Genomic DNA, 57,671 nt, shown 5'->3' on the forward strand with positions numbered 1-57,671 from the left:
CCGATCCGCCCCCCCTCTGACGACCAAAGCACACTGTGTTTTGCAGAGGAATCCTTGGGGGAGGGTCGAAATTTGGGTCGCGCCAGCGAGACAAATTTCGGGGCGGGGTCGCCGTCGATGCCCAGCCCCCGCCCCGAAAAATTCTTCGCTCGCGCTCGAATTTTTCGACCCGCCCCCCAGGGGCGGGTGGCTTTTTTTGTATAAGGTGTTGGACAACAACGTTCCATTCCAGAAAGCGACGGGCGCTCCAATGCTCTCTCCGCAGAAAATCGACGAACTGGCGCATTTCGCCCTCGAACTGGGCGCGGCGGCCGCCGCCGTGACGCTGCCGCATTTCCGCTCGGGCCTCGGCGTCGACAACAAGCGCGGGCACTACGCCTTCGATCCGGTCACGGCGGCCGACCGTGACGCCGAAACCGCGATCCGGAAGCTGATCGGCGAACGCTATCCCGATCACGGCGTGCTGGGCGAGGAACATGGCAATCATGACGGCGCCAGCGACCTGACCTGGGTGATCGATCCGATCGACGGCACGCGCAGCTTCATCACCGGCGTGCCCTTGTGGGGCACGCTGATCGCGCTCAATGACGGCGCGCGGCCGGTGATCGGGCTGATGGCGCAGCCCTATATCGGCGAGACGTTTCTGGGCCGCCCGGGCGGCAGCGAGCTGATCGGCCCGCATGGCACAAGGGCCCTGAAGACCAGCGCCTGCACGAGGCTCGAAGACGCGCTGCTGGGCAACACCGATCCCGGCATGTTCCGCCGCGACGCGGAGAAGGCGGCCTTCCGCGAACTGACCTCGAAAGTGAAGCTCAGGCGCTTCGGCGGCGACTGCTATTTCTACTGCCTGCTGGCGGCCGGCACGCTCGACCTGGTGGTCGAGAGCTCGCTTCAGCCCTATGACATCCAGGCCCTGATCCCGATCATCGAGAATGCCGGCGGCGTCGTCACAAGCTGGTCGGGCGGCGATGCGCAGCAGGGCGGGCAGGTGGTGGCGGCGGCCAATGCCGAACTGCATGCGGCGGCGCTCGAGATCCTCGCCCCGGCGGCCGACGCCTAGGTCGCTTCCAGCCGCCCGGTGAAACGGTCGAAGGCGGCCCAGAAGGCGGCGCGGCAGGGGTCGGTCTCGATCAGGATCTCGTGCCGCGCGCCGTCGATCTCGACCAGTTCGCCGGCCGGCAGATGTGCCGCCGCATGACGCAGCGCCGCGCCGTCGATCAGCCCGTCCTGCGCGGCCAGACAGATCAGCACCGGGGTTTCGATTTCGGCAAGCCAGCCGGGCGCCGAGACCTTGTCGACGGAACGGAAGGCCGCATGCAGCCAGCCGATGGTGGCCGAGCCGAGACCCAGCGCCGGTTCGGCGCGGGTCAGCGCCTGCAGCAGCGCATAGCGCCCTTCGTCATGGGTCAGGATGTTCTCGGCAAAGGGCGTCTCGTCATTGGCCCTGGGCGTGCCGCCGGGCACATAGCGCGCGCCGAGCCCGAGCCGGTCGAGGCCGACGGCAAGCCCCCGCACCGCCAGCGCCATCGCCCGGCCCGGAAATTTCAGCCCCAGCATCGGCGCCGACAGCACGACGCCGGAAAACCAGTCCGGATGGTCATGCGCGCCGCGCAGCAGGATGTTGCCACCCATCGAATGGGCGAGCGCATACCACGGCTTCGGGAAGCCGGACGCGACTTCCGCCATGACATGCGCGAGATCGCGGTCGAAGGTCGCGAAATCGTCGATATGGCCCTTGCGCGGATCGTCGAGCATGCGCGTCGACAGCCCCTGCCCGCGCCAGTCGATCGAGACGACCGAAAAGCCGCGCGCCCGCAGCTCGCCGATCACCTCGAAATATTTCTCGACGAATTCGGTGCGGCCGTTGAAGAGAAACACCGTGCCGCGCGTGCCGCCGCCCCAGGTGAAGAGCCGCAGCCGCGCCCCGTCGGGCAGGGCGAGCCAGCGCGCCTGCCCCTCTTCGGGCATCGGATTGTCCGGGATCAGAACGACCGGCGCGCTCACTCCTTCACCGCGCCAGCCTGCCTTGCCACAATCGGCCGCAACCGGGTCACCGCCGAAAGATCGCCGACGATCCGGATCCGGCCCTGGCGGAAGGCGACATTCTGGTCGACATGGCCCTGCAGGATGTCGAGATTGAGCAGGGGATCGATATGCACCGTGCAATCGGCCGGGATATCGCGGCGGTGCACCTCGTTGGGCGTCTTCCTGCCGTCGATCACCAGCACATCGGCGCCGGGATGCACGAATTTCAGCGTCGCGCCGAGCGACACGTCGCCAGCAAGCGCCGCCCTGAGCAGTGCCTCGATCCCGTCGACCGCGCTTGCGGCCATCTCCGCCGACCGTCCGGCAGGGGCTTTTCTCGTCTCGACCATCGCGATTCCATCCGGTTTGCCGACGCCATCCTAGCACCAGCCATGCCCGGCTGCCCAATCGCGGCTTGCCGTTTTGGCGGTGCCGCCGAATTCCTCTAGGGTTTGCGGGCTGCGCGAAAAGGGGAGGACAGCCGGACCGATGAGCTGGGAAAAGGAAACCGACGAGATCAGGCGCCGCCGGGCGCTGGCCAGACGTCAGGGCGGCGAAGAGGCGGTGGCGCGCCAGCATGCGAAGGGCCGCCTGACGCTGCGCGAGCGGATCGCCGGTCTTGCCGATGCCGCCAGCTTTCGCGAACTCGGCGAAGGCGCCGGCGTGCCGCATTTCGATGCGGACGGCAATCTGGTCGATTTCGAACCGGCCAATTATGTGCTGGGCTTTGCCACCATCGGCGGCCGCCGCGTCGCGATCGGCGGCGAGGATTTCACGCTTAAAGGCGGTTCGCCCAATCCGGCCGGGCTCCGCAAGAGCGTCTATGCCGAGGAACTGGCACTCACTTACAAGGTGCCGCTGATCCGCCTGCATGAGGGCGGCGGCGGCAGCGTGGCCGGCGCAGGCGCCAAGGGCAACACGCGGCCGCTGGGCGAGCCGGTCTTTGCCGATCCGCGCTTCCGCTCGATCGCACAGGTGCTGGGCGAGGTGCCGGTGGCCGCCGCCGCGCTGGGCCCCGTGGCCGGCATGCCGGCCGCCCGCCTCGTCGCCTCGCATTTTTCGGTGATGGTCGAGAATGCGCAGGTGCTGATCGCCGGGCCCAAGGTGGTCGCCCGCGCGCTGAATGAAGACCTGACCAAGGAAGAGCTGGGCGGTCCGGATGTGCATGCCCGTTCGGGCGTGATCGACAATGTGGCAAAGACGGAAGAAGAGGCACTGGCCGAGATCGCCCGCTTCCTCTCCTACCTGCCCGATAATGTCTGGCAATTGCCGCCGCGCGCCGAATGCACCGACCCGCGCGACAGGGCCGAGGAAAACCTGCTCTCGATCGTGCCGAAGGACCGCCGCAAGCCCTTCAACATGCGCAGGATCGTCAAGGCGGTGATGGACGATGGCAGCTTCTTCGAAATGACCAAACGCTTCGGCCCGTCGCTGATCACGGGGCTCGCGCGGCTGAACGGAACCAGCGTCGGCGTCATCGCCAATGACTGCAACTTCTATGCCGGCGCGATGACGGCGGCGGCGGCACAGAAACTTCGCCGCTTCGCCGACATGTGCAACACCTTTCACCTGCCGATCGTTTCCTTTGTCGACGAACCGGGCTTCATGATTGGGTCTGCGTCGGAAAAGGCGGCCACCATCCGCCACGGCACGGCGGCGATCGCCGCCGTGATGCAGAGCCGCGTGCCCTGGGCGAGCGTGATCGTGCACAAGGTCTTCGGCGTGGCCGGCGCCGCGCATTTCGGGCCCGACGGCTTCGTGCTTTCATGGCCGAGCGCGGCAACCGGCGCATTGCCGGTCGAAGGCGGCGTGGCCGTTGCCTTTGCCCGCCAGATTGCCGAAGCGGAAGACCCGGAAGCCTTGCGCGCCGAACTGGAAGCGAAACTCGCCGCCGGGCAATCGCCCTTCCCGCGCGCCGAGGGCTTCTCGGTGCATGAACTGATCGACCCGCGCGAAACAAGGGGCAGGCTTTGCGACTGGCTCGACTGGGTGGAACCGCGCCGCGCGCTGACGCTCGGCCCCTATCTGACGACGATGCGTCCCTGAAGGCCAAACGAGAAAAAGGCCCCGTCACCGGGGCCTTTTCATTGTCGTTGCGCCGCCATCAATAGGACGAGAACAGGATCGCCCCGGTGATGGCGCTGATGCCGAGCCAGAGCGCCACATTGTTCCGGTCGCGGGCCTGGACATGGTAGTAGTCGCCGTAGCGCGGATGGGCGTGGTAGTAAACCGGCGCGCCGAACGAATGGTAGTGATACTGGTGCACGATCTTCGGCCGCCAGTGAGACCACGGCCGGTAGTTGCGGTGATAGACGACCTTGGGCGGCCGGTGGTGATATGCCTGACCGTGACCACGATGATGACCGCCGTGGTAGCTGTGGTGATGTTTCTTGCCGTGAATGAGATGCAGCGTCGCATCGCCCTGAATGCCGGCCGAGACCGGCAGGACCACGGCCGCCTGCGCCACGGCCGGCGCGCCGAAACCAAGGGCGACGGCCAGACCGGCAAGAGCGAGAATCCTCTTCATCGCACTGTCCTTCCATATTCCGCACATACCCCGTATGCGCACAAGGATGGACGCGCCTGGCTGAACCGCAGATGAACGGCCGCACCCCAGGATTTCTGCAGAAAACCTTGCGGTGTGCGTGAGCTCAACCGCCGAGAAACAGGCGGCCGACATCCGGATTGTCGAGAAGCTGGCGGCCTGCGCCGGCCAGCGCGACGCGGCCGGCGACCAGCACATAACCGGTATCGGCGAAATCGAGCCCGCGCCGGGCATTCTGCTCGACCATGATGATGGTCTTGCCCTGCCCGCGCTGCAGCTCGCCGAGAATCTCGAACACCATGTCGATCATGCGCGGTTCGAGACCGATCGACGGCTCATCGACCAGCAGTACCTGCGGGTCCATGATCAGCGCCCGGCTGATTTCGAGCAGGCGGCGCTCGCCGCCCGACAGCACGCCGGCCCTCTCGTTGCGCCTTTTCGCAAGACGATCGTAATGCGCAAGGACGCGCTCGGCCGCAGCCAGCGCCTTCGCGCGGTCGGCCAGCAGATAGCCGCCCATCAGCAGGTTTTCCTCGACCGTCATGTCGGGAAAGACCGAATTGTCCTGCAGGATATAGGCGATGCCGGCATCCTTCAGCTTCTCGCTGGGCGACAGCCGCGTGACGTCGCGCGCATCCGCGACGACACGGCCGGCGGTGATCCTGGTGAAGCCGAAGATCGAATGCAGCACGGTCGACTTGCCGGCGCCATTGGGCCCGACAAGACAAAGGCTCTGCCCCTTGCCGACCGCGAGGTCGATGCCATGCAGGATCTCCATCGCGCCGTAGCCGGCGTGAAGACCCTCGAGCGTCAGCAGTGGCTCGCCCGCGACCAGCGACAGGATCTCCGCGCGCGGCACCGCGCGTGCCATCGCTTCGGCCTCGCGCGCGACATCGCCGACGGACAGCACCGTATCGACGCCGCCCTGCCCGTAGCCGCCCGCGAGGTTGTCGCCGTTCTCCGACATCACGCGACCCCGAGATAGGCATCGAGCACGCGGGCATCGTCGCGGATGTCGGCCGGCGCGCCTTCCGCCAGCACCTGGCCATGCGCCAGACAGGTGATGCGATGCGCGAGGTTCATGATCACGCGCATATTGTGTTCGATGACGAGCAGCGTGACGCCAAGCTCGGCATTGGCGCGGCGCAAGCGGTCGATCAGCCCGTTGATCAAGGTCGGATTGATGCCGGCGGTCGGTTCGTCGAGGAGCAGCAGCCTCGGCTCGTTCATCAGGGCCATCGCGAATTCAAGCAGTTTCTGCTGCCCGAAGCTCAGACGGCCGCCCTTCTCGTCGCGCTTTTCATGCAGGCCGACAAAGGCGAGGAGATCGTTTGCGCGCACGCGCGTCGCCGCCGGCACGGGCTTCAGCAGCGACACAAGCCCACCATGCGCCTCGCGGGCGCTGATCGCCATGTTCTCGGCACAACTCATCTCGCCATAGATGCGCGTCTGCTGCCAGGTACGCAGCAGCCCGAGCCGCGCGATGGGCGCCGCGCGGAGCTGCGAAATCGGCCGGCCCTCGAAATAGACCTCGCCGCCATCGACCGGCAGCGTGCCGGTGATGCAGCCGAACAGCGTCGTCTTGCCGGAACCGTTGGGACCGATCAGCCCCGCAATCTCGCCTTGCTGCACCGTGAGCGAAATGCGGTCGTTGGCGACGACGCCGCCAAAGCGTTTCGTGACCTCGCGCACTTCGAGCATGACGCTCATGGCCGCGCTCCTTCGCGCGCTGCGCGGCGCTCGGCGATCCAGCCCATGATCCCTTGCGGGAAGAAGACGACGATGACGACGATCAGCAATCCGAGCGCGACGCGCTGCCATCCCAGCAGATAGGTCCAGAAGAGCTCCTGCGTGATGTGAAAGACGACCGCGCCGAGGACCGGCCCCCAGAGCGTGCCCTTGCCGCCGAGAATCGCCATCAACACCATCCAGACGCCGAAGGTGGCGCCGGCAAAGGCGACGTCGCGCGGATCGATGAAGCCGATCATGTTGGCCGCAAGCCCGCCCGATATCGCCAGAAAGAAGGCAGCAACGCACCAGGCGAAGACCTTGATCTGCGTCGTGCGCAGGCCCATCGCATCGGCCTTGTCCTGATCGTCGCGAATGGCATTGAGCGCCAGGCCGAAACGCGTGCCGTAGAGCCAGCGCAAGCTCAGAAAGCAGACAATGGCGACGGCAAACAGCGCATAGCAGAAGAACAGTTCGCGTGCCCCCAGTGCACCGGGATAAAGCGGCAGCGCCATGCCGGAGCCGGCACCGACATAATCCCAGCCGGCGGCGATCTCGGCCGCCGTAATGCCGAGGCCGAGCGTGCCGATGGCGAAGTAGTGGCCGCGGATACCCAGCAGCGCCGCGCCGAAGAGCAGCGCCGCCGCAACCGCGATCACCGCGCCCAGCACAAGCCCCAGCGCCAGCGCCTCGAAATAGGGCAGCCCCGCATCGCGCTGCACAACGGCCGCCGCATAGCAGCCGATGCCGAAGAAAACGATATTGCCGAAGGAGTTGTAGCCCATACGGCCGCCCAGCATGTCCCATGTCAGGGCGAAGACGACCATCAGCCAGAGAAAGGAAAGCTGCGTGATGAGGCTGGGCGCAAGAAACGGCAGGCCGAGGCCAAGCACGGCAAGCACGCCCATGATGTGCCAGTCGGAAAGCCGGTTCATTTGAGGTGCTCCCGGCGGCGCGCGGCGCGTCCGTGCCGCCAGACGAGAATCGCGACCATCAGCGCAAAGACAAAGGCGATCTGGAACTCGGTGCCGAGCACGAAGCCGGCGACGTTCTCAAGCGCGCCGAGCCCGAGCCCGGCGGCAACCACCGCGCCGACATTGCCGACACCGGCGACGACGACGACCATGAACGAACGGACCGTATAAGGCAGGCCCATGTACGGATGGATGGTCCAGGCCATGACGGCGAGACTGCCCGCTGCGCCGCACAGCGCCGCATTGAGCGCATAGGTCGCCGCATAGACGCGGCCCGTATCGATGCCGAGAATGCGCGCCGCGCGCGCGTTCTGCGCCGTGGCGCGAATCGCCTGACCGAGCCGCGCATGCCGCAGAAACAGCCACAGCGCGGCGCCGGCGACAAGCGCCAGCACGAAGGCGATCAGCTTGACCCAGGCGACCGTCACCATGCCGTCGAGGAAATAGGCCGAGCCGAGACCGGCATCGACCGAACGCACATCGGCGCCGAAGGAGAGATTGGCAAGCTGCTGGATCAGGATGGCAAGGCCGAAGGTCGCAAGGATCGAAATGAAGACATCCTTGTCGACCACGCGGAAAACGATGGCGCGGTAGATGACCCAGCCCACGCCGAACATGACGACCGCCGAAACCGGCAGGCCAAGGAGCGGTGGCATGCCCGCCTGCACCAGCAGGAAGGTCACGTAGCCGCCGAGCACGACAAGCTCGCCCTGCACGACATTGACGATGTTGAGCACGCCCCAGACCAGCGCCATGCCATAGGCGGCGAGTGCGAAAATCGCGCCGATCAGCAGCCCGTTGACGACGACATCGACGGTGACGGCAGGGAATTGAACGAGCAGCGCAAGATTGTCAAGCACGAGACCTCTTCCGTTCTCAGCGTTCGGACCAGGGCGGCGTCGGCCAGCGGATCTTCGCCTCGGCGAATTCCTCCGGATAGACGACGACATATTGTCCGTCCTGCACCTGGAACAGCACGGTCGGCTTGGCAATGTTCTTGCCGGTCTCGTCGAATTCGATCCGGCCGTAGAAGGTCATCATCTGCGTTTCGGCCAGCGCGTTGCGCACATCTTCGGGGTCGAGCGATTTCGCCCGTTCGAAGGCATCGGCATAGACCTGGACGGCAGCACTCGACTCGGCCGCCTGATAGGGCGCCACCTCGCCATAGGTCTCCTCATAGAGCCGCGCATAGTCCGAGGCGCTGCCGAAGAGGTCGTCGGCATAAGTCAGGGTCGAGGCCCATTGGGCGGCGCAGAGCGCATATTCGGCCGCCGGTCCGAAATTCTCGGCGATGCGCGCCGAGTCGCAATGCGTCAGCGCCAGCATCGGCACATTGACGCGCTGGTCAGCGAACTGCCGGATGGCCAGCGATGCACCCTTGTCGTGACCGGAAATCAGCATCAGGTCGGGCCGGAGCGCCTTGACCTTCGACAAGGTCGCCGACATGTCGTTGAGTTCGGGCGGCAGCTTGTCGTCGACGACAACCTTCATGCCGTGACGCTTCATGTCTGCCAGAACGCCATCGCGCACATCCTGCGAAAAGGGGTCGTTCTCGAACGCCATCGCGACACGGAGCTTCGCGGGGTCGTCGGAGAGCCGCGCCGCGATGTCGACGGCGCCGCGCAGATATTCGTCGGTGGTCGACAGAACGGCGAAGAGATAGCGGTAGCCCTTGCGGAAGAGCGAGATGGCCGCGCCATTGGCCTCGACCATCGGCACGCCGTATTTCTCGGTCACCGGCGCGATGGCTTCGGTCAGCCCCGAAGAATAGGGCCCGAGCAGATATTGCACCTTGTCCTGCTGGATCAGCCGCTCGACCAGTTGCGCGCCGCGCGCCGGCGTCGATTCGTCGTCGTAATAGATGACTTCCAGCCGATAGGGCTTGCCGGCCACGGTAACGCCGCCGGCCTCGTTGATCTTCGTGACAGCAAGATCGTAACCCTTGCGCGTGAAGGCGCCATTCGAGGAATATTTACCCGTAAGCGAAACGGCGGCACCGAGCCGTATCACGCCCGGTTCCTCGGCCGCGGCCGGTGCGACAAGCAGCGCCAGTCCCAGAAAAACCCCGGCAAAGAGCCCTTTTTTCATTGCCGTCTCCCCCTCGGAACCGCTTTTGAAACTGGACCCTTATACCCGTCTTGACGGCCGTATGTGAAATTCCCAAATAAAATTTGCCGGGCGCTGTCGATTGCGGGCCCGGAGGGGAGGACGGCCGCCGGCCGTGATGGCGGCGGCGAAGCGTCCTCCACAGTCGATCACATCGCTTGAATGAGGATGTAACCATGCGCAGCTATGATTTTTCTCCGCTTTACCGCTCGACCGTGGGCTTCGACCAGCTCCAGTCGCTCCTCGACTCGGTGACCCGCGACGCCGGTCAGCCGAGCTACCCCCCTTACAACATCGAACGCACCGGCGAGCATGACTACCGCATCACCATGGCCGTGGCCGGCTTTGCCGAGAGCGATCTCGCGATCGAGGTCAAGCAGAACGTGCTGACCATTGCCGGCAAGCGCGCCGAGCCGGAAGAGGCGAACTATCTCTATCAGGGCATCGCCGGCCGCAGCTTCGAACGGCGTTTCCAGCTCGCCGACCATGTGGAAGTCAACGGTGCCCGTCTTGAGAACGGGTTGCTGCATGTCGATCTCGTGCGCCGCGTGCCCGAGGAACTGAAGCCCCGACGGATCGAGATTTCGGCGGCACCCGCCGGCGGGAAGACGATCGAGGGCAACCTGGCGACGGCCGCCGACTGACGGCTATGCCATCCATGAAAGACGGGGGCGCTCCGGCCGGAGCGCCCCTTCTTGTATTCAGTCCTTCAGCGAAAGTCGCGTCTCGACCAGACTGAGATCGCCATCCATGCGATGGCGCGTGAACCCGAGATCGTCGCACATGTCGAGCATGCCGCGATTCTCCCGCAGCACATGCCCGAAAATCTCCCCGATGCCCCGCATGCGGGCATAGGCAACAAGCTGCTGCATCAGCGCATAGCCGACACCATGCCCCTGCATGTCGCTGCGCACGAGAACGGCATATTCGGCTCGCTCCCGGTCGGGGTCTTCGGAAAGCCGCCCGACGGCTGCGAGATTCGCACATGTCTCGTCGGCAAAGACGACAAAGGCCATTTCGCGATCATAGTCGATCTGCGTCAGCCGCGCCGCCAGTTGGCGGGGCAGCCTTTTCAGCGGTGACAGAAAACGCAGGCGCAGATCTTCGGCATCCGTATGTGCAAGAAGGTCGTCGATCAGCGACGCATCTTCCGGACGCACCGGGCGCAATGGAAAGGAACGTCCGTCGCGCCCGGCAAGCGCACCTTCGAGCGCCGACGGATAGGGGCGGATCGCGAAACGTGACGCGCCATGGCCTTTTGCCGGCTGAATGCGCACCCGCGCATCGAGCGCAACGACACCCTCATGGTCGGCCCAGAGCGGATTGATGTCGAGCTCGGTCACTTCAGGATTGTCGGCGGCGAGATCGCCAAGCGCCATCAGAACACCTGCAATGGCCGCGCGATCGGCCGGCGGACGCCCGCGATAGCCGTCGAGCAGCCGTGAGATGCGGGTGCGCGAAATAAGATCTTCGGCCAGCACCGGGTTGAGCGGCGGCAGCGCCATCGCCTTGTCCCGCACCACCTCGACCGCCGTGCCGCCCTGCCCGAACAGGATGACCGGACCGAAGGTCGCGTCGTCGACGAGCCCCAGAATGAGTTCATAGGCATCCGGTTTCGACGCCATGCGCTGCACGGTGAAGCCGTCGATCTCGGCGCCCGGACGAAGATGTGCCACGCGCGCCAGCATACGCGAAGCGGCTTCCTCGACCGCCGCCGCATTTTCGAGCGCCAGCGCGACGCCGCCGACATCCGATTTGTGGGTGATGTCGGGCGACAGGATTTTCAGGGCCGCCGGGTAGCCGAGTTCGTCTGCGATCCGGGCAGCCTCGGAGGCCGATGGCGCGATCCGCGTTTCGACCACCGGTATGCCATAGGCCGCGAGCAGCGCCTTCGCCTCGACCTCACTCAGCCATTCACGACCGGCCGCAAGCGCCGTTTCGACCAGCCGCCGCGCAGCCGCAAGATCACGCCGGGGCATGGCGGGACCGGCCGGCGGAATTTCCATCAACAGGCGCTGATTGCGGTCATGCCTGACATGCAGCATGAAGGCGCGCACGGCGCCTGTCGGCGTGTCATAGGTCGGAATTCGACTGGCCATGAAGGCTTCTCGCGCCGCCTGTGCCCCCTTGTCGCCGAGCCAGTTGGTGAAAACGGGCTTGCTGCTTGCCGCCGCCGCTTCGATAACGGCCTCAGCCGCAGAGAGATTGTTGACGACGGCAGTCGGACAGTTCATCACCAGCAGCGCATCGATACCGGGATCTTCGAGCATCGCTGTCATCGCATGCGTATAGCGCGCGGCGTTGGCATCGCCGATGATGTCGACCGGATTGGCACGACTCCAGGTGCGCGGCAGCACCTTGTCGAGAGCCGCCACCGTTTCCGGCGAGATCTCGGCGAGACGTCCGCCCTGATCGATGACGAAATCGGTGGCAAGCACACCGACACCGCCGCCATTGGTCAGGATGCCGAGGCGGTCGCCGAGAATGGGGCGCCGTTCGGAGCGTGTCGACAGGGTCTCGACCGCTTCGAAAAGATCCTCGATGCCCAGTTCGCGCAACATGCCTGCGCGACGGAAGGCAGCATGATAGACCGCATCGGAACCGGCCAGGGCGCCTGTATGGGAAGCCGCTGCCCGGGCACCGGCTTCATGCCGGCCCGACTTGATGACGATGACCGGCTTCAGGCGCGACGCCTGCCGCCCTGCCGACATGAACTTGCGCGCGTCGGAAATGGATTCGATGTAGAGCAGGATGCTCTTTGTCTGCGGATCGGCCGCCAGAAAATCGAGCATGTCGCCGAAATCGACATCGGCCATGCCGCCCAGAGAGGCGATGGAGGAAAAGCCGATGCCGCGGCTCGTCGCCCAGTCGAGTACGGCGGTCACGACAGCACCCGACTGAGAAACGAAGGCGACATTGCCCTTCAGCGGCTGGACGTGACCGAACGAGGCGTTGAGTCCGTTGCCGGGCGCCATCAGTCCCAGGCAATTCGGCCCGGCGATGCGCAACAGATGCGGTCGCGCCGCATCGAGCATCTGCTTCTGAAGCGCCCGCCCCTCCTTGCCAAGCTCGCCGAAGCCAGCCGTGATGACCACGGCCGCCCGCGTGCCGCGTGCGCCGAGCTCGGCAATCAGTCCGGGCACGGTCTGTGGCGGTGTCGCTATGACGGCCAGATCGGGCGCCTGCGGCAACCCGGCGATGTCGCGATGAAGCTCGACATCGCCGATACGGCCGCCCCGCGGATTGACGGCCCATATCGGTCCCTCAAGGCCCGCACCGGCAAGATTCTGCAGCAGGACATGCCCGACCGAGCCTTCCCGGCCACTGGCGCCGATCAGGGCGACCGAACGGGGCGCGAACATACGGTCGAGATTGCGGATCGACATGAATTCGGCCTTCCTGACGAGAGTGCCGACGTCTGGCAGCACCGCGACGATGCACCTGGACTATGACGCAAATGCGAAGCAGGCACAGGTCCGTTTATCGTCGCACCCATCACACTCCGGGAGAACAGGAATCATGGCTCTGCAGGCGCGTCTATCGACCGCATGCCATGCCTTCTCGTCAGGAATCGATGGATTCATCCGCAGACGGAGAAGAAGGGCTATGCCACGCTCAATCTGCATGGCAGCGGCGAGATCACCGGCGGACACCGTTCGGCGTCCCGCATGTGTCCCGGGCCGTCCCGCAACCTTCCGAAGCGCGTCGTGCAGTATCGGATGTCGACATTTCCCTCAACGCCGGGTGCGGGCGATGCCCGCGAAAAGCCGGCGGGCCGCCAACGCCCAAAGCCTTGAAAATAAAGACTAAAACCGATCATTTTCCAGGCAAATCCAAGTCCGCCCTTAGGGTGGCCTTAACCTACCCTCTGCTATCAATATTTCACCGTATCCGGGGGATGCGGGGAGGGGCCATGCGGCCCGTTGTCGGCAAGGCCGAAACGCCTTCTCGACAGACAGAAATACCGACGGGGACATGGGCGACAGCATCAAACCCGCCATTGGAGCCAGTTCGCTTCGCTCGTTGATCGGGCCGACGGCGCGCGACCTCGCGCTGAAGATGTTCCTGTTGCTGGTGCTGATCAGCGCCGTGCAGTCGATTCTCGACTACCGCCATCTCCGCGGCATGATGTTCGACCATGTGTCGCAGCGCGCATCCTCGGTGAGCGATCACCTCGCAATGCGTTCGGTCCTGGATCACGATTTCGGCATCGCCGAAGCAAGTCAGGCCGTCACGCGAGAAGTGCGCTGGCATTCCGATCTGCTGGCAGTCTATCTGGTCGATGCGGCCGCGCTCCCGCTGGCAGGCAAGGGCGCCGCGCGCATCGAAGATACCGCTGCCTTCCTTGCCGATCCGGATATTCGCGAGGCCATCCGCCTGAGTTTTGCGGAAGGCCGCGCCTCCAGCTTCGAGGTGAAGACCGGCGGCGTCGACGGCTGGGCGCATGTCGCGGCACTGCCCGAGGAAGGCATCGGTACAGTCACCGTTGTCGACTTGCGGCCGGCCCGGTCCGAGCTTGCCGCTTCGATCACCGGCGCCGTTTTGCGGCGCGGCGTAACCGCCGCCATTATGACCCTTGTGCTGTTCTTCCTTCTGCATCGCGCGGTCATCGGGCCGATTACCAGACTCGCAGATGCAGTCCGCACAAGCCGGACCACCGGCCGTTTCGACACGCCGGTCGACATGCCGAAGAACGAACTCGGCGATCTGGCGGGCCTCTTCGACCGCGTGTTCGGACAGTTGCAGACAAGCTTGCGCGAGAACGAACAGTTGGCGCTGGTCGCCAACGGTACCGATGCCGGCGTTTTGATCGCAGACAAGGACGGCCGCATCGCCTGGGTCAATGCCGGCTATGCCCGCATGACCGGTTTTTCGCAGCGCGACATCGAGAACCGGACACCACGCGAAATTCTGACCGACCATGCCGGCGCCAGCGCCCCGACGATCCTGGCCGCGAGCGTCGCCGATGGCGAGGCGCGCAATGTCGAAACGATCGGCCTGACGCGGGACGGAAAGCAATACTGGGCTGCCATCGAGGCCCGGCCGATCCGCGATGCCGACGGAGCGATCCGGAATTTCATCGTAATCGAAAACGATATCACGGCGACAAAGGACACCGAGATCGCTCTGACGCGCAGCCGGCAGGAACTGCAGGATCGCGTTCTCGACCTTCAGGTCACCTATCGCCAGCTCGAGCAGGAACGCGCCAATCTGGCGCGCTCGACGCAGGAACTCTCCAGCGCCAAGGAAGCCGCCGAAAACGCCAATCGCGCCAAGTCGGCCTTTCTTGCCACGATGAGCCATGAGCTGAGGACCCCGATGAACGGTGTGATCGGCATCGCGGATCTCATGCTCTCCAGCGAAATACCGCCGGCACAGCGCGAGCGCGTCGAAATGATCCGCGAGTCGGGCGAATGCCTGCTCACGATCCTCAACGACATTCTCGACCTGTCGAAGCTCGAGGCAGGCCGAATGGTTCTCGAGAACGAAGTCACCAGGCCGCACGAGATCATCGAGACGGTGGTCGAGGTGATGCGCCCCAATGCCGAGGAGAAGCGCCTGACGCTGAATGTCGAGATCAGCGACAATGTGCCGGACTGCATCATCGGCGACGCCACCCGCCTTCGGCAGATCCTCTTCAACCTGATCGGCAATGCGATCAAGTTCACACCCGAGGGCCGGGTCGACGTGAGCCTCGACGCCAAACCCGACCGCGAAGCCGACGCGATGGAACTGCTTTTCACCGTGCGCGATACCGGCATCGGCATTCCCGACGCGATGCTGCCGCAGCTCTTCACACGCTTTCAGCAGGCCGACTCGTCGATCTCGCGCACCTATGGCGGCACGGGTCTTGGTCTGGCGATCGCACGCGAACTGGCCACGTTGATGAACGGCACGATTTCGGTCGAAAGCCAGGAAGGCAAGGGCAGCACTTTCCGCGTCCGCCTCCCCGTCCAGCTGGTCGAGTCGTCACCCGCGGCCGCGCCGCAGCACCGGGACGAGACGCCCGCGCAAACGGAAAATGAGCAGCGTCCCCTGAGAGTCCTGCTGGCCGAAGATCAGCCGGTCAACCAGAAGCTGATGATGGCCGTGATGGAGCGCCTCGGGCACGACCTGACGATTGCCGAGAACGGCGTCGAAGCCATCCGACGCCTGCGCGAGAACCGCTTCGACCTGATCCTGATGGATATCCAGATGCCTTTGATGGATGGCATCCAGGCGACGAAGGTGATCCGGAGCTTCGACGAACCCTGGCACGATATTCCGATCGTCGCCGTCACCGCACATGCGATGGACGGCCACCGCGAGGCCTATATCGCGGCCGGCATGGACGGCTTCGTCTCGAAGCCCTTCAAGATCGACCTGCTGGTCGCCGAGATCGAACGCACAACGCAGCGCCGCCTGTCGACGCCCCCGACGATCGACGTGGCGCAAACCGCCGCGGAGCCGCAATCGGCGACGGATGCGGCCGATCCTCTGGCAGATATGCTGGATGAACTGGACCGGATGACCGGCTAGATTTCGCCGCGCCCCGTCAATGCACGAAGCTTCTCGGCAATGCGCTGGCCGGTTTCCCCGCCGTCGCCGGCAATGTTGTTGTCGGAAACCGTCTTCAGCATACGGATATGCATGTTGACGATATTGCGCTCTTCGGGTGAGACCCGTGTGCCGCTGCGCAGATAGTCACAGAAAGAGGCGCCGATCACGGTGACAAGGTCATAGCCGAACGACCCGCCCTGCCCCTTGATGTTGTGAGCGATGCTGTGCATTTCGGCGAGCGCTTCGTCGGCCGGCGCACCGCCTTCGACGCGGGCCCAGACTTCCTCGAGCGCCGCGATGTCCTCAGCAAGCTGCACCCGATAGGTATCGCGCAGCGCCTCGACCGCGGCCTCGGCCTGCGCGATCAGCGATCCGTAGTCGCCCGTCGCTTCGTCCTTGGGAATTGCCATTGCTCCACCCACGATTGCCGGACCGCACACGGTCCTGCTGAAAAGCTACCGGGTGAGCATTAAGGAAATCTTGAGGGTGACCGCATCAGCCGCGCGCAAGCGCCAGAAAGGCGTCGATTTCGGATGCCTGAGACTGAAATGAGGTCACGAGCCTGACGGTACGGGCCTGCGCATCGTCCCCCGGCATCGGCCATGGATGAAAGCGCGCACCTCCGCCCTTGAGTCTGGCGATGACTTCCATCTGCAAACGGACGAATATTTCGTTGGCCTGCGGCTGGAGGTGAAGCGCCACCCCGGGCAGAGCCGCAAGCCCCGCCGCGAGCCGTGCCGTCATGGCATTGGCATGGGCAGCCAGCGCGAGCCACAATCCGTCCTCGAGATAGGCCTCGAGCTGGGCCGACAGAAACCGCATCTTCGACAAAAGATGTCCCGCCCGTTTCCGCCGGAAGGCAAGGTCGCGTGCCAGATCCGGATCGAAGACGATGACGGCCTCGGCGGCCAGCGCACCGTTCTTGGTCGCACCGAACGACATGATCTCGATGCCGGCCTTCCATGTGATTTCGGCAGGGGTCAGCCCGAGCGCTGCCACGGCATTGGCAAACCGCGCCCCATCCATATGCACGCGCAAACCCCGTCCCCGCGCGATTTCGGCAAGTGCGCCGATCTCGTCGGGCGTATAGACGGCACCGAGTTCGGTCGATTGCGTGACGGTCAGGGCGGCCGGCTGCACATGATGCACGATGCCGGCCGGGAGTGCCGCCAGCGCGGCCTCCAGCGCCGCCGGATCGATCCGGGCACCCGGCCCCGAAAGCGGCACCAGCTTCGCCCCGCCCGAAAACATCTCGGGCGCGCCGCATTCATCGACATGCACATGGGCCAGCTCATGGCACATAACGGCGCCATGTGGCGGCGTCACGGCCGCCAGCGCCAGGGCGTTGGCGGCCGTCCCGGTGACGACCGGAAAGACCGCAACCTCGCGTTCGAAGATCGCCGCGAACCGGCGGCTCAGGCGCGCGGTCACCCCGTCCGCACCATAGGAAGCGGCCGTCCCGTCATTTTCCCGTGCCAGCGCATCCAGAATCTGGGGAGCGGCGCCCGCCGCATTGTCACTCGTGAAATCCATCTTCCCTTTTCCATCCGGTGCCGGCGCACGGCTGCCGGCAGATGAAAAGCAACCGCCGGAACCACCTCGCAGGGCAATTTCGGCACTAACGCCTTGATTCCACAAGACAAGTTATAGGTCAGTATCCCTGTCTTATTTGCTTGATTCAAGACCCCCGGTCTGGCATGATCGCGCGGCTGGAAAAGTGCGGCTTTCCCGGCCCGGTCGGCTGGCCGAAATTGAGTATGGCACGCCGATCAGTAAGCCCCCGCTCCGGGCAACAGGGAGCACCCAGCAGAAAGCTCCGTCAGCGATGACGGCACTGCAAGGGTACGCGAAGGGAGTGTGTTGGCCTTGAGCCGGACTCCGGCGCGTACCGCTCATCGGACCGCGAAGAGCGATCCGGCAATGATGTGCCTCGTCGGATTCGGCCGGGGCTTTTGCGATAACGCGCGCGATCCGCTAGCGTCCCCCGCCCCGACGAACCGGGGCTCCGGCCTGAAACGGGCGCCGGGGGCAAGGCGATGCGCGGCCGGGGAATTGATGACGATCGAGGCGACCTGCCTTGGCACGGGGAACGCACCCCCGGCGCGGCGGGTCCGGGTGAAGGATGGACGGGTATGACGCAAGAGCGCGAACAGATGGACGGACAGGCCGCGGCAGTTCATGCCGGGCTTCCGGACGCACAAGGCCTCTATGACCCCCGCAACGAACACGATGCCTGCGGCATCGGCTTTGTTGCGAACATCCACAACATCAAATCGCACAAGATGGTCGAGGACGGTCTGCGGATTCTCGAGAACCTCGAGCATCGCGGTGCCGTCGGCGCCGACCCGAAGGCTGGCGACGGCGCCGGCATTCTGATCCAGATTCCCGACACCTTCTTCCGCCGCGAAGCAAAGAAGCTCGGTTTTGAACTGCCGGCCGAGGGCCATTATGGCGTCGGCCACATGTTTCTGCCGAAGGATGATGCCGAGCGCGCAAAGATCTGTGCGTTGACCGAGAAAGTCATTGCCGAAGAGGGGCAGGTCTTCCTCGGCTGGCGCGACGTGCCGGTCGACAATTCCGATCTCGGTTATTCGGTGAAGCCGACCGAGCCCTTCCATCGTCATCTCTTTGTCGGACGCGGCCCGGCATGTGCCGACCAGGATGCTTTCGAACGCAAGCTCTTCGTGATCCGCAAGCGTATCTTCAACACGCTGTTCCACGAAACGGGCGCGATCCCCAGGGGGCTCTACATCGCCTCGCTCTCGTCGCGCACACTTGTCTACAAGGGCATGCTGCTCGCCGCGCAGGTCGGTCAGTACTACAAGGACCTCTCCGACCCCGAAATGGTGACGGCGCTGGCACTGGTGCATCAGCGCTTCTCCACCAACACCTTTCCGACATGGAGCCTCGCCCATCCCTTCCGCATGATCTGCCACAATGGTGAGATCAACACCAAGCGCGGCAACGTCAACTGGATCCAGGCGCGCTACTCGTCGATGCGGTCGGAACTCCTGGGCGACGACCTGAAAAAGCTCTGGCCGATCGCGGTCGAGGGACAGTCGGATACCGCCTGCTTCGACAATGCGCTCGAATTGCTGGTCATGGGCGGCTATTCGCTGTCGCATGCAATGATGATGCTCATCCCGGAAGCCTGGGCGGGGAATCCGCTGATGGATGCCGAACGGCGCGCCTTCTACGAATATCACGCCGCGCTGATGGAACCCTGGGACGGCCCTGCTGCCGTCGCCTTCACGGACGGCCGGCAGATTGGCGCGACGCTCGATCGCAACGGCCTGCGGCCGGCACGTTACTATGTGACCGATGACGGCCTGGTGATGATGGCCTCCGAAATGGGTGTATTGCCCGCGCCGGAAGAAAAGATCATCGAGAAGTGGCGTCTGCAGCCGGGCCGCATGTTGCTGATCGACCTTGAACAGGGCCGCATCATTTCCGACGACGAGATCAAGGCTGAACTCGCCAGACTGCATCCCTATCAGCAGTGGTTGAACGCAACCCAGATTCATCTCGAAGAGATGCCGGCTCCCCTGCACCCGGCGCGGCAGCCGATCTACGCCTCGCTGCTCGATCGCCAGCAGGCCTTTGGCTACACGCAGGAAGACCTGAAGTTCCTGATGGCGCCGATGGCAACAGAGGGACAGGAGGCGGTCGGCTCGATGGGAACCGACACGCCCATTTCGGCCCTCTCCTCGAAGTCGAAGCTGCTCTATACCTATTTCAAGCAGAACTTTGCGCAGGTGACCAACCCGCCGATCGACCCGATCCGCGAGGAACTGGTGATGTCGCTCGTGTCCTTCATCGGACCGCGTCCGAACCTGCTTGACCTCGAAGGCATGTCGCAGGTCAAGCGCCTGGAAGTACGACAGCCGATCCTGACCAACGAGGATCTCGAGAAGATTCGCATGATCGGCGAGGTCGCCGACAACCATTTCCGCACCCAGACGCTCGACATCACCTATGACGTGAAGCGCGGCGCCGGCGAAATGGCCGACATGCTGGAACGGCTCTGCGCACGTGCCGAAGAAGCCGTCACGCAAGGCTACAACATCGTCATCCTGTCGGACCGCCTGGTATCCGCCGATCGCGTTGCCATTCCGGCATTGCTTGCGACCTCGGCCGTGCATCACCACCTGATCCGCCACGGCCTTCGCACCTCGGTCGGGCTGGTGGTCGAGACGGGCGAAGCCCGTGAGGTGCATCACTTCGCCTGTCTCGCTGGTTATGGCGCCGAAGCGATCAATCCCTATCTCGCCTTCGAGACACTGATCGAGATGCTGCCCGATCTCGATGAAGGACTGACGCGTCAGGAAGCCGAAAAGCGCTACATCAAGGCCGTCGACAAGGGCCTGCTGAAGGTCATGTCCAAGATGGGCATCTCGACCTATCAGTCCTATTGCGGTGCGCAGATCTTCGATGCCATCGGCCTGAGATCCGACTTCACGCAGAAGTATTTCACGGGCACGGTTTCGATGATCGAGGGCGTCGGCATCGAAGAGGTTGCCGAGGAAACCCTGCGTCGCCACAAGCTGGCCTTCTCGGATGCACCGGTGCTGCGCAACGCGCTCGATGTCGGCGGCGAGTACGCTTATCGTGTCCGCGGCGAGGATCATGCATGGACGTCGGACAGCGTCCGCGACCTGCAGCATGCGGTGCGCGGCAACAGCCAGGACAAGTACCGGGCTTTCGCACGACAGATCAACGAGCAGAACGAGCGCCTGCTGACGATCCGGGGGCTTTTCGAGATCAGGAAGGCCGAGGATGTGGGCCGCGATCCGGTTTCGCTGGATGAAGTGGAACCCGCCTCCGAGATCGTCAAGCGTTTCGCGACCGGCGCCATGTCGTACGGATCGATCAGCCGAGAGGCGCACACCACGCTCGCGCTCGCGATGAACCGCATCGGCGGCAAGTCGAACACCGGCGAAGGCGGCGAAGAAGTCGATCGCTTCACGCCGCTCGCCAACGGCGACAGCATGCGTTCGGCGATCAAGCAGGTCGCCTCGGGCCGCTTCGGCGTGACCACCGAGTATCTGGTCAATTCCGACATGATCCAGATCAAGATGGCGCAGGGCGCAAAGCCCGGCGAAGGCGGGCAGCTGCCCGGCCACAAGGTCGACGCGGTGATCGCCAAGGTGCGTCATTCGACGCCCGGCGTCGGCCTGATCTCGCCGCCGCCGCATCACGACATCTACTCGATCGAGGATCTGGCGCAGCTGATTTTCGACCTGAAGAACACCAACCCCAAGGCGCAGATTTCCGTCAAGCTGGTCTCGGAAGTCGGCGTCGGAACGGTCGCCGCGGGCGTATCGAAGGCCCGCGCCGATCACGTGACGATCTCGGGCTTCGAGGGCGGCACAGGGGCCTCGCCGCTGACCTCGATCAAGCATGCCGGCTCCCCCTGGGAGATCGGCCTTGCCGAAACGCATCAGACGCTGGTGATGAACCATCTGCGCGGCCGCATCGCGGTGCAGGCCGATGGCGGGCTGCGGACGGGCCGTGACGTCGTCATCGGCGCCCTTCTCGGCGCCGATGAATTCGGCTTTGCGACGGCGCCGCTGATCGCCGCCGGCTGCATCATGATGCGCAAGTGCCATCTCAACACCTGCCCGGTCGGCGTCGCCACGCAGGACCCTGAACTGCGCAAGCGTTTCGTCGGTACGCCCGAACATGTCATCAACTACTTCTTCTTCGTCGCCGAGGAAGTGCGCGAGCTGATGGCCGAGATGGGCTACCGGAAGTTCGATGAAATGATCGGCCAGATGCAGATGCTCGACAAGCGCAAGATCGTCGAGCACTGGAAGGCCAAGGGTCTCGATTTCTCGAGGCTCTTCCACAAGCCCGAAGCACCGGAAGGCGTCGCAATTCATCATTGCGAGACTCAGGACCACAAGGTCGCCGATGTCTTGGATCGCAAGCTGATCGCGGCGGCGAAGGATGCGATCGAAGCCCGCAAGCCGGTGCAGATCGAGATGCCTATCCGCAATACCGACCGCACGACCGGCGCCATGCTTTCCGGCGAGATCGCAAAGCGTCACGGCCATGCCGGCCTGCCCGACGACACCATCCATGTGAAGTTCAAGGGCACGGCCGGTCAGAGCTTCGGCGCCTGGGTTGCAGCCGGCGTGACGCTGGAACTGGAAGGTGAGGCCAACGACTATGTCGGCAAGGGCCTGTCCGGCGGTCGGCTGATCGTCTATCCGCCGGCCAATGCGCGCATCGTGCCGGAAAAGAGCATCATCGTCGGCAACACCGTTCTATACGGCGCCATTGCAGGCGAATGCTATTTCCGCGGTGTCGCCGGTGAACGTTTCGCCGTGCGCAATTCAGGGGCCATCGCCGTCGTCGAAGGGACCGGCGATCACGGCTGCGAATACATGACCGGTGGCATCGTCGTTGTGCTCGGCGAAACCGGACGCAACTTCGCTGCCGGCATGTCGGGTGGCATTGCCTATGTGCTTGACGAGAACGGCATGTTCGAGCGGCGCTGCAATCTCGCCATGGTCGATCTCGAACCGGTGAAGGAAGAACACGACATCATGGAGCGGCGTCGCCACCAGACCGGCGATCTCGAAAGCCATGGCCGTGTCGACGTGATGAGCGACATGACGCGCTTCGACGCCGAACGCCTGCGCCAGTTGGTCGAAAACCATGCGCGCTACACCAACTCGTCGCGCGCGCGCGCAATTCTGGACGATTGGGAGGCCATGCTACCCAGGTTCCGCAAGGTGATGCCGGTGGAATATCGCCGCGCCCTCAGGGAAATGAAGCAGGCGCAGGAAACCGCGCAGGCAATGGCCGCAGCAGGAGAATAAGAGTCGTGGGCAAGATCACCGGTTTCCTGGAAATCGATCGGCAGGACCGCAAGTACCTGCCGGCCGCCGACCGCGTCAGGAATTACAACGAGTTCGTCATCCCGCTTGCCGAGGAAGCCGTGCGCGACCAGGCGGCGCGCTGCATGGATTGCGGTATTCCCTATTGTCACAATGGTTGTCCGGTCAACAATCAGATCCCGGACTGGAACGACCTCGTCTATCATTCCGACTGGGAAGAAGCCTGCCGCAACCTTCATTCGACCAACAACTTTCCGGAATTCACCGGGCGCATCTGCCCGGCGCCCTGCGAAGCAAGCTGCACGCTGAACCTCACCGAAGCGCCCGTGACGATCAAGACGATCGAATGCGCCATTGTCGATCGCGGCTGGAAGGAGGGCTGGATTCAACCGCAACGGCCTTCAGCCAGGACCGGGAAGAAGGTCGCCATTGTCGGCGCGGGTCCGGCCGGACTGGCCGCCGCCCAGCAGCTCGCGCGGCGCGGCCATGAGGTCCATGTGTTCGAGCGTCAGGCCAAGGCCGGTGGCCTGCTGCGTTACGGCATCCCTGACTTCAAGATGGAAAAACACCACATCGATCGCCGCATCGCACAGATGGAAGCGGAAGGGGTGGTTTTCCACTACGGCGCCCATATCGGCGTCAACAAGAGCGCAAAGGAACTCGATCGCGAATTCGACGCCGTGCTGCTGACCGGCGGGGCGGAAAAGCCGCGCGATCTCGAGGTCGAGGGGCGCAACCTCTCCGGCGTTCATTTCGCAATGGAATTCCTGCCGCAGCAGAACCGGCGCGTCTCCGACGAGCCGATCGGACAGGTCGAACCGATCCTGGCCGGCGGCAAGCATGTTGTCGTCATCGGCGGCGGCGACACGGGCTCGGACTGTATCGGCACCTCGTTCCGCCAGGGGGCCGTGTCGGTGACACAGCTGGAAATCATGCCGGCACCGCCGGAAAAGGAAAACAAGCTGCTGACCTGGCCCGACTGGCCGCTGAAGATGCGCACCTCCTCGAGTCAGGCCGAGGGCGCGACCCGCGACTTTGCGGTGATGACGCGGCGCCTTCTCGGCACGGACGGTCATGTCCGCGCCATCGAATGTGTCCGCGTCGACGAGAAGATGCAGGCGATCCCCGGTTCCGAATTCGAAATCAAGGCCGATCTCGTGTTGCTGGCCATGGGCTTCGTGCATCCGGTGCATGAAGGCATGCTGAAGGAGCTCGGCGTCGAGCTCGACAAGCGCGGCAACGTCGCTGCCGATACGGCGACCTACAGATCGTCGCTCGAGAAAATCTTCGCAGCTGGCGACATGCGCCGCGGCCAATCGCTTGTGGTATGGGCGATCCGCGAAGGCCGGCAGGCTGCCCGCGAGGTAGACCTGTTCCTGATGGGGGAAACCGTATTGCCGCGCTGACCGCAGGCGCGGATCGAAACGGAAAGGCCCCTGTGAGAATGCTCGCAGGGGCCTTTTTCATGCAAGGAAAACCGGAAGGGAACCGGGGAAAATGAAATCCGCATATGGCGACTATTTTGATGGCATTCGGGCCATGCTGCCGCTGCTGCCCGGCGCTGTGCCGTTCGGCATGATCGCGGGCGCCGTTGCGGCCGAAGCCGGATTCGGCACGGCTGCAGGAATCGGACAGTCGGTCGTGATCTATGCCGGCGCCGCTCAGCTGGCGGCAACGCAACTGGTCGCGGTGGCGGCACCGGCTCTGATCATTGTCCTGACCGGCCTCGTCGTCAATCTGCGCTTTGCAATGTACAGCGCCTCGCTTGCCTCACATTTCACCGGCCTTTCATTGCGCCACCGCGCGCTTCTGGCCTACCTGATGACCGATCAGTCCTACGCACTGACAGTCGCACGATATGGCGCGGCGGGCAGCGCGGATTCGGCGGCGAAGGCGCGCTTCTATCTGGGCGGCGCCGTCGCGATGTGGATCGTCTGGCTGAGCGCAACCGCGGCCGGATTCCTGCTCGGAAGCCGCGTGCCGCCAAGCTGGTCGCTCGATTTCTTCGTGCCGCTGAGTTTTCTCGCCCTGCTGGTGCCCGGCATCCGCGACCGGGCCACCGCCGCGGCAGCGGCGACAGGTGCAGCCGTCGCGGTCATCGCTGCAGGCCTTGTCTTCAATCTGGGGCTCTTTGTTGCGGCCGCCTGCGGCATTGCAGCCGGCTATCTTGTCGAAACGCGTTACGCCGCCAGGGGAGAACGCAAATGACCATAACGACGCTCTGGCTGGTGATTGCTGCCATTGGCATCGGCACCTTCGTTCTGAGGTTTTCCTTCATCGGCTTGTCGGGCCGCATGGCCCTGCCCGATGCGATGACGCGTGCTCTGCGTTTCGTGCCGGCCGCCGTCCTGAGCGCCATCATTCTGCCGGCGGCCTTGCGCATGCCGGCGGGCGAACTCGATGCTTCCCTCGACAATCCGCGTCTGATTGCCTGCGTCATTGCGGCTCTGATTGCCTGGATGACCCGAAGCGTCCTGGCCACACTGGCCGTCGGCATGGCAACGCTGTGGGCGCTGCAAGCGCTGCTCTAGCCGGTTCCTTCGTCAAGCACCCCACGGAGAAATTTCGCGCCTTCGCGAGCGCGGCGCGCCTCGCTATCGAACCGGATCTCGACATCGCGCCAACGCGTCATGCGCCACTCGTTCATCTTGTCGCGCGCCGCGATCGACATTGCGCCGACACCCGCCTGCTGCATCTGCCCGTTCCAGGCGGTCGACAACGCCACAATCGTATCCTGCACCGGCCCGACGCCGAACCCGTTGGTCCATGTGACGAGCCGCTCGCTGTTGAGCACCAGCAGCAATGCCGCCGTGATCCAGAGCGCCCGCGCAAACCGGGCGACGGCACGCCGCGTATGCTCGGCCATCTGCAACTCGACACGCGAGGCCGCTTCCCAGCCATCCTCGAGGTCAGTTTCGATTTCGCGAATGAGGTCCAGCATGTTTCGGCCTCAGAACTGAAAATAGATGAATGGCGCAACGCCTTCGGGCGCGACGGCCCAGATCACCCAGATGCCGCCGCCGAGGATGAGCCCGAGAACCGGCGACGGCAACCATTGAAGGCCCTGCGCCAGCCAACGCCCAAGATCGCGCGGCGTGAACTGGAAGACCATCGCAAGCGCGATCAGGCCGACCAGGAACGGCGTCGCGTAAAGGCTGGGATCGGACCAGCGCGCAAAGCCCGCAACATAGCTGCCGGCCGTCGAGAAACTGTCGGCGCGAAAGAATATCCAGGCGAAGCAGACCAGATGGAACGTCCAGACGACGCCAACGACATGCTGTGCAGCATGGCCGACGGCGCTAACAAACCCGCCGGGATCGCCGTCGGGTGGCGCAAACGCGTCGAGCTTGCGCCGCGCGTATCTCTCGATGGCCAACATGCCGCCGTGAAAGGCGCCCCAGAAGACAAAGGTCCAGGCTGCACCGTGCCAGATGCCGCCGAGGAACATGGTAAGAAACAGATTGCGATAGGTCTTCGCTTCGCCGTGTCGGTTGCCGCCCAGCGGCTTGTAGAGATAGTCGCGCAGCCAGGTGGACAGCGAAATGTGCCAGCGCCGCCAGAAATCCTGCAGGCTCGAAGCCCGGTAGGGCTGGTTGAAATTCTCGAGGAAGCGATAGCCGAGCAACGCGGCGACGCCGATGGCGATGTCGCTATAGCCCGAGAAGTCGCAATAGATCTGGATCGCGTATCCATAGACACCGATCAGGAGGTCGAGCGCACCGACCGCAGTCGGGTCGAAAAACACCGGATCGACAAGTTCGGTCGCCAGATAGTTGGCGATCAGCATCTTCTTGGCGAGGCCTGACAGGATCAGCACGGTGCCGACACCGACATGGGCGCGGGTCAGCGCGGGTGCCCGATGAAGTTGCGGCAGGAAATCGGCCGCGCGCACGATCGGACCCGCGACGAGCTGCGGGAAGAAGGAGATGTACAGCATCAGATTGGCGAGCGAGCGCTCCGGCCGCACATGACCGCGATAGACGTCGACGACATAGGAGATGCCCTGAAAGGTAAAGAAGGAAATGCCGACCGGCAGGATCACCTGCATGAAAGGCAGATCGCGTTCGAGCCCGGCCATTTCGAGCAGCGTCGACAGAGAGGTGAGAAAGAAGCCGTAGTATTTGAAGAATCCGAGGATAGAGAGACCGCCCGCCACCGCACAGGTAACCACAAGCTTGCGCAGCACCGGATGCGCGGTGCGGGCCAGCGCGAGCCCGGCGGCATAGTTGATCAGCGTCGAGACCAGCAGCAGCCCCATGAACCGCCAGTCCCACCAGCCATAGAAGAAATAGCTGGCGGCGAGCAGCACAAGCTTGCGCCAATGCGGCGTCCAGCGCGCGGCCCAGCTGACCGTAAAAACGATCAGGAAAAAAATCCCGAACTCTATGGTCGGAAAAAGCATGCCGCCCCGTCGCTTGCGCCCGAATGCATCTCGCCCAGTCAACCATCAGGGGGGCATGACGGATCCTGGCCATCATCCCCGCACGGGTGGAAAAGCTCAATGTTTCCCTTAACTTATGGTTAACCACCCGAGATGGCGGCCGGCCGGCAGAACGCTCCTTCGGTCCCCGTACGCATGGCCATAAGTGCGGTCCATAACGCCTCGCCGAGAAGTGCCGCGCCGGCGGGCCGCAAATGCACCCGGTCGGCATAGGCCAGAGGCGGCTCCGCCATGGCCCAGCGATGCACGGCGCAGCGCCCGCCCATTGCGTCGGCGCCGTCCCAGAACCAGGCACCTCTTTCATCCGCAAGCTCCTGCAGAGCCGCGCGCACGGAGGCAAGCCGGGGCGGCGTCGCCCAGCCATCGCCGCAGGGCTCGCCCTTCCCCTGCCTGGCGCCGTCAAACGGACCCAGCAAGGCGAACGACGCGTCCGGGACCGCGGACGCGATACGGTCCATCAACCCGCCGACCAGCGCCTTGTAGGCGCCCCTGTCGAGACCATCGCCGAAGCCCTCATTGGTGCCATATCCGAGAATGACGAGATCGGGCTTCAGCGCCGCAAGTTGCGCCGCGACGATTCCTTCGTCCCAGCGCGTCGACACGGCGGCCGTCGCCGCGACGATACCGTGACTGTCATAGCGAACGCCCGGACGACCATCGGCCGGTGCAAGTGCAACCGACCATCCGAGCAGATGGACAGGCCCGTTGCCGACCGGCCGCAGCACGGCGCGACCCGATGCCGCCGGGACGGTCAGGCGGACAAGCCCGGGCGCATCGCGCCGCGTCGACAGACGGAACGGCGCGGCGTCGCCGAGTTTCAGCATGACAGCGCCGGTATCGGGGCCCCCGGCGACTTCCAGCGTGATCGAGTTGAAGGGCGCCGGTCTCTGCAACGTCGCCACAGCATCGGGCCCTGAGGCGCTAGCGCGGAATCCTTGCAGCCCGAAGGGCCCGTCGCTCGCCTGCGGCAGGCTTGAAACGACGGACCAGGGCCCCTCCATCGATAATTCGAAGCCGTCCGGCGCGTAGTAACGGAAGGGAACGCCCGGCATCAGCCCGCGGCCGGCATCGCCGAAACGGGCCTGCCAGCGCTGGCGCAGCGCGCGCGTCAGATGATCGAGCGAGATATGGCTGTCGCCGAGATGCAGCACAGTGAGAGGATACGTGCGGACACCGGCATCGACGGCAGCGATCGCCGCATGAAAAGATTGAAGCTCCGCAGGCGCAGGCGGACAGTCGTCGCCGCGAACCGGGAGCGGCAGAAGACAGGCGACAACAAGTGCCGCTGCCAGACAGATGGCGGCGATACGGGTCGCGTCAGTTGACCGGGCCGGTCCAGCGCCAGTCATCGGATCGGCCGGGGCGTCTGCCCGATGTGTCATAGACGAAAGACTCCCGGGCAACGGATTCAACAGCCGCGGGCACTTCCGGTACCGGCGGCACCGCCTCGGCGACGCGAACCGCCGCATATCCGCTTTCGATGTCGGCCAGTATGGCATCTGCCATGCGGGCACCCAGCAATTCGTAGCCCGGCATCGTGAAATGAATACCGTCCTCGGCGCGCAACAGCCGCGTGCGGCCGAAACGATCGGCACCATAGGCCGTGTAGGCGCCGCTCTCATCGGTCGCGAGGCCTTGGGTGCTGACGAAGGCAACGCCATTGGCACGGGCACGATCTTCGAAGATCTGGTTGAACTGCGCCATGTCGCCGCCGAAGCGCGGGCTGCGCATCACCGGCAGTTCGAGCCAGTAGATACGGGCCCCCGTTGCCTGCAGCGTCGCGGTGAACTGATCGACGCGCCGCTCATAGATCTCGCGCCAGCCCGGCTCGAAAAGCGCATGGCGCTTGCCTTTTTCGACGATCGGCTGGCGGTCGTTGGTGCCCATCACGACGACGGCGATGTCGATCCGGGTCTCGGCCGCGATCTCGCGCACCGCTGCGTTCCAGTCGTAATAATCGGCGCGCGAGAAGCCGGTGGCGACGCGCGATTTCTTGATGACCGTGAAGCGCTTGTCCTGTCGCAGCACGTGGTAGAGCCCGGCCCATGTCCCGTCGCCGAGCGAATCGCCCATCACGACGACGTTGTAACGTCTTGATTGAACGGGCTTTTCGGCAACGGGCGGCGGCTCATCGCTGTCGACCAGCGCCGCGCTTTCGACGCGCACCGGCGTCAGCTGCAGCGGCTCGGCGGCCGCCGAAGCCCACCAGAACAGCAGCAACGGCAGTACGAGTCCTGCCATCAGCGCAAGGCGCCAAGCCTGATCTTCCTGCGCTTTTGCGGCGCGCGCTTGCATCGCTGTCCCCGAAAACCCCGAAAACGTCCCGGAACGGGCCGTTTTGCGCCACCTTGCGGCGCTTCATCATCCACATTCCTGCAGAGGCCGTGCCCCGGCCCGCGCCTCAAAACGGGACAAAGTCTAGTCGGTGGGGCCACCATTGCCTAGAGCGCGGCACAGCGATGCGACAGCGCAAAAAAGGGCAAAGCCCCCCTCTGTCACGCAACTGTCAAAAATCTGTCACAAAAGGAGCGGCGCGACGGCGCGGCCAGCACTTGTCCCCGGGGGATAAGTCGCCGCGAAAAAACTTGTCCCCGGTTTCGCCGCAAGACACCGATCCGCGCCACTCAGACGGCGCTGCGCAGCAGATCCGAAACCACCCGTTCGAGGTCCTTCAGCGAGGCGCAGGTGACCGCCTTGTCGCAATAGGGCTGCAGCTTGCGCATCTCGCTGTCGCCCGAATTCCACATCGTGCGCGGTTCGGGATTGAGCCAGACGACACGCCGCGCGCGGGCATGGATCTTCTTCAGGATGTCGCCGCGCGGATCGCCGTAGTTCGAGCGCGCATCGCCAAGGATCAGAACGGTGGTGCGGTGATCGACATCGTCGAGCGCGATCTGCTCGAAATCCATGAAGGCCTGTCCGTAATCGGTCGAGCCGCCGCCGAAATCGCGCAGCACCTCGACCAGCGCCTCTTCGAGCTTCTCGCGCTCGAAGAGCGAGGTCGTCTCGCCGAGTTGGCCCGAAAAGGCGAAGCTGCGCACGCCGGGCAGCACCTCCTGCAGCGAATAGAGGAACATCAGCAGGAAGCGCGCGACCTGCGCGACCGAACCCGAGACGTCGCAGACCGCCATCACCTTCGGCCGGTCGATCTTGGTCCGCTTCCAGACCGTGTGGAACATCAGCCCGTCATATTCGATATTGGCGCGGATCGTGCGGCGCACATCGAGCACGCCGCGCCGCGACACTTTCTTGCGGCGCGAATGCAGCGCGATCAGGCGCTTGGCCATCTTGCGCACCAGCTCGCGCATGATCTTCATGTCGGAGCGGTCGATATTCGACAACCGGACCTGCGCCAGCACCTCCTCGCGCAACTGCCGGCCCGAATTGGCGGTGAAGATTTCGAGCTGCTTTTCGACATAGTCGCGCACCTGGCCGCGCAGGCCCTCGCGCAAATCCGAGAGACGCTCGGCGCCCGGCGCATTGCCCGCGCGCTCGCGCCGCTCGATCTCCGCGTTGAGACCGTCGAGCCCCATCAGTTCCATGATGCGGCGCGTGAACATGCCGCGTTGCGTGAAGAGACGGATACGATTGAGCTGCGCCTGCCGCGCCCCTTCGGCCAGTGCCATCTGCAACTCGGCCTGATCGCCGCGTTCGAGCAGCGAAGCAAGATCGGTGGCGGGCGCGGGCTCACCGCCCTCGCCCGGTTCGCCCGACATGCCGCCCGAGCCCGGCGCCGACGGACTGCCCGATTGTTGCGGCGACCCGTCCTCGCCCTCACCGCCTTCGGCTTCGGCGCCGTCGGCGCTGTCCGCGCGGTCGTCATTGGCGGCGGGCGGCCGCGACTTGAACTGGTCGAAGGCGAAGAAGGTGTCGAAGGTCTCCTCGAAGGCAGCCTTCTCGTCCTCGCTTTTGGCCAGCACCTGACCGAGCGCATCGCGCAGCGTCATGCGGTCGTCGAGACCGACAAGCCCGACGACACGGCCGGCATCGATCGATTCCGAGGTCGAGACACGGACATCGGCCGAGCGCAGCGCGCGAATGAAATCGCCAAGGACTTCGGTCATGGCGCCCTACCTCGCCTGCACCGCTTTCGTCACCAGCGCATTGATCTCGCCGTCGACATTGTCGATGTCGTCCTGGAATTTCAGCAGCACGTTGAGCGTGTTGCGGACGAGATCGGCATCAAGCTCGCGGGCGTGCAACAGAACGAGCGTGCGCGCCCAGTCGATGGTTTCGCTGACCGCCGGCAGTTTCTTGAGGTCGAGCGTGCGCAAGCCCTGCACGAAGGCGACCAGCTGGCGGCGAAGTTCTTCCTCCACTTCCGGCACGCGCGAACGGATGATGCGCTGCTCGAGATCCGTGTCGGGGAAGGGAATGTAGAGATGCAGGCAGCGGCGCTTCAGGGCGTCGCCGATCTCGCGCGTGTTGTTCGACGTCAGGAACACGATCGGCGTGGTGCGCGCCTTGATGGTGCCGAGTTCGGGCACCGAAATCTGGTAGTCCGACAGAAGCTCGAGCAGGAAGGCTTCGAACTCGTCGTCCGACTTGTCGATTTCGTCGATCAGCAGCACCGCGCCGCCCGGCTGCCACAGCGCTTTCAAGAGCGGCCGCGGCTCGAGAAACTCCTCGGAGAAGAACGTGTCGTCGAAATCATGCAGCCGCGTCATGGACTCCTTGAGACCGTTTGCGCCGGCCATCAGATCGCCAAGTTTTTCCTTCAGCACCTGCGTGTAGAGAAGCTGCTTGCCGTATTTCCACTCGTAAAGCGCCTTGGCCTCGTCGAGACCTTCGTAGCATTGCAGCCGGATCAGCGGCTTGCCGACCAGTTCGGCGGTGGCCTTGGCAAGTTCAGTCTTGCCGACGCCGGGCGGACCTTCGACCAGCAGCGGCTTCTGCAGCCGTTCGGCCAGAAAGATCGAGGTGGCGATATGGGCGTTGCAGATATAGCCGCGCGTCTCGAAGCCCTTGCGGACCGCTTCGATTTCGGCGACGGCGTTTTTCGGTTCTGTGCTCAAGCGAATTGCGAGGGGCGGAAAGCGGCCCCTTCCCTGCGTTAACCTGTTGCGATTGCTGCAAGAGTAACACAGGCGTGCAGGGCTCGGGCAATGCCAAAGCGGTGGCTCCCTGTTCACCGCGCGAGCGGCACCGAACGGCGCTGCACACGGCGTTACTCACCCGAAGGCGGCGCGGATGACCTTGCCGACGACGGCGGCCTGATCCGCCGCGCCGAGCTTCGACTTGATATGCGAGAAATGCGAGCGGACGGTCGCCATCGAAAGACCCTGCTCGCGCGCGAAGGCGGAAAGACTCAAGCCTTCGGCAAAGGCCGCCGCAAGCTCCGCTTCGCGCGGCGAAAGCCCGTACCAGGCCGACAGCGCATCGCGGTCGATCCGGCGGCGGCGCCCTTCTTCGAAGATCCGGAGCAGCGCGATCGGCGGCGCGCCGGATCCGTCGGCCGGTGGCTGAATGCGCTCGCAGCGAAGGAGAAAAACCTCGCCCCGGCCATTCACGGCCCGGCCATAACGGTCGGCCGGACCGAAATTGTCTCCTGCACTGACCAGACCGAAAGCCTGATCCATCAGAGTCGAAAGCGCCTCTTCGCTCTGCGCATCGGCGCCGCTGAGCCTGCCGTTCTTGTGGATGAAGACATTGCCGTTCTCGAGCACACGGCGCGCCCGGCGATTGGCGAGAATGACATGCCGGCTGGTGCTGAGCAGCAGCATCGCCTCCGGTGCGTCGGCGAAAAGAAGCGTCAGCCAGTCGTGCTCGATCTGCTCCTGCGTGACAAGGGCGCCGAATTCGAGCCGCCGCTCCATGAAATGCCACACCCAGTCGGGATCGTGATCGCGTGCCCATTCGAAAAGCTGGTCGAACCGTTCGGTCATGTGCGGCTGCACGAATTCCGACATCTGGCGCGCATAGGCATCGCTGAGATGCTGCTTCTCCGCCGCCGTCCGCGCCGCCGCACCCGTGCGCCGCCGCACGAACTGGCCGATGCTGGCCAGCGCCGCCGCGGCCTGGGGCGACAGCGGCTGCAGACGCTGCCAGGTGTCGGGAAGTCCTTGCCAGACATGGAGATGCGCCCGGCCGCCGACGCGGCGCAGCCCTTCTGCGAGCAGTCGCGCATCGTCGAGCAGAATGTCGTCGGCACCGGCATGGATGAGGGTTTCGGGCAGGCCCGAAAGCTCGCCGAAGACCGGCGAGGCCAGCGGATGGCGCGGATCGGCGCCTTGCAGATAGTCGATGGTCAGCATGGCCAGCACCTCGACATCGGAGGCAAAGCGGCCGGTGCGGATGTTCTCGACATAGGAACCGCCCGACATCGTCAGATCGACCCAGGGCGCGAGCGCAACGAAGCCGGCCGGCAGCGGCGCGCCCTCGTCGCGCAGCGTAACGAGGGCGGCAAGGGCGATGCCGGCGCCCGACGTGTCGCCCATCACGACGAGCTTCGAGGGCAGGACGCCGCGCGCCAGCAACGCCTTGTATGTCGCGGCCACGTCCTCGATGGCGAGCGGAAAGGGGTGCTCCGGGGCGAGCCGGTAGTCGACCAACAGCACACGGGCATGGGCATTGCGGGCGACGGCATCGGCGACGACGCTATGCATCGGCCCCCGGTTCATCGCGAAGGTGCCGCCATAGACATAGAGGACCGTCGGACCGCCGGCTTCCGCCTCGCCGCACCAGACGGCCGGCCGCGGGAACCCGGCCGCCTCGGCAAGAGGATTGGTCTCGACTGCGTTCTCCATCGGCGCCCCGGCCAGTGGGGACCGGCAGTCCCCCTTTTCCCGGAACCCTATCATCACTTGTGATGAGGACAGAATAGCCGAATTGGCCCTACCCCTTGTCAAAAGGGGCGGATTTCGTCGCCGGCGCAAGCAGAGAGGGCCGACAAATGACATTGCAGACCGAGAAATGCGCTCCGGCGCGGCCGGCAAGCGTCTGGCGGCGCGCCGCCCTGGTCCTCATTGCCGGCCTGGCGCTGGCGGGTGCGGCCAAGGCCGCCGATGTCGACGGTGCAAGCGACCACCCGCTGATCAAGCGCTACGAGGACGCCGTCATCATCGGCTATCACACGCAGGCCTATGACGAGTTCGACATCGCGACAGGGCCGCACACGAGCAACGCGGCGAAGCTGACACAGGCGCAAACGGTCGAGGGCGCGCTTACGCGCCTTCTCTATGTGGCGCCCGAAGGCCGCTCGACGCTGGAAGTGATGCGCAACTACAAGACCGAACTGGCGGACAAGGGGTTCGACATCCTTTTTGACTGCAAGGGTTCCGAATGCGGCATCGGCCCCGATGCGCCGCGCGCCGGCTCTGCGATCATATCGAGTGCGCTGATCAAGCGCGTTGCCCTGACCAATAGCGGGCAGATCACGCAATATGCGTTTTCGCAGCCGCAGGATGTGCGCGTCCTCACGGCCAAGCTCGACCGGCCGGAAGGCGCGGTCTATGTCTCGCTGGCCATCGCCATCGAGGGCTTCGACCATTTCAAGGCAACGGCGCTGAAACCGCTGGTGCTGCTCGACGTGATCGAGACCGGCGAGATGGAACAGCGCATGGTGCTGGTCGAAGCGGCGGCGATGGCCAAGGCGATCGCCGAGACCGGCCGCATCGCGCTTTACGGCATCTATTTCGACACCGACAGCGCCACCATCAAATCCGAATCCGGCGAAACGTTGACCGAGATCGCCCGGCTGCTGAAGGACGACGGCGCGCTGAAGCTCTATGTCGTCGGCCACACCGACAGCCGCGGCACCTACGACCACAACATGTCGCTCTCGGCGCGGCGCGCCGAAAGCGTCGTCGCGGCGCTGACCAGCGAACACGGCATCGCGCCCGCGCGGCTGAAAGCGGCCGGCGTCGGTCTGCTGTCGCCCGTCGCAAGCAACGAAAGCGAGGAGGGCCGCGCCCTCAACCGCCGCGTCGAACTAGTGCGGCAATAGACGTCACACCGGGAGGTGGGGATGAAACGGCGCGAGGCGAAAGGACTGACGGCCGGCCTGGCGATGCTGGGACTTGTCTGCGCACCTGCCGGCGCCGCCGCGCAAACCTTCGAGCAGCCGACGCTCGCACCGCCCGTCATGGCCCCGCCGCCCGCCGTCATGCCCGGCGCGCCATCCGCGCCGCCGATCGCACTCGACCGGAGCGACCGCCGCTTTCTCGACGAGTTGAGCGAAGAAATAGACCGCATGATTGCGGAGGTGAACGAGGCGCGGGCGCGGACACTGGAAGAGTTCGCTGGCGACGGCGCGCGGGCCGCAATCGCCCGTGCATTCGAACGCACGGGCATCGCGGCGATCGGGCCGGGCCGAAAAATCTTTGGCGACCCGATTTATTACGAACTGTCGCCCTGGGACACGACGCGGCCGCCGGCACGGCCGCCGATTTTGTCGCGCAGCACCGACTACGGTGAGAGCGCATGGCAACGAAACGAAACGCTCGTGCGGAACATCGTCGAGGTTTTCCACGACCGTTACATCGGCAAGTTGAAGACGGCAAAGGAGGGTCTTGCGGCGCGCCCGTCGGAGATCGCCAGGCAGGCGGGTGTGACGCCACCTTCGATGACCCGCACCGTCCGCAGCGGGCTCGAAGCCGATCTGAAATATCTGCAAGGCGGCCACGAATTGTGGAAGAGCGCCGAAGCGGATCTGAGGGAATCGCTGCTGCCGACCTATCGGGATCGGCTCCTCGGCGCGTATGCCGGACATGCCCGGTACACACAACTCTATTCGGAACTCGTCGACCGGCGGGAGCGCGGGCGCTACGAACTCGAGTTGCGCTTCGTCGCCGCGCGCGACGAGCGCATGCGTCAGGTCGAAATTCTGGAGAGCTATCCGCCCGGCAGCGGGCTGGGGAACGAAAACGTCGCGCGGATTCGCGCGCTCGATGACGAGATGCGGGCCATCGCCGGCGAGATCGAAACCGTCCTTTCCGCCGAGCAGGCAGACCGCGAAATATATTCCTCCTGCGCGCTGAGCCTGGGTATCTGGGCAAACGATCTGGAAGCCCGCCCGCGCAAGTCGCCGCCGGTGTCGATATACGAAGCGCCGCAACATGCCGTCAGCCATCTTGGCGGGCGGCCCTATTTCAGGCCCTATGAAACGGATGCGATGGCGCCGGACCTGCGCAAACATCTCGAAATGGAAGACCCCTGCGGCGCCGCGCCGCCGCCCGAAGAGGTGCCCGCGCGGCTTTCGATCGTGATACCGCGCTTCGAGGCGCCGCCACCGCCGGACCTGCTCGACGACGACGACCTCGCGGCGCCGATGCCGTCCCTCGTCTTCGAGCCTGCAAACGAAGTGTATTATGGCCACCCGTTTCACGTCGAAGCCCTGTTCGAGGAAGACCGGCCGGGCAGCACCTACAGCGTGCGCCTGAACGGCCAGCATTCGGTTATCGTCGAACAGACGGAAGAAAATCCGCGCCTCTATCGCAGCGCCACGCTGGTCCTGACTTATCAAGGTCTGATTCACGGAGGCGGGCGATGAAGCTTTTCGGTATCGACATTCCGCTACCCGATCCCGGTACGCCGGCGGGCATGATCGCAGCCGGCGCGGGCGGCGCGGCGGCGGTTGCCGGTGCGGCGATGCTGGCGATGGCCGCCTTCGGCGACGACGACATGGCGCCGGTCGAACTCGCCGGGAAATGGGAAGTTGCCTATCACGACCGCATTCTCGGCCGGGTGACGGGCCGCGCGACGGTGGATGAGGGCGAGGGCGGCGCCGAAGTCGTGCTGACGCATCCGAAGACCGGGGAAAAATACACGCTGCGCTCGACCCGCTTCGCGCGTGCCGGCGACATGCTGAACGTGACGCTCGAAGGCCAATGGCCGGGCGCCGAAGGATATGTCGAGCCGCCGCTCGGCGAGGAAAAGGCCGTGGGCGCGGGCTCGCCCTATGAATGGAGCGGACCGGAAAAGATCACCCTGGCTCATGGCGATTCCGAGGAGACGTTCAGGGTTCTGAAGGACGAGCCCGTCGGCAAGCACAAGGTCGAGCTGGAGCTTTACATCGGCGAGGAAGCGCTGACCGGCAGCTGGAAGCAATGGGCGAACGCGGTCACGGGCCGCGACGAAAGCGACGGCGGCCGCATCGCCGATTTCCGCTTTGCCGGCGACGGCACCGGCCGCGCCTTCCAGACCGGCACCGAGACCTGGTACCGCCCGCGCCCGGTCATTCATCTGGTGACGCCGACCGCCGACCAGCTGTCGATCGTCGAATATCTCGGCGCCCGCTATCCCTATCCGTGGGACGCGAAGGGCGCGCCCGTCAAGCGGGCCGATGAATTGCGCTACCTGCTGGTGGTGGGCGACGAACTGCCGACCGAAGTCGGCGAGAAGATCAAACTGGAATCGCTCGACGACGATATCGAGTACTTCGTCCGGGCCAAGCAGTCGGACTACGCCGACGACGTGATCGCGCGCGAGATGCTCGAGAACGGCTTTTCCTACACAAAGCAGCAGCTCAAGCGGCAGATGCTGGCCGACGGCATTGGCAACGACAGCATGCTCGTGCCGCTGATGGCCGAAATCTACAAGAAGGACTGGGTGATCCTCGGCGCCCGGCTCAAACGCCCGGCCATGCCGGGCCGCAAGGGCTTCAAGCTGAACGGCGCCGAAGGAAGCTGGGTGCTGCGTCACGGCGATTTCGTCGCCGACTTCGCGGTGGTGCGCGCCGTCGGCGACGAAACCGAGGGCGCCGACCATGTGCTGATCCCCGAGAAAATCTATCTGGAACTGCGCACGACGGCGCTGTTTCCCTTCGACGAAATTCCGGTGCAGCTCTGGGTCAACGACACGCCGCATCTGTTCGGCAACAGCCGCACCATCATGGCAAAGCGCCTGCCGCGCACGAAGGAAGACGACGAGGCGCTGGCCGAATTGCGCGAGGCCGTGCGGTTCGCCGGCGGCGAGGTCGAGAACGTCAAGCCGGTTCACATCTATCGCACACCGCCCATTGGCCTTGTCGACAAGGGACAGGAAGCCTCCGGCGGCGCGATGGACCTGCCCGATGTCTCCTCGGAGGACTGGCGCGTTCAGGTGAAGGACGGCGACGTCATTCAGGGCGTCAACGCGGCCGTCGACAAGCTGCGCACCGAACCTTTCCACGCCAAGGCGGTGGCGGTGAACTCGCCGGCCGAAATCGTCCGCCATGTCGCGCCCGCGCTCGGCAACGCGCAGAACCTGACCTGGACGCGGGCGGTTGCCGAAGCCGCGCGCTGCACCGGCATACCGTTCGAGACGCCGGTCGATTTCGACGCGCTGGCGCGGCGCAAGGCCAAAACCTTTTCAAACACCGTGCTGCTCGACGATGCGGCCAAACGCGCCACCGGCAAGCAAATCCTCGGCGATCTGAGCGGGTACGGCAGAGCGGCGAATTTGCTGGCCGATCTCGGCGCCAGCGGCATTCAGAGCCCGAGCGCGTTTAGCGGCGGCAAGACCTATTCGCTCGACATGCGGGTCGGCGATCACGCGGCCATGCTGATCCTGCGCGAAGCCTTCATCGAGATGATGACGCGCCAGATCGAGGAGCTTTCGGCGATCACATCGGACGATGCGCTTTACGGCTTCCGCGCCAGCGCCGAAATCCCCTCATCCTACGCCCCGAACCATCCCTTCGCGGATATCGACGTCAGGGCGCCGAACGGCCAGACCGTCTATTACCCGTTCAGCTATGCCGGCGACGCGCTGTTGAAGACCGAACTCGGGCTCGACGCCGAGGCGGCCGAAGCCTGGCGGCTCGACGCGACGCGTCAGTTGCTCCGGCAGCACATCGCCGCGCTGCGCGAGGCCCGCGCCAAGGCGCAGGCGATCAAGACCTGCGGCGAGCACCAGAAGCTGGTCGACCTGACCGGCCGCGGCTTCGCCGCCGTCAACCGCTATGCGCGCAGCCGGTTGATGACCGCACAGTCGGTTCGCGGCGAGCGCGACGATGCCTGGAAGGCCGACCGCGTGGCCCGGGCCTGGCTGAACGGCGTGCCGGTGTTTGCCGAAGCGCTGGCGGCGCAGCAGGAACTGTCGGCGCAGGACACGAAACTCATCATGACCGCTGTCGCCATCGGCACCTCCGGGGCGGCGCTGGGCGGCGGCCTTGTCGGCTGGGCCACCGGCTTCGAGGCGCTGTTCTTCAGCACGGCGGCCACCCTGGGCGACATCGGCAATGCCGCCCATGCGCTTTACACGCAGGTCGGTCACAAGCTGAACACCTCGGCTGAAGTACGTTTCGCGCGCAATGCCCATGCCGTTCTCGGCGATGCGCGGCTCGAACAGGCTCTGGCCGAGGACCGCCACTGGGCGGAAATCTCGGCCGGGCTTTATCTCGATGTCGTGCCAAGCCTCGTTTTCACCTCCGGCACCGAATTTCTGAAGGGCCTGTCGGATATCGGCAGCACGTCCAGGTCGCTCTATCGCGGCGGCAAGCGGCTGGTGTCGCAGGCGCGATCAATCGCGCGCGGACGGCAAATTCTCGGCGAGGTCGGCGTCGGCACGGGTGTCAGCCAGGCCACGCCGCCGAAACTCGTGCAAATCGAACCGCCAAAAATTCCAGCCGAGGATTTCGCCAGGGACTTTCCCGACGGCAAGGATGTGCAGCGCGCGTCGAGCATCGAACTCGACGATCTGATCGACCCCGCCAATCCCGGCAAACTGCCGGACATTGAAGACCTCAACAAACCACAATCCACACCGCCAGCACCGCCGCGCGGACCGCCCGATCCCGCACCTGAGACCGCTCCGGCGCCCGGACCGGCCGCCGACGCGGGCGACACCATTCTCGAAGGCACACCGGGACCACCGTCGCAAGCACGTCCCGCACCGTCACCGGCCCCGGCGGCGGGCGCGGACGCGGACGACACGATCCGCGTCGGCCAGCCGGGCGACGGCGCATCGCCGGCCACGGGCGCCGAGCCTCAGCGGCTTCCCGAAGCCGAGGCCGCCAGCGCCAATGCCGATCAGCTCGACCGTCTGCGCCGCGACGCAGACGCCGCCTATGAACGCTCGCAGCAACTGGCGCAAGAGGCGTTCGCGCAGAACCGCGCGATCGATGCCGCGGAAGGCAACGAACTTCTGAAGGGTGCCCACACCGCGGCGGCGCAGGAAGTTGTGGAAACCGCGGTCGATCAGGCGCGCCGCGCCGGTCTGAGCGAATCCGAAATTCACGCGATCATTTCGAAATACGACGTGACGAGCGGACGCGGCGACCTGATGCGCTTTGCGCTGGTCGACGAGTTGCAGCGGGTATCCGTCCAGCGCCTCGGCTATGAGCTGGTTGACGATCTCTACGCGCAGGACGTGATGGAGCTGGTGACGCGCAGCTATACCGGCGCGGCCGAGCCCGCCGACCTTGCACGGTTGAAGGTCTGGATCGACCGGGCCGCCGATGCCGGCGAGGATTTCTTCTCGCGCCTGCAACGGCAAGGCACCTACACCGATCTCGACGGGTTCGAGAATCTCGCCGATGCCGACGGCATTGCTTCCCTGCGGAAACTCGCCGCCGACAACGACCTCCTGCCGATGGGACTTCTCGAAACGCAGGCGCTGACGGCGAGCGAAAGGCTGGCCGAAAGCTCGATCGGCAGGATCCGCAACCTGCCCGAACCGCAACGCATCGACGTGATGAACGCGATATTCGACGCGCGCCGCATTGCGGCCGAAGCGGGCGTGGCGGCACTCGACGCGACCGAGCGCGCGGCGTTGCGCATCGGCAACGACGTCGTCGGCGACGCGGGCGGGGTTCCGGCCTGGGCCCGCGGCCTCGACAGGGCCTCCTACGAAAGGATCGCGCATCTCGGCCGCCGCACCGATGTGCACAGCCTGATCGAGGCCGATCCGTCCCTGCTGCGTCAGATCGCCGACGACCCCGATATCCGCGCGGCAATCGAATTGCAGGCCTACCGCGATCCGGCCGATTTCCGCAAGGTACTCGCCGCCGAACAGAAGCGCACCCGAGAGCCCCTGGCCGGTGCCTTTACCGAGGCGAAGGACGATCACTGGCTGCCGAAGCAGGTGATGAAGGACGGCAAGGAACAGCCGGTTGCCTTCAAGCATGAATTGCTGGAGGGCGACGGGAAGAAATTCAGCACCGACAAGCTGCTGAGCGGCGGCGACGAGGTTGCCGTTATCGAGCGCGAGCTCGGACCCGCCGATTTGCCGGAATTTGCCGGCGCCAGGCAGATGACCTGGTCCTACATGGAAGCAAAGCTGCTGCCGGACTTCTTCGACAATGTGAACGTGCCGATGATCAAGGGGCGCGGCACGAGTTCGGCGGCCATGCTCAACATGCGCGCCTTCCACAATCTCGACATTCCCTATGGCGACCCGTCGCTGAAGCTCGTCAAGATGTCGAATGTGGAAAATGCCAACACCAGCGTTCAGATCGCCTGGATGAAGCGCGTCTACGGCAAGGACTGGACCAGATATCTGAAAAACACCCATTCGGTGCGCTATGCCGAGTCCGCGCTCAACCAGGCCGGCTTCCGCATCAAGGAGGTGCGGCTGGGAAGCACACCGCCGCTGCGGATGAACGCGCGCGGCATGGTGGAGGGCACGTTCTTCAAGGCCAAGGAGAAGCCGATGGAATTCCTCGCCCGCTACGGCGTCTCGCCCAACGAGGCGATCGAGACCGGGCACGACATCTACATTGTCGTCGAACCTTTCGGCGCCGCGCCGCCACGCTCCGCATCGGCTGCGCCCCGCCGCCGGCGGCGGGCCCTGTCCGGCTGGCGGCCCGCACGACGCAAGCCCCGGATCTCGCCGCTCAGGGCCGGGCGAGCTCAGCCATGAGCCACTTCTGGTGCTGGTGGATCGCGCCTTCGAGATGGCTGAGGCGGCCGGGCGCAGCAGTGGCGCTCTGAAGGCCCTTCTGCACGCCGTCGCAGGCAACGATGTCTTCCATATGCACGGCGAAGGTGCCTTCGCGCAGGAAGGTCTTCAGCGTCTCCACGTCCGGCACGTCAAGCGAGGACGGATGCGCGAGGAGATAGACGGTGAGCTTGAAACGATCGACGCCACCGATCTCCATGCGGTACCAGACGACGCTGTCGGCAAGCACCGCAAGCAGCATCGAGGGATAGACGTTGAAGACCGAGAAACCGCGCCGCGCATGATCGGGGATGCCGTCGAGCGGCTTGAAAAGCGTGTCTGACAGGCCGTTGTCCCTGTGCGGCATGCGCAGCGCCGCATAAGGCGCATTGGTCTCCTCGGCCCGGGAGATCGCGGCCGGGTAATTCGGCTCGAAGGTTTCGGGATGGATGGCGAAGTGGTGATAGGCCTCCATGAAATTGTCGACCAGCACCTTCCAGTTGTAAGGCTGGTCGAACTCGATCCGGCCGACGATTTCCATCTCGTCCATCTTCCAGGGCGCGAATTCCTCGGCGAGCGGCGCGAGCGACTGCGCGAGCGGCGCGGCATCGCCGCCCAGATTGACGAAGATGAAGCCGTTCCAGACCTCGCAGCCGAAGGACGGCAGCGAACAATTCTCATGCTCGAAGCCTTCCGCCTTGTCCATCAGGGGCGCGGCCATCAGCGAGCCGTCGAGCGCATAGGTCCATTTGTGGTAGGGACAGGAAATCGTGCCGCCGCTCTCCGCACCGCTGCCGAGCAGCATCCATCGGTGACGGCAGACGGCGGAAAGCGCGCGCACTTCGCCCGCCTTGCCGCGCACGATCAGCAGCGGCTCGCCCGCGACGTCGATGCGGAAGCGGTCGCCGGGATGAGGGATTTCCGAGGCGCGGCCGACCGCGACCCAGTGGCGCCGGAAGACGCGCTCGCTCTCGAGCGCGAAGATCTCGGGCGCGGTGTAGAAGGCCGGCGGCAGCGTCGAAGCCTTTGCGAGCGGCGGCGCAACGGCAGCCTCTCCAGCCTCGAGCAGGGCCTGGGTTTCGGGGGTCATGCGGGGCAATCCTTATTTTCAACCGTTCGGTCGAAATTAGGTGGCGGCAGCACGGCTGTCAATGCCGGCGCCCCCGCCCTGCGGCCGGATGCATTGCGCGCTCGATCCCGGGCCCAAGGCCCGGGATGACGCGTCTGGTCCGGTAAGGCGGGTGCCCGTTTCTAGGCCCGGACGACCACCGGCAATTCGGTGATGCCGCGGATGAAGTTGGAGCGCAGATATTTCGGCGCGCCGACGACCTCGACCTTCTTGAAGCGCTTGAGGATCTCTTCCCAGAGGATGCGCAGCTGCATCTCGCCGACGCGGTTGCCGATGCAGCGATGAATGCCGAAGCCGAAGGAAAGGTGATGCCGGGCACCTTCGCGATCGATCAGGAACTCATTGGCGCGCTCGATCTTCTCGTCGTCGCGGTTGCCCGAGACGTACCACATCGCGACCTTGTCCCACTTCCTGATCTGCTTGCCGCCGAGCTCGGTATCTTCCAGTGCCGTGCGGCACATATGCGCGACCGGGCTCTGCCAGCGGATGATCTCCGAGACCATGTTGGGAATGAGGCCGGGATCGGCCATCAGCTTGGCATATTCAGCCGGGAACTGGTTGAGCGCCAGCACGCCGCCGGTGATCGAATTGCGCGTCGTGTCGTTGCCGCCGACGATCAGCAGCAGCATGTTGCCCAGATATTCGTTGGGCGGCATGTTTTTCGTCGACTCGCCATGCGCCAGCAGCGAAATGAGATCGGAACCCGGATTCTTCAGCCGGTCCTTCCAGACGCCGTCGAAATATTCATAGCAGGTCCAGAGTTCCTTGAAGGCGTCTTCCGGCGTCTCGAAATATTCGGGATCGCCGATCCGCTCGACCGTGTCCGACCAGTGGATCAGCTTGTGGCGGTCTTCCTGCGGCACGTTGAAAAGCGTGGCGAGCGTCCGGCCCGTCAGCTCGACCGAGACCTCGCGCACCCAGTTGAAGGTTTCGCCCTGGGGCAGCGCGTCGAGGATGATCCCCGCACGCTCGCGGATCAGCGGCTCGAGTTCGGCAAGATTCTGCGGCGTGAACATCGGCTGCACGACCTTGCGCTGCACGTCGTGCTTGGGCGGGTCTTCCATGATGAACATCGGCAGATAGGTCAAGGGATCGGGCTCGCCCTCGATGCGCTGGCCGCCAAGCCGGATGCCGCCATTGCGGATGTCGGAGGAAAAAATCTTGTGACTGGTGTCGACATGCATGATGTCGTCATATTTCGTCACCGACCAGTAGCGGCCATAGGGACCGTTTTCGGAAAGATGGACCGGGTCTTCCTTCCGCAGCCGTTCGAAATAGGGCAAGGCCTTGTTGGCGGCGAAAAGATCGTCATGTGCAGGATCGAGCTCTTCGAGCGGGATCGACCAGGGATCCCGGTTGACGTCGATCTTCCACTTGGCCGCCATGTCGGCATTCTTGCGGGTGTAATCCCGGCCAGGCGCCACATTTTCTTCGCTCATCGACTTTCTCCCTGAATTTCCTGCCTCCCTTCTACATCTAATGCGCGGAAAAGCGGAATCGAGTCCCGGACTCAGGACCAGGAAAAATCGGCCGCTTCGGCTTTCACGGCCTCGACGCTGCGTCCGCCCGCCAGCACGCCGCGCGTCAGCAGCGTTGCGACCGTGTCGGCCGTGGCCGCGATGCGGGCCCGGTTGCGACGTTCGGCCCAGGTGACCGAATATTCGGTGGCCGCCAGAAGCGCCTGCGCCACGACCGGCACATCGCAGGCGGCGAATTCGCCCCCGGCCACGCCTGCCTCGAGCCGCGCCGCAAGCCAGCCGATCAGCTGCTCGCGCTGCCTTGCATAGGCCTGCATCCGCGCATCGCCGAGATGGCCATGATTGATCAGCCAGGTGCAGTCATAGGATGCCGCACAGAGCAGTTCGACATCGCAACGCAGATAGAGAAAGAGACGTGCGGCCTCGGAAAGATCGGCCGCTTCGAGCCGCGCCTGCGTCGCCAGCGCCGGACCGAGCACGTCCTCGATCATCGCGTAGACGATGTCGTCCTTGGACGGAAAATAATAATAGAGCGAGGCCTTTTTCAGTCCCGCCTCGGCGGCGATTTCGCGCACCGAGGCACCCGCGATGCCCTTCTCGCGAAAGAGCCGGGCGGCCGCCGCAATGATGTCGGCTTTCGGGTCGGCGGCGGCGGGGGCCGCGATGGCACGCGGGCGGCCGACGGCACGGCTTGCCGGTTTCCGTTTGCCGTTGCTGGCTTTCACGCTCAATTCGCCCTGCCCTTCCGCCGGAGACGGCGGAAAAGCTAGCACAGGAACGCACCGGATGGACAAGGCGCGGCCCTGTCCGCCTGTACGCCGTGCCGAAAGGCGATCGGCTTCGTGCGCCGCGCAGCCCTCAGTTCGGCCAGTAGATGTATTCGTCGTCTTCCGCCTGCGGCTCGCGCAGGCTCTTGTCGATCGAGACCGGCATCTCGACGCGCGAGGGCCAGGCGGGTTCGGCCTGTTCGGCATTATGCGCATCGAGCAGTGCCGCAAGCTCGGCGACCTTTTCCGGCATCGCGGCGGCGAGATTGTTCTGCTCGGTGCGATCGTTTTCGAGATCGAAGAGCCAGACGGCGTCGGGCCGCTCGGTGCGCTGCAGTTTCCAGCCGCGATGCAGCACGGTCTGATAATGCCCGCTGCGCCAGAACAGCGTTTCATGCAGCGGGCTTTCGGCGTCGTCGAGCACCGCCAGCAGATTGCGCCCGTCGACGACACGATCGCGCGGCACCTCGGCGCCGGCGATGGCGGCCGCGGTCGCATAGATGTCGAAATGATGCACCGGATGATCGTAGGTGAGGCCGGGTGCAATCTTTGCCGGCCACTTCACGAAGAAGGGCACGCGGATGCCGCCACCGAAAAAGGTCGCCTTCCAGCCGCGATAGGGATCGTTGATCTCCGGCAGGCCGATGTAATGCGCACCGCCATTGTCGGAGGTGAAGATGACGACCGTGTTGTCCTCAAGCCCGTTTTCCTTGAGCGCCGCGAGCACCTCGCCGACGCCACGGTCGAGCGCGCGGATCATCGCCGCATAGACGCGCAGCGTATGGTCCTCGATATGGGACAGTGCGTCGTAGTCTTCCTGCGTCGCCTGCAGGGGCGTGTGCGGCGCCCAATGCGCGAGATAGAGGAAGAAGGGACGGTTCCTGTTGGCCTCGATCGCCTTGACCGCCTGATCGGTGAAATAGTCGGTGAGATAACGGTCGGGTGCGAAGCGCGGCCCGCCGTTCTTGCGCACGGCAAAGCGCATATTGGCCCAGAGGAAGCGGTCGATCGGATCGAAATCGTTGCGCGCCTCGACGGAGGCCGGGTCGTCGAGATCGAGATAGAGGCCCGATGCCATCAGCAGGCTTTCATCGAAACCCTGGTCGTAGGCGGCCATGCCGTTGGTCTCGCCGAGATGCCATTTGCCGATATGGAGAGTGCGGTAGCCGGCCTCCTGCAGCAGATTGCCCATCGAGATCTCGCTCTGGGGCATGCCCATTTCGGTGAAATGAAGCTCCTCGCCCGGCGCATCCCGCAGCACGGTGCGGCGCAGCGCATTCTCGTCTTCGGCCGCAAAGCGCGTGGTGATCTGCGCCATGCCGGGCGGCATCGGCGTGAATTCGAAGCCGAAACGCGTCGGGTAACGCCCCGACATCATGGCCGCGCGCGAGGGCGCGCAGGTACCGCTGCCCGAATAGCCATGCGAGAGCACGAGGCCCGATTTCGCGATCGAGTCGATATGGGGCGTCGGGACCGTGCCGCCGGCGACACCGCCGCCATTGAAGGTGATGTTGTTCCAGCCGAGATCGTCGGCGACGATCAGCACGATATTGGGCGGGCGGCTTTCGGCCGGCGCCGACGGCGCATCCGGGCCGGACTGCCATTCGACCGCCTGGTTGGGACCGATCGGGTCGCGCCAGTCCATGATCATGGCCGGAAGCTGGATCGCATAGCGATCAAAAGCGAACCAGCCGGCTGCCAGCACCACGACGAGCGACCCGCCTGCGACTGCCCAGCCCCGTTTTCCGATTTTCATGTGCCCCCCCGACCGACGCGTGATCAAAGATTCTAATGTTACACATTAACAAGTCAACCTCCGCCGGCCGTACGCTGTTCAGCCGCCAACCGGAGCCGTCGATGGCTGCACAGCGCCGCGTCTGGCGCGGTCCGGGCCCGCCGCTATAATCCCGGCCTCAAAACACCAGAAGAACAACCGCCGGGAGGCCCCTCCATGACCAAGATCAACGATGTCGCCACGCTGGAAAAAGACGGCGAGGTCGCCGTCCTGACGCTGAACTCGCCGCCCGTCAACGCGCTTTCGGCGCCGGTGCGCGAAGGCATCACCAACGGCATCAAGCAGGCGATCGACGACGCGGACGTCAAGGCGATCGTGCTGATCTGCGACGGGCGCACCTTCATCGCCGGCGCCGACATCACCGAATTCGGCAAGGCGCCGAAGGGTCCGAGCCTGTTCGACGCGCAGGCCATGATCGAGAACGCACCGAAACCGGTCATCGCCGCGATTCACGGAACGGCGCTGGGCGGCGGCCTCGAAGTGGCACTGACCTGCCATTACCGCGTGGCGGTGCCCTCGGCCAAATGCGGATTGCCGGAAGTCAATCTCGGCCTGCTGCCAGGCGCCGGCGGCACGCAGCGCCTGCCGCGCATCGTCGGTGCCGAAAAGGCGCTTGAGATGGTAACCAGCGGCCAACATGTCGGCGCCAGGAAGTGCCTCGAAATGGGTCTGGTAGACGAACTGGCCGAGGAGGGCAAGCTGCGCGAGGGCGCCGTCGCCTTCGCCAACAAGATCGTTGCCGAGAAGCGGCCGCTGAAGAAGGTGCGCGACCTCAACGACAAGGTCGAAGCGGCCCGCGGCAAGCCGGAAATCTTCGCCGATTTCCGCAAGGCCAATGCCCGCAAGTTCCGCGGCTTCCTGGCGCCCGAATACAACATCCAGTGCATCGAGGCGGCGGTGAACCTGCCCTTCGACGAAGGCATCAAGGTCGAGCAGAAGCTCTTCCGCGAACTGGTGACCGGCACGCAGTCGGCCGCACAGCGCCATGTCTTCTTCGCCGAACGCCAGGTGTGGAAACTGCCGGACGTGCCGGCCGACACGCCGACGATCCCGGTCGAGAAGGTCGGCATCATCGGCGCCGGCACGATGGGCGGCGGTATCGCCATGAACTTCCTCAATGTCGGCCTGCCCGTCACCATCGTCGAGACCAAGCAGGAAGCACTCGACCGCGGCGTTGCCACGATCCGCAAGAATTACGAAAACTCGGCGAAAAAAGGCCGCTTCCCGATGGAGGAAGTCGAGAAGCGCATGGGCCTCCTCAAGGGTTCGCTCGACATGAAGGACCTTGCCGACAGCGACCTCGTGATCGAGGCGGTGTTCGAGAACATGGACATCAAGAAGCAGGTGTTCGGCAAGCTCGACGAAATCGTCAAGCCGGGCGCAATCCTGGCGACCAACACCTCGGCCTTGAACATTGACGAGATCGCGACCGCCGTGAAGCGGCCGGAAGCGGTGATCGGCCTGCACTTCTTCTCGCCGGCCAATGTGATGCGCCTGCTCGAAGTCGTGCGTGCCGACAAGACCTCGAAGCCCGTCATTGCGACCTCGATGCAGATCGCCAAGAAGATCGGCAAGATCGCCGCGCTGGTCGGCGTCTGCCCCGGCTTCGTCGGCAACCGCATTCTGGCCCAGCGCCAGCGCGAGGCCCAGAAGCTGATCCTCGAAGGAGCGATGCCCTGGGATGTCGATCGCGTGCTCTACGATTTCGGCCTGCCGATGGGCCCCTTCGCAATGTCGGACCTTGCCGGCCTCGATATCGGCTGGTCGAAGGAGAAGTCGAAGGGTGAAACGATCCGCGACGTGCTTTGCGAGATGGACCGCCGCGGCCAGAAGACGGGCGCCGGCTTCTACGACTATGACGAAAACCGCAACGCGAAGCCCTCGCCGGTCGTCGAGAAGATCATTCTCGACTTCGCCCAGAAGAAGGGCATCAACCGCCGCAAGATTTCCGATGAGGAAATCCTCGAGCGCTGCATCTATCCAATGATCAACGAGGGCGCCAAGATTCTCGAAGAGGGCAAGGCGATCCGTTCCTCCGACATCGACATCGTCTGGATCAACGGCTACGGATTCCCGGTCTATCGTGGCGGTCCGATGTTCTATGGCGACACGGTGGGCGCCGACAAGGTGCTGGCCAAGATGAAGGAATTCCAGGCGCAGATGGGCGACGACTTCAAGCCCGCCGCACTTCTGGAAAAGATCGTCGCCGAGGGCAAGAAGTTCTCCGACTTCTGAGCGCTCGCCGGATGGAAACGAAAAGCGGGGCGGCCATCGGGCCGCCCCGTTTGCATTTGCCGCGCCGGCGCGGCACCATCGCCGGCAACAACAAGAATCCTGCAGGGAGGAACGGCAGATGAGCGCCAATGAAAAGATCATCCGCGATTTCGTCGATGCCTGGCCGCGTCTCGATGTCGACGAGATCACCGGCTATTTCGCCGCGGACGGCGTCTATCACAACATGATGCTCGATCCGGTGGCAGGCCAGACGGCGCTGAAGGGCTTCATTGGCGCCTTCATCGCCAACTGGTCGGATGTGAAGTGGGAGATCCTGACACTGGTCTCGAAAGGCGACACGGTGATTGCCGAGCGCGTCGACCGCATGAAGGTCGACGGCAAGCCGGTGGCGCTGCCCTGCTGCGGCGTCTTCGAAATGGAGAACGGCAAGATCAAGGTCTGGCGTGACTATTTCGACCTCGCGACCTTCTCGAAAGCCGCGAACTGACCTTGGCCTAGAAGTCCCAGCCCGGCCCCGGGATCGCGCGATAGGCCTGGGTCAGTGCATCCGACCATGAACGGCGCAGATCGGCGAAATAGGGATCGTCATCCTTGATGCGCCGCTGCAGCGCGACCTTCAGTGCCTTGCGGCGATAAACCATCAGGTCGATCGGCATGCCGACCGAGAGGTTGGAACGCATGGTCGAATCCATCGAGATCAGCGCCAGCTTCAGCCCGTCGCCGAGATCGGTATCGTAGCTGAGCGCGCGGTCGATGATCGGCTTGCCGTATTTGTGCTCGCCGATCTGCAGATAGGGCGTGTCCTCGGTCGCTTCGATGTAGTTGCCGGCCGAATAGACCTGGAACAGGCGCAACTCGCCATTGCCGACCTGGCCGCCCAGAAGAATCGAAACGTTGAAATCGCCGGCCTGCGCCTCGAGCGAGGGGCCGTCGGTGCGATAGACGTCGCGCACGGCCTGCCCCATCAACTGCGCGGCGCGCACCATGGTCGGCACGGTGTGCAGCGTTTCGAGCTCCTCGCCGTCGCCGAGCCTGACACCCTGCTCGACCGCCCGGTTGACGGCCGCCTGGCTGACCGCGAGATTGCCGGCCGTCATCAGCCCGATCACCCGGTCGCCCGGATGTTCGATGACGGTCAGCTTGCGGAAGGTGGAGATGTTGTCGACGCCCGCATTGGTGCGGGTATCGGCCAGCATCACAAGGCCGCCTTCGAGCCGAAGCGCGACGCAATAGGTCATCGAACTCTCCCGGTTCCGCCCGGCCGACAGCCGGGCCCCCCTGTTGCTTGTTGCCGTGTTACTGCTGCGCGGCGCCTGCATCCACCTTGAGGCGAACCTTGAGCGTTTCCTCGCCGCCGCCGCGCCGCCGACCCCGGACGGGCGATGCCTCCAGATAGTCGAGACCGCAGGCGACCCGGACATGCGCCGCAGTCGGACAGATGCGATTGGCGACGTCGAAGCCGACCCAGCCGAGGCCATCAATACAGGCTTCGGCCCAGGCATGGCTAGCCTCATATTCAGTATCGCCCTCGAACCAGAGATAGCCGCTGACATAGCGCGCCGGCAGGCCGAGATGGCGGGCCGCCGAGAGAAAGACATGGGTGTGGTCCTGGCAGACGCCATAACCATGCGCCAGCGCCTCGGCGGCCGTTGTCGCCGCATGGGTTTCGCCGATCCGGTAGTCGACTCCATCGCGCACCGCATCCATCAGCCGGTGGGCGAGATCGATGGGCGTGCCGTCCGAGGCCGCCTTTGCGGCAGCGGCCAGCGCGCGGATCGCGGCATCGGGCGCCGTCAGTTCGGTCTGGCGCAGGAAGAAGAGCGGCGGCAGCGGCTCGGCTGTGCCGGCAACGATGCCGCCCGTATCCGATGTCTCGACCTCGCCCGCAACGCTGATCGTCAGCGCCTCGTGCAACTGATCGAGATAGAGCATCTGCAGCACGTTGCCATAGGCATCGCGGCTTTCGCGGATGCGGCCGGCCGGCAGGGCGGCGACGCGCCAGGACAGGACCGTCTGCCCGGCATGGCCAAGCGGCACGAGCCGGAGCGCCTGCACCGAGTAATTGGCGGGGCCCTCGTAGCGATAGGTGGTGTCCTGGCGGATCAGAATGCGCATGAAAAATAGTCTATCACATCAGATAGACGCGGCTGATTTCGGTGCCCAGCCTGTCGTTCTGCTCGATATGTTCGCTGAGGAACTCGTGCAGGCCCTGGCGGAACACATCCTCGACCCGGCCGAAGCGCAGCCGCGAATAGATCTGCCCGGCGACGCGATGTGCCTCGTTGCGCTGGCCATACTCCTCGCCGAGCCGGTCGAGGCAGTCCTTGATCTCGGCCGAACAGCTGATCAGCGAGCGTGGCATTTCCTCGCGCATGATCAGGAATTCGGCGATCAGCCAGGGCTTCAGTCCTTCGCGATAGACCGAATTGTAGCTGCGATAGCCCGAAACGGCGCGCAGGATCGAGGCCCATTGATAGTAGTCGACACCGCCGCCGACCTCGGCATGTTCGGGCAGCAGCAGGTGATACTTGACGTCGAGAATGCGCGCGGTGTTGTCGCTGCGTTCGATGAAGGTGCCGAGCCGGGTGAAATGGTAGCGATCGCGGCGCAGCATGGTGGCGACCGTGCCGCCATAGAAGAGCAGCGAGCGGTCCTTCACCCAGTCGAGAAAGCGATGCAGGCTGCTGCCGCGCACCCGCGCCTCGTTCCAGCCCGGCAGTTCGAGCCAGGTCGTGTTGAGGCTCTCCCATTGCTCGGTCGTCAGCGAGGTGCGCACGCCGCGCGCATTGCGCCGCGCGGTTTCGATGCAGGAACGGATGCTCGACGGATTCTCGGGATCGAAGGCGAGATAGGAAATGACGTTCTCGGGCGTCGCCTCCTCGTGCCTGGCATAGAATTCCTCCTCGCAACCCGAAACGACGACGGCCGAGTGCCATTCGCTGCCATCGGCATCGGTGCCCGAGGGCATCAGCGACAGCCGGTCGGTCACGCGCAGGATGCGGGCGAGACTTTCGGCGCGCTCCATGTAGCGGGCCAGCCAGTAGAGACTGTCGGCGGTGCGGCTCAGCATGGCGTCATCCCTTGAGCACCCAGGTGTCCTTGGTGCCGCCGCCCTGGCTCGAATTGACGACCAGCGAGCCCTCGCGCATGGCAACCCGCGTCAGCCCGCCCGGCACGACGCGGATTTCGGCGCCGGACAGGATGAAGGGGCGAATATCGACATGGCGCGGCGCGACGCCCTCGTCGACAAAGGTCGGACAGGTCGACAGCGCCAGCGTGGGCTGGGCGATGTACTTGCCGGGCTTCGCCCGAACGCGTAACGCGAAGTCGGCAAGCTCGGCCTTGGTCGCCTTCGGCCCCACCAGCATGCCATAGCCGCCCGAGCCGTGAATCTCCTTGACCACCAGTTCATCGAGATGCTCGAGCACATAGGCGGCGTCGTCCGGCTCGCTGCAGCGCCATGTCGGCACGTTCTTCAGGATGGGCTGCTCGCCGAGATAGAACTCGATCATTTTCGGCACATAGGTGTAGATCGACTTGTCGTCGGCAATGCCGGCGCCCACCGCATTGGTCAGATTGACGTTGCCGGCGCGATAGGCGCTCATCAGCCCGGCCACGCCCAGCGCCGAATCCGGCCGGAAGGTCAGCGGATCGAGAAACTCGTCATCGACGCGGCGATAGATCACGTCGACGCGCTTCGGCCCCTGTGTGGTGCGCATGTAGACGACATCGTCCATCACATAGAGATCGGGCCCTTCGACCAGCTCGACCCCCATCTGGTCGGCCAGGAAGGAATGCTCGTAATAGGCGCTGTTGTAGATGCCGGGCGTCAGCACTGCGACGGTCGGCTCGCCGACGCAGTTGCGCGGCGCAATCGATGTCAGCGTCCGCATCAGCTCGTCGCAATAATGGTCGACCGGCGCGACATTGTAGCGCGAGAAGAGATCGGGAAAGAGCCGCATCGTGATTTCGCGGTTCTCCAGCATGTAGGATACACCGGACGGGGTGCGGCAATTGTCCTCGAGCACGTAGAATTCGTCCGGCCCGACGCGTACCATGTCGATGCCAGCGATATGGGTGTAGATGTCGTGCGGCAGTGCGACGCCCTGCATCTGGCAGCGCCATGCTTCGTTCAGCAGGACCTCCTCGCGCGGCACATGGCCGGCGGCGAGAATGTCCTGCGCACCATAGACATCGGCAATGAAGGCATTGAGCGCCTTGACGCGCTGTATGAGGCCGTCGGAAATCTGCTTCCACTCGGCCGCCTCGAGAATGCGCGGGATGATGTCGAAGGGAATGATGCGCTCCGGATCGCCTCCCTCGCCATAGACCGCGAAGGTGATGCCGGCCCGGCGAAAGAAGGTTTCCGCCTCTTCGCGGCGCAACGTCAGAATCTCGGTCGGCGTCTCGTCGAGCCAGGCTTGCAGTGTCCGATAGGCCTGCCGGACCTCCGCGCCCCGGGATCCCATTTCGTCAAAGAAGGCCGACGCCATGATGCTCCTGTCGTTTGCGGCGAATTTTTTCGCCCCCTGACCCTACAGGGACAGCAAGAGAGATGCCATGCCGGGAAATGCGACGTTTGCGGCATTGGCACCGGAAAATGGACAACTGCCGTCGAAAAAACAGGCAATCTGCCCAAATGAACTTCAGTGGCGGCGCAGTTTTTCGAGCAGCGCAGGTGTCGGATAGCCGTCGGCCGGCAGACCGGCCGAAACCTGATAGGCCCGGATCGCCTTGCGCGTGTTGAAGCCGATAATGCCGTCGACGCCGCCGGTATCGTAGCCGCGCGCAGACAGCAGGCGTTGCAGGTCCATGCGTTCGGTGCGGCCGAGCGGCCGGTCGCTGCGCGGCCAGTCGGCCACGATCTCGCCGCGCCCTTTGTAGCGATCGGCCAGAAGATGAACGGCCAGCGCATAGGAGGTCGCCGCATTGTAGGCAAGGACCGTGCGGAAATTGTGCATCACCAGAAAGGCCGGGCCGCGATGGCCGGAGGGCAGGAAGATCGATGCCTTTTCCTCGGCCTCGCCGCCGGGAAAGGGCCGCCCGTCGACACGCGCAACGCCGGCCCTGGCCCATTCGGCCTGCGGCCTGGATATCGACATGTCGGCATCGGCATAGGCAAAGCCTTGCGGAAGCCTGACCTCGTAGCCCCAGACGGCGCCGCCGCGCCAGCCGGAATTCTGGAGATAGTGGCCGGCCGATGCCAGCGCATCGGCATGCGAGTTCCAGATGTCGCGCTTGCCGTTGCCGTCGAAATCGACCGCATGGGCATTGTAGGTCGTCGGAATGAACTGCGTCTGGCCCATGGCGCCAGCCCAGGAACCGAGCATGTTTTCCGGCTCGATGTCGCCTTTCTGGATGATCTGCAAGGCCGCAATCAGCTGCGTGCGGCCATAATCCGTGCGCCGCCCCTTGTAGCCCAGCGTCGCCAGCGAGCGCACCACGCTCATATTGCCCTGGAAGGAGCCGTAATTGGATTCAAGGCCCCAGATCGCGACCAGCACATGCCGGTCGACGCCATAGGCCTTTTCGATGCGCTCGAGCAGCGCCCTGTTATCGGCCAGCAATGCCTTGCCGCGGGCGACCCGCGTCTCCGACAGCGCACTTTCGAGATATTCCCAGACCGGCCGGGTGAACTCGGGCTGACTTTCATTGGCCTCGACCACGCGCGGATCGGGACCGACCCCGCGCATCGCGCGGTCGAAAATCTGCGGCGCGACGCCCGCCTTGAGCGCCGCCTCGCGAAAACCGGTCAGCCAGTCGGCAAACTGCACGTCATCGACCTGGGCGGCCGGACTGCCCGGCGGCGGCAACGGCAGACCGGGTTGCGCATCGGCGGCACAGCCGGTCACCGCAAGACCCAGCAGCGCGAGGGCCGCTGCGGCAACGCGCAACGGGCGCCGGACGGCTGGACGGACAGAAATGGGCATCGAGGACTCCAAGGCATATCGTTCGACAGACGCTATCACGGCCCGGTTAAAAATCGAGCGACCGCGACGCCGCCAACCTCGAGGACCGCGCCCCCGAGCCGGAACTCCCTATCGGTCAAATAAGGCGAGATGTCGACCGGCCCCGGCCCGTAGTTGAAGATGAATTGGAAGGGACCGCGCCGCCGCGTCCTGAGGCCAGCCGGCAGCGCGGCGACGGCAAGACCTGCCTCCTGCGCCAGCCGTTCGACCACCTGTTGCAGCAGGCCGGCATCGGGCGCGCCGGCCAGGTAGTGCGCGCGGCCACTCCGCGTCCATGCCGGATGCCCGTCCGCCGTCTCGGCGAGGACTTCCGTGCCCGGCGCCGTGACGACGAATTCGCGCCAGCGGTCGAAACTGAAGCTCTCATTGCCGATTCGCACCGGAACAGCCGAGCCGGGCCGGAAGCTCTCGACCCGTGTCACCTTGAGACCGAGCAGATCCTGAAGCGGTCCCGGCGCCAGATTGTCGGGGATGCGGTGCGCGGCGGTTCGGCTGCCCGTACGCGGTGCGATCAGCAAGTGCCCCCGGCAATTGGCAAGCGATGCGGCCAGCACATCCGGCACATGCGGCATCGGCGGCACCAGCACCAGCGCGTAGGACGCAAGATCGGCATGCGGACCGACCACATCGATGTCGAGGCCCAGACGCCGCAGCGCGCGGTACATCGCAAAGGCCTGCTCGATATAGGTGAAGTTGCGGCCCTGGGGCTGCACGCGCAGGAACCATGCCGCTTCGTAGGAGAAGACCAGCGCGACCTTTGCCGGCGCGGGCGCCCCGAGCGGGCCCAGCGCAGCGAGATCGGCCGCCAGCTGCTCGACCTCGTGAAGCGCGCGGTCGGGCGTGTCGTCCGGCAGATTGAGGCCGGCATGAAACTGCTCCTGCGCAAAGGGCGCCTGCCGCCAGCGGAAATAGGAGATCGTTTCGGCGCCATGGGCAAAGCCTTCGAGGCCCCAGAGGCGGACGAGACCGGGCGCGGCATCGGTATTGTATTGCGCCCAGTTGACCGGCCCCGGCTGCTGCTCCATCACCCAGAAGCGCCCACGCCCCGCGCCGCGATAGAGATCGTGATGAAAACCCTGCAGATCGGGATCGCCGGTGCGCGCAAAGGCCGCCTTGTGCGACGCTTCGCCCGGAAAGACGTCGAGACTGCCCAGCGGATAGGAATCCCAGGTCGCAATGTCGAGATCCTTCATCACCTCGTAGTGATCGAAATCGAGAAAGAAGGTCATGAAATTGTGCAGGATGTCGCGTCCCGGCGAGAGCGCCCGGATGATCGCCGTCTGCACACGATTGAAGGCCGCGACCTGGTCCGATGCATAGCGATGGAAATCGACGCGATGTGCCGGATTGGTTTCGGTGACGGCGCCTGCCGGCAGATCGATCTCGGCAAAGTCGCGATATTCCATGCTCCAGAAGACATTGCCCCAGGCTTCGTTGAGCGCGTGGATGTCGCCATAGCGCTCCTTCAGCCAGTGGCGAAAGCCGATCAGCGCTTCATGCGACCAGGAAAGCACCGTGTCATGGCAGCCATATTCATTGTCGGTTTGCCAGGCGACGATACCGGGATGCCGACCGAAGCGTTCGGCAAGCGCGGTCACGATCCGGGCGCATTCGTGGCGGTACCCCGCATGTGAAAAGCAGTAATGCCGGCGCGAGGCGAAACCGCGCGCGCGGCCGCGGGCGTCGACCGGCAGCATGTCGGGCATCTGGTCGACCAGCCATTTCGGCGGCGTCGCGGTCGGCGTGCCGAGCACCACTTCGAGCCCCGCCGCATGCAGCGTATCGAGGGCACGGCCCAGCCAGTCGAAGTCGAGATGGCCGGGCCTGGGTTCGAGCCGCGACCAGGCGAATTCACCGATCCGCACGCGCGTGATGCCCGCCGCGCGCATCCGCCGTGCATCGTCGGCCCACATCGCCTCCGGCCAGTGCTCGGGGTAGTAGCAGACACCGATCGTGACGTCGGTGGCGCGTGGTTCGGCCATGGATTCCCCCCCCGGTTTTCTCTAACTTGCCGGAAACGGCGGCAGGACCGCAAGGCGGCACGGGAAGGACGACGGATGACCAGAGTTTGCATGATCGGCGCGGGCAGCACGGTCTTCATGAAGAATCTGGTCGGCGACATCCTGTTGAACGATGTTTTCGCCGATTGCGAGATCGCGCTTCACGACATCGACGAGGCCCGCCTGAAGACTTCGGCGATCGTTGCGGCCAAGATCGCCGACAGCCTCTCGGTCTCCCCCACGATCACTGCAACGACCGACCGGCGCGAGGCGTTGAAGGATGCCGATTTCGTCA

42 protein-coding genes (1 of these 42 running past the window's edge) are annotated in these 57,671 nt (G+C 64.7%); 14 read left to right on the plus strand and 28 right to left on the minus strand.

All coding sequences use genetic code 11. The features are described from left to right. The first annotated feature begins 250 nt into the window (after positions 1–250). Positions 251–1,060: a histidinol-phosphatase gene (gene hisN, locus AAC071_RS07170; RefSeq protein ID WP_339831263.1), complete on the plus strand. Its 810-nt coding sequence runs from the start codon at positions 251–253 to the stop codon at positions 1,058–1,060. Here the strand turns inward: hisN and AAC071_RS07175 are convergent. Then, entirely contained in the window at positions 1,057–2,004 is a 948-nt protein-coding gene (locus AAC071_RS07175; protein ID WP_339831264.1) for an alpha/beta hydrolase, read from the minus strand. The two genes, hisN and AAC071_RS07175, sit on opposite strands and share 4 nt — an antisense overlap. Then, positions 2,001–2,375, minus strand: coding sequence for an SCP2 sterol-binding domain-containing protein (locus AAC071_RS07180; protein ID WP_339831265.1), 375 nt, complete (start codon positions 2,373–2,375; stop codon positions 2,001–2,003). Before AAC071_RS07180 ends, AAC071_RS07175 begins: the two co-directional genes overlap by 4 nt. A gap of 139 nt (positions 2,376–2,514) precedes the next feature. Here AAC071_RS07180 and AAC071_RS07185 point away from each other — a divergent pair, with 139 nt between their 5' ends. Then, positions 2,515–4,071, plus strand: coding sequence for a carboxyl transferase domain-containing protein (locus tag AAC071_RS07185; RefSeq protein WP_339831266.1), 1,557 nt, complete (start codon positions 2,515–2,517; stop codon positions 4,069–4,071). A gap of 58 nt (positions 4,072–4,129) precedes the next feature. Here the strand turns inward: AAC071_RS07185 and AAC071_RS07190 are convergent, their stop codons facing one another. The 6 genes from AAC071_RS07190 to AAC071_RS07215 all read right to left on the minus strand — a co-directional run bounded on the left by AAC071_RS07190 (position 4,130) and on the right by AAC071_RS07215 (position 9,360). After that, a complete protein-coding gene (locus AAC071_RS07190; protein WP_339831268.1) occupies positions 4,130–4,552 on the minus strand; it encodes a hypothetical protein in 423 nt (140 codons plus the stop codon). 124 nt (positions 4,553–4,676) lie between these two features. After that, positions 4,677–5,537: an ABC transporter ATP-binding protein gene (locus AAC071_RS07195; RefSeq protein WP_339831270.1), complete on the minus strand. Its 861-nt coding sequence runs from the start codon at positions 5,535–5,537 to the stop codon at positions 4,677–4,679. Beyond that, entirely contained in the window at positions 5,537–6,280 is a 744-nt protein-coding gene (locus AAC071_RS07200) for an ABC transporter ATP-binding protein (RefSeq protein WP_339831271.1), read from the minus strand. The genes AAC071_RS07195 and AAC071_RS07200 overlap by 1 nt, the downstream gene beginning before the upstream one ends. Then, positions 6,277–7,233, minus strand: coding sequence for a branched-chain amino acid ABC transporter permease (locus AAC071_RS07205; RefSeq protein ID WP_339831272.1), 957 nt, complete (start codon positions 7,231–7,233; stop codon positions 6,277–6,279). Before AAC071_RS07205 ends, AAC071_RS07200 begins: the two co-directional genes overlap by 4 nt. Continuing rightward, a complete protein-coding gene (locus AAC071_RS07210) occupies positions 7,230–8,132 on the minus strand; it encodes a branched-chain amino acid ABC transporter permease (RefSeq protein ID WP_339831273.1) in 903 nt (300 codons plus the stop codon). Before AAC071_RS07210 ends, AAC071_RS07205 begins: the two co-directional genes overlap by 4 nt. A gap of 16 nt (positions 8,133–8,148) precedes the next feature. Beyond that, entirely contained in the window at positions 8,149–9,360 is a 1,212-nt protein-coding gene (locus tag AAC071_RS07215) for an amino acid ABC transporter substrate-binding protein (protein ID WP_339831274.1), read from the minus strand. A gap of 194 nt (positions 9,361–9,554) precedes the next feature. Here AAC071_RS07215 and AAC071_RS07220 point away from each other — a divergent pair, with 194 nt between their 5' ends. Then, positions 9,555–10,022 carry an Hsp20 family protein gene (locus tag AAC071_RS07220; protein ID WP_339831275.1) on the plus strand — a complete coding sequence of 156 codons (468 nt, stop codon included), beginning with the start codon at positions 9,555–9,557 and terminating at the stop codon, positions 10,020–10,022. Between the two features lie 57 nt (positions 10,023–10,079). On the opposite strand, the gene AAC071_RS07225 is transcribed toward AAC071_RS07220, so the two are convergent. Next, complete coding sequence (locus AAC071_RS07225; protein ID WP_339831276.1) at positions 10,080–12,764, minus strand: bifunctional acetate--CoA ligase family protein/GNAT family N-acetyltransferase; 2,685 nt, start codon at positions 12,762–12,764, stop codon at positions 10,080–10,082. Positions 12,765–13,353: 589 nt separating this feature from the next. On the opposite strand from AAC071_RS07225, the gene AAC071_RS07230 reads away from it, so the two are divergent. Then, complete coding sequence (locus AAC071_RS07230; protein WP_339831277.1) at positions 13,354–15,897, plus strand: ATP-binding protein; 2,544 nt, start codon at positions 13,354–13,356, stop codon at positions 15,895–15,897. On the opposite strand, the gene AAC071_RS07235 is transcribed toward AAC071_RS07230, so the two are convergent. Further along, positions 15,894–16,328, minus strand: a complete 435-nt coding sequence (locus AAC071_RS07235; protein ID WP_339831279.1) for an Hpt domain-containing protein — start codon at positions 16,326–16,328, stop codon at positions 15,894–15,896. The genes AAC071_RS07230 and AAC071_RS07235 overlap by 4 nt on opposite strands. Before the next feature lie 85 nt (positions 16,329–16,413). Continuing rightward, the gene (locus tag AAC071_RS07240; protein WP_339831281.1) at positions 16,414–17,451 is read right to left on the minus strand and encodes a beta-eliminating lyase-related protein; all 1,038 of its coding nucleotides are present in this window, start codon (positions 17,449–17,451) and stop codon (positions 16,414–16,416) included. Positions 17,452–18,050: 599 nt separating this feature from the next. Here AAC071_RS07240 and gltB point away from each other — a divergent pair. From gltB to AAC071_RS07260, 4 genes are all read left to right on the plus strand, one after another. Further along, positions 18,051–22,745, plus strand: coding sequence for a glutamate synthase large subunit (gene gltB, locus AAC071_RS07245; RefSeq protein ID WP_339831282.1), 4,695 nt, complete (start codon positions 18,051–18,053; stop codon positions 22,743–22,745). A 5-nt stretch (positions 22,746–22,750) separates the two neighbouring features. Beyond that, complete coding sequence (locus AAC071_RS07250) at positions 22,751–24,169, plus strand: glutamate synthase subunit beta (protein ID WP_339831283.1); 1,419 nt, start codon at positions 22,751–22,753, stop codon at positions 24,167–24,169. A 91-nt stretch (positions 24,170–24,260) separates the two neighbouring features. After that, positions 24,261–24,971: an AzlC family ABC transporter permease gene (locus tag AAC071_RS07255; RefSeq protein ID WP_339831284.1), complete on the plus strand. Its 711-nt coding sequence runs from the start codon at positions 24,261–24,263 to the stop codon at positions 24,969–24,971. Next, positions 24,968–25,294 (plus strand): AzlD domain-containing protein, encoded by a 327-nt coding sequence (locus AAC071_RS07260; RefSeq protein WP_339831285.1) that lies wholly within the window; start codon positions 24,968–24,970, stop codon positions 25,292–25,294. The genes AAC071_RS07255 and AAC071_RS07260 overlap by 4 nt, the downstream gene beginning before the upstream one ends. Here AAC071_RS07260 and AAC071_RS07265 read toward each other — a convergent pair. From AAC071_RS07265 to AAC071_RS07295, 7 genes are all read right to left on the minus strand, one after another. Then, a complete protein-coding gene (locus AAC071_RS07265) occupies positions 25,291–25,704 on the minus strand; it encodes a hypothetical protein (RefSeq protein ID WP_339831286.1) in 414 nt (137 codons plus the stop codon). The two genes, AAC071_RS07260 and AAC071_RS07265, sit on opposite strands and share 4 nt — an antisense overlap. A 9-nt stretch (positions 25,705–25,713) precedes the next feature. After that, the gene (locus AAC071_RS07270) at positions 25,714–27,165 is read right to left on the minus strand and encodes an MBOAT family protein (RefSeq protein WP_339831288.1); all 1,452 of its coding nucleotides are present in this window, start codon (positions 27,163–27,165) and stop codon (positions 25,714–25,716) included. A gap of 119 nt (positions 27,166–27,284) precedes the next feature. Then, the gene (locus tag AAC071_RS07275; protein ID WP_339831289.1) at positions 27,285–28,553 is read right to left on the minus strand and encodes a GDSL-type esterase/lipase family protein; all 1,269 of its coding nucleotides are present in this window, start codon (positions 28,551–28,553) and stop codon (positions 27,285–27,287) included. Continuing rightward, positions 28,522–29,499 (minus strand): DUF459 domain-containing protein, encoded by a 978-nt coding sequence (locus tag AAC071_RS07280; RefSeq protein WP_339831292.1) that lies wholly within the window; start codon positions 29,497–29,499, stop codon positions 28,522–28,524. Before AAC071_RS07280 ends, AAC071_RS07275 begins: the two co-directional genes overlap by 32 nt. Positions 29,500–29,828: 329 nt before the next feature. Continuing rightward, positions 29,829–31,268 (minus strand): VWA domain-containing protein, encoded by a 1,440-nt coding sequence (locus tag AAC071_RS07285; RefSeq protein ID WP_339831294.1) that lies wholly within the window; start codon positions 31,266–31,268, stop codon positions 29,829–29,831. 6 nt (positions 31,269–31,274) lie between these two features. Next, on the minus strand, positions 31,275–32,219 hold the full coding sequence (locus tag AAC071_RS07290) for a MoxR family ATPase (protein WP_339831295.1): 945 nt from the start codon (positions 32,217–32,219) through the stop codon (positions 31,275–31,277). A 156-nt stretch (positions 32,220–32,375) separates the two neighbouring features. Beyond that, a complete protein-coding gene (locus tag AAC071_RS07295) occupies positions 32,376–33,950 on the minus strand; it encodes an alpha/beta hydrolase fold domain-containing protein (RefSeq protein WP_339831296.1) in 1,575 nt (524 codons plus the stop codon). Positions 33,951–34,096: 146 nt separating this feature from the next. Between AAC071_RS07295 and AAC071_RS07300 the strand changes: the two genes are divergently transcribed. Genes AAC071_RS07300 through AAC071_RS07310 form a run of 3 tightly spaced genes read left to right on the plus strand, consistent with a single transcriptional unit; the run spans position 34,097 to position 41,985 of the window. After that, on the plus strand, positions 34,097–35,149 hold the full coding sequence (locus AAC071_RS07300) for a DUF4892 domain-containing protein (RefSeq protein ID WP_339831297.1): 1,053 nt from the start codon (positions 34,097–34,099) through the stop codon (positions 35,147–35,149). Between the two features lie 21 nt (positions 35,150–35,170). Next, on the plus strand, positions 35,171–36,694 hold the full coding sequence (locus AAC071_RS07305) for a hypothetical protein (RefSeq protein WP_339831298.1): 1,524 nt from the start codon (positions 35,171–35,173) through the stop codon (positions 36,692–36,694). Continuing rightward, positions 36,691–41,985, plus strand: a complete 5,295-nt coding sequence (locus tag AAC071_RS07310; RefSeq protein ID WP_339831299.1) for a hypothetical protein — start codon at positions 36,691–36,693, stop codon at positions 41,983–41,985. Before AAC071_RS07305 ends, AAC071_RS07310 begins: the two co-directional genes overlap by 4 nt. Here the strand turns inward: AAC071_RS07310 and AAC071_RS07315 are convergent. From AAC071_RS07315 to AAC071_RS07330, 4 genes are all read right to left on the minus strand, one after another. Beyond that, on the minus strand, positions 41,960–43,093 hold the full coding sequence (locus AAC071_RS07315; RefSeq protein WP_339831300.1) for an SRPBCC family protein: 1,134 nt from the start codon (positions 43,091–43,093) through the stop codon (positions 41,960–41,962). The two genes, AAC071_RS07310 and AAC071_RS07315, sit on opposite strands and share 26 nt — an antisense overlap. Before the next feature lie 161 nt (positions 43,094–43,254). Further along, on the minus strand, positions 43,255–44,571 hold the full coding sequence (locus AAC071_RS07320) for a cytochrome P450 (protein WP_339831302.1): 1,317 nt from the start codon (positions 44,569–44,571) through the stop codon (positions 43,255–43,257). A 71-nt stretch (positions 44,572–44,642) separates the two neighbouring features. Next, positions 44,643–45,335, minus strand: a complete 693-nt coding sequence (locus AAC071_RS07325; RefSeq protein WP_339831303.1) for a TetR/AcrR family transcriptional regulator — start codon at positions 45,333–45,335, stop codon at positions 44,643–44,645. Positions 45,336–45,468: 133 nt separating this feature from the next. After that, complete coding sequence (locus tag AAC071_RS07330) at positions 45,469–47,133, minus strand: sulfatase-like hydrolase/transferase (RefSeq protein WP_339831304.1); 1,665 nt, start codon at positions 47,131–47,133, stop codon at positions 45,469–45,471. A 195-nt stretch (positions 47,134–47,328) separates the two neighbouring features. Between AAC071_RS07330 and AAC071_RS07335 the strand changes: the two genes are divergently transcribed. Together AAC071_RS07335 and AAC071_RS07340 are read left to right on the plus strand one after the other, a co-directional pair. Further along, positions 47,329–49,407 carry a 3-hydroxyacyl-CoA dehydrogenase NAD-binding domain-containing protein gene (locus AAC071_RS07335; protein WP_339831306.1) on the plus strand — a complete coding sequence of 693 codons (2,079 nt, stop codon included), beginning with the start codon at positions 47,329–47,331 and terminating at the stop codon, positions 49,405–49,407. A gap of 118 nt (positions 49,408–49,525) precedes the next feature. Further along, positions 49,526–49,894, plus strand: a complete 369-nt coding sequence (locus AAC071_RS07340; RefSeq protein WP_339831308.1) for a limonene-1,2-epoxide hydrolase family protein — start codon at positions 49,526–49,528, stop codon at positions 49,892–49,894. A gap of 7 nt (positions 49,895–49,901) precedes the next feature. Here AAC071_RS07340 and AAC071_RS07345 read toward each other — a convergent pair whose 3' ends face one another. The 6 genes from AAC071_RS07345 to AAC071_RS07370 all read right to left on the minus strand — a co-directional run bounded on the left by AAC071_RS07345 (position 49,902) and on the right by AAC071_RS07370 (position 57,358). Then, positions 49,902–50,645 carry a peptidase gene (locus AAC071_RS07345; RefSeq protein ID WP_339831309.1) on the minus strand — a complete coding sequence of 248 codons (744 nt, stop codon included), beginning with the start codon at positions 50,643–50,645 and terminating at the stop codon, positions 49,902–49,904. A gap of 58 nt (positions 50,646–50,703) precedes the next feature. After that, a complete protein-coding gene (locus tag AAC071_RS07350; protein ID WP_339831311.1) occupies positions 50,704–51,522 on the minus strand; it encodes a transglutaminase family protein in 819 nt (272 codons plus the stop codon). Between the two features lie 13 nt (positions 51,523–51,535). Beyond that, the gene (locus AAC071_RS07355) at positions 51,536–52,477 is read right to left on the minus strand and encodes an alpha-E domain-containing protein (protein WP_339831313.1); all 942 of its coding nucleotides are present in this window, start codon (positions 52,475–52,477) and stop codon (positions 51,536–51,538) included. Positions 52,478–52,481: 4 nt separating this feature from the next. After that, a complete protein-coding gene (locus tag AAC071_RS07360; protein WP_339831314.1) occupies positions 52,482–53,900 on the minus strand; it encodes a circularly permuted type 2 ATP-grasp protein in 1,419 nt (472 codons plus the stop codon). Positions 53,901–54,053: 153 nt separating this feature from the next. Continuing rightward, positions 54,054–55,337, minus strand: coding sequence for a lytic murein transglycosylase (locus AAC071_RS07365; protein WP_339831315.1), 1,284 nt, complete (start codon positions 55,335–55,337; stop codon positions 54,054–54,056). 35 nt (positions 55,338–55,372) lie between these two features. Beyond that, positions 55,373–57,358: a beta-galactosidase gene (locus tag AAC071_RS07370; RefSeq protein WP_339831316.1), complete on the minus strand. Its 1,986-nt coding sequence runs from the start codon at positions 57,356–57,358 to the stop codon at positions 55,373–55,375. 75 nt (positions 57,359–57,433) lie between these two features. Here AAC071_RS07370 and AAC071_RS07375 point away from each other — a divergent pair, with 75 nt between their 5' ends. Next, a protein-coding gene (locus tag AAC071_RS07375; protein ID WP_339831317.1) for an alpha-glucosidase/alpha-galactosidase crosses the window boundary here: on the plus strand, positions 57,434–57,671 show its 5' portion. Its footprint extends 1,076 nt past the window's final position; the window shows 238 of its 1,314 coding nt (coding positions 1–238); its start codon is at positions 57,434–57,436; the stop codon falls past the right edge of the window.

Source organism: uncultured Parvibaculum sp., from assembly GCF_963975745.1.
Lineage (GTDB): Bacteria > Pseudomonadota > Alphaproteobacteria > Parvibaculales > Parvibaculaceae > Parvibaculum.

Coding starts and splice junctions, on each gene's coding strand:
- hisN (WP_339831263.1), top strand. CDS start 251: ATGCTCTCTCCGCAGAAAATCGACGAACTGGCGCATTTCGCCCTCGAA.
- AAC071_RS07180 (WP_339831265.1), bottom strand. CDS start 2,375: ATGGTCGAGACGAGAAAAGCCCCTGCCGGACGGTCGGCGGAGATGGCC.
- AAC071_RS07185 (WP_339831266.1), top strand. CDS start 2,515: ATGAGCTGGGAAAAGGAAACCGACGAGATCAGGCGCCGCCGGGCGCTG.
- AAC071_RS07190 (WP_339831268.1), bottom strand. CDS start 4,552: ATGAAGAGGATTCTCGCTCTTGCCGGTCTGGCCGTCGCCCTTGGTTTC.
- AAC071_RS07195 (WP_339831270.1), bottom strand. CDS start 5,537: ATGTCGGAGAACGGCGACAACCTCGCGGGCGGCTACGGGCAGGGCGGC.
- AAC071_RS07200 (WP_339831271.1), bottom strand. CDS start 6,280: ATGAGCGTCATGCTCGAAGTGCGCGAGGTCACGAAACGCTTTGGCGGC.
- AAC071_RS07205 (WP_339831272.1), bottom strand. CDS start 7,233: ATGAACCGGCTTTCCGACTGGCACATCATGGGCGTGCTTGCCGTGCTT.
- AAC071_RS07215 (WP_339831274.1), bottom strand. CDS start 9,360: ATGAAAAAAGGGCTCTTTGCCGGGGTTTTTCTGGGACTGGCGCTGCTT.
- AAC071_RS07220 (WP_339831275.1), top strand. CDS start 9,555: ATGCGCAGCTATGATTTTTCTCCGCTTTACCGCTCGACCGTGGGCTTC.
- AAC071_RS07225 (WP_339831276.1), bottom strand. CDS start 12,764: ATGTCGATCCGCAATCTCGACCGTATGTTCGCGCCCCGTTCGGTCGCC.
- AAC071_RS07230 (WP_339831277.1), top strand. CDS start 13,354: ATGGGCGACAGCATCAAACCCGCCATTGGAGCCAGTTCGCTTCGCTCG.
- AAC071_RS07235 (WP_339831279.1), bottom strand. CDS start 16,328: ATGGCAATTCCCAAGGACGAAGCGACGGGCGACTACGGATCGCTGATC.
- AAC071_RS07240 (WP_339831281.1), bottom strand. CDS start 17,451: ATGGATTTCACGAGTGACAATGCGGCGGGCGCCGCTCCCCAGATTCTG.
- gltB (WP_339831282.1), top strand. CDS start 18,051: ATGACGCAAGAGCGCGAACAGATGGACGGACAGGCCGCGGCAGTTCAT.
- AAC071_RS07255 (WP_339831284.1), top strand. CDS start 24,261: ATGAAATCCGCATATGGCGACTATTTTGATGGCATTCGGGCCATGCTG.
- AAC071_RS07260 (WP_339831285.1), top strand. CDS start 24,968: ATGACCATAACGACGCTCTGGCTGGTGATTGCTGCCATTGGCATCGGC.
- AAC071_RS07265 (WP_339831286.1), bottom strand. CDS start 25,704: ATGCTGGACCTCATTCGCGAAATCGAAACTGACCTCGAGGATGGCTGG.
- AAC071_RS07270 (WP_339831288.1), bottom strand. CDS start 27,165: ATGCTTTTTCCGACCATAGAGTTCGGGATTTTTTTCCTGATCGTTTTT.
- AAC071_RS07275 (WP_339831289.1), bottom strand. CDS start 28,553: ATGACTGGCGCTGGACCGGCCCGGTCAACTGACGCGACCCGTATCGCC.
- AAC071_RS07280 (WP_339831292.1), bottom strand. CDS start 29,499: ATGCAAGCGCGCGCCGCAAAAGCGCAGGAAGATCAGGCTTGGCGCCTT.
- AAC071_RS07285 (WP_339831294.1), bottom strand. CDS start 31,268: ATGACCGAAGTCCTTGGCGATTTCATTCGCGCGCTGCGCTCGGCCGAT.
- AAC071_RS07295 (WP_339831296.1), bottom strand. CDS start 33,950: ATGGAGAACGCAGTCGAGACCAATCCTCTTGCCGAGGCGGCCGGGTTC.
- AAC071_RS07300 (WP_339831297.1), top strand. CDS start 34,097: ATGACATTGCAGACCGAGAAATGCGCTCCGGCGCGGCCGGCAAGCGTC.
- AAC071_RS07305 (WP_339831298.1), top strand. CDS start 35,171: ATGAAACGGCGCGAGGCGAAAGGACTGACGGCCGGCCTGGCGATGCTG.
- AAC071_RS07310 (WP_339831299.1), top strand. CDS start 36,691: ATGAAGCTTTTCGGTATCGACATTCCGCTACCCGATCCCGGTACGCCG.
- AAC071_RS07315 (WP_339831300.1), bottom strand. CDS start 43,093: ATGACCCCCGAAACCCAGGCCCTGCTCGAGGCTGGAGAGGCTGCCGTT.
- AAC071_RS07320 (WP_339831302.1), bottom strand. CDS start 44,571: ATGAGCGAAGAAAATGTGGCGCCTGGCCGGGATTACACCCGCAAGAAT.
- AAC071_RS07330 (WP_339831304.1), bottom strand. CDS start 47,133: ATGAAAATCGGAAAACGGGGCTGGGCAGTCGCAGGCGGGTCGCTCGTC.
- AAC071_RS07335 (WP_339831306.1), top strand. CDS start 47,329: ATGACCAAGATCAACGATGTCGCCACGCTGGAAAAAGACGGCGAGGTC.
- AAC071_RS07340 (WP_339831308.1), top strand. CDS start 49,526: ATGAGCGCCAATGAAAAGATCATCCGCGATTTCGTCGATGCCTGGCCG.
- AAC071_RS07345 (WP_339831309.1), bottom strand. CDS start 50,645: ATGACCTATTGCGTCGCGCTTCGGCTCGAAGGCGGCCTTGTGATGCTG.
- AAC071_RS07350 (WP_339831311.1), bottom strand. CDS start 51,522: ATGCGCATTCTGATCCGCCAGGACACCACCTATCGCTACGAGGGCCCC.
- AAC071_RS07355 (WP_339831313.1), bottom strand. CDS start 52,477: ATGCTGAGCCGCACCGCCGACAGTCTCTACTGGCTGGCCCGCTACATG.
- AAC071_RS07360 (WP_339831314.1), bottom strand. CDS start 53,900: ATGGCGTCGGCCTTCTTTGACGAAATGGGATCCCGGGGCGCGGAGGTC.
- AAC071_RS07365 (WP_339831315.1), bottom strand. CDS start 55,337: ATGCCCATTTCTGTCCGTCCAGCCGTCCGGCGCCCGTTGCGCGTTGCC.
- AAC071_RS07370 (WP_339831316.1), bottom strand. CDS start 57,358: ATGGCCGAACCACGCGCCACCGACGTCACGATCGGTGTCTGCTACTAC.